This is a genomic window from Pseudomonas sp. P4_C3, from assembly GCF_056402075.1.
In genome coordinates, this window is the sequence record NZ_JBFUIC010000018.1 from 1 (window position 1) to 44,932 (window position 44,932).

Annotated in this window: 36 protein-coding genes; 18 read left to right on the plus strand and 18 right to left on the minus strand. The window is 59.7% G+C overall.

The annotated features are described in order from the left end of the window. Positions 1-1,177 (minus strand): aspartate aminotransferase family protein (locus AC1DVH_RS05950; protein ID WP_477753010.1); only part of this gene is annotated, 1,177 nt, incomplete at its 3' end. 169 nt (positions 1,178-1,346) lie between these two features. Here AC1DVH_RS05950 and AC1DVH_RS05955 point away from each other — a divergent pair. Beyond that, entirely contained in the window at positions 1,347-2,276 is a 930-nt protein-coding gene (locus AC1DVH_RS05955) for a LysR family transcriptional regulator (protein WP_477753011.1), read from the plus strand. A gap of 227 nt (positions 2,277-2,503) precedes the next feature. Here AC1DVH_RS05955 and AC1DVH_RS05960 read toward each other — a convergent pair whose 3' ends face one another. The 4 genes from AC1DVH_RS05960 to AC1DVH_RS05975 form a co-directional block, all read right to left on the minus strand. Beyond that, on the minus strand, positions 2,504-4,282 hold the full coding sequence (locus AC1DVH_RS05960) for an acyl-CoA dehydrogenase C-terminal domain-containing protein (RefSeq protein WP_477753012.1): 1,779 nt from the start codon (positions 4,280-4,282) through the stop codon (positions 2,504-2,506). Between the two features lie 213 nt (positions 4,283-4,495). Continuing rightward, the gene (locus AC1DVH_RS05965) at positions 4,496-6,292 is read right to left on the minus strand and encodes an acyl-CoA dehydrogenase C-terminal domain-containing protein (RefSeq protein ID WP_477753013.1); all 1,797 of its coding nucleotides are present in this window, start codon (positions 6,290-6,292) and stop codon (positions 4,496-4,498) included. An 85-nt stretch (positions 6,293-6,377) separates the two neighbouring features. Then, positions 6,378-7,652, minus strand: a complete 1,275-nt coding sequence (locus tag AC1DVH_RS05970; RefSeq protein WP_477753041.1) for a GGDEF domain-containing protein — start codon at positions 7,650-7,652, stop codon at positions 6,378-6,380. Positions 7,653-7,822: 170 nt separating this feature from the next. Beyond that, positions 7,823-9,982, minus strand: coding sequence for a cytochrome-c peroxidase (locus tag AC1DVH_RS05975; protein WP_477753014.1), 2,160 nt, complete (start codon positions 9,980-9,982; stop codon positions 7,823-7,825). A gap of 1,109 nt (positions 9,983-11,091) precedes the next feature. Here AC1DVH_RS05975 and AC1DVH_RS05980 point away from each other — a divergent pair. After that, on the plus strand, positions 11,092-12,879 hold the full coding sequence (locus tag AC1DVH_RS05980) for a hypothetical protein (RefSeq protein ID WP_477753015.1): 1,788 nt from the start codon (positions 11,092-11,094) through the stop codon (positions 12,877-12,879). 82 nt (positions 12,880-12,961) lie between these two features. Here the strand turns inward: AC1DVH_RS05980 and AC1DVH_RS05985 are convergent, their stop codons facing one another. From AC1DVH_RS05985 to bioB, 7 genes are all read right to left on the minus strand, one after another. Then, positions 12,962-14,767, minus strand: a complete 1,806-nt coding sequence (locus tag AC1DVH_RS05985) for a phenylacyl-CoA dehydrogenase (protein WP_008051571.1) — start codon at positions 14,765-14,767, stop codon at positions 12,962-12,964. 278 nt (positions 14,768-15,045) lie between these two features. Then, positions 15,046-15,342 (minus strand): pyrroloquinoline quinone biosynthesis protein PqqE, encoded by a 297-nt coding sequence (locus tag AC1DVH_RS05990; RefSeq protein WP_477753016.1) that lies wholly within the window; start codon positions 15,340-15,342, stop codon positions 15,046-15,048. 123 nt (positions 15,343-15,465) lie between these two features. Then, entirely contained in the window at positions 15,466-16,146 is a 681-nt protein-coding gene (bioD, locus tag AC1DVH_RS05995; RefSeq protein ID WP_007982063.1) for a dethiobiotin synthase, read from the minus strand. Beyond that, positions 16,143-16,955: a malonyl-ACP O-methyltransferase BioC gene (bioC, locus tag AC1DVH_RS06000; RefSeq protein ID WP_477753017.1), complete on the minus strand. Its 813-nt coding sequence runs from the start codon at positions 16,953-16,955 to the stop codon at positions 16,143-16,145. The genes bioD and bioC overlap by 4 nt, the downstream gene beginning before the upstream one ends. Further along, positions 16,948-17,679 carry an alpha/beta fold hydrolase gene (locus tag AC1DVH_RS06005; RefSeq protein WP_477753018.1) on the minus strand — a complete coding sequence of 244 codons (732 nt, stop codon included), beginning with the start codon at positions 17,677-17,679 and terminating at the stop codon, positions 16,948-16,950. Before AC1DVH_RS06005 ends, bioC begins: the two co-directional genes overlap by 8 nt. Next, on the minus strand, positions 17,672-18,850 hold the full coding sequence (bioF, locus tag AC1DVH_RS06010) for an 8-amino-7-oxononanoate synthase (protein ID WP_477753019.1): 1,179 nt from the start codon (positions 18,848-18,850) through the stop codon (positions 17,672-17,674). The genes AC1DVH_RS06005 and bioF overlap by 8 nt, the downstream gene beginning before the upstream one ends. Before the next feature lie 172 nt (positions 18,851-19,022). Continuing rightward, positions 19,023-20,078, minus strand: coding sequence for a biotin synthase BioB (bioB, locus tag AC1DVH_RS06015; RefSeq protein ID WP_095944924.1), 1,056 nt, complete (start codon positions 20,076-20,078; stop codon positions 19,023-19,025). A gap of 93 nt (positions 20,079-20,171) precedes the next feature. Between bioB and AC1DVH_RS06020 the strand changes: the two genes are divergently transcribed. The 5 genes from AC1DVH_RS06020 (at position 20,172) to rarD (ending at position 25,962) form a co-directional block, all read left to right on the plus strand. Beyond that, entirely contained in the window at positions 20,172-20,912 is a 741-nt protein-coding gene (locus AC1DVH_RS06020) for a double zinc ribbon domain-containing protein (RefSeq protein ID WP_477753020.1), read from the plus strand. A 63-nt stretch (positions 20,913-20,975) separates the two neighbouring features. Further along, positions 20,976-21,740, plus strand: a complete 765-nt coding sequence (locus AC1DVH_RS06025; protein ID WP_477753021.1) for a TOBE domain-containing protein — start codon at positions 20,976-20,978, stop codon at positions 21,738-21,740. A 67-nt stretch (positions 21,741-21,807) separates the two neighbouring features. Continuing rightward, positions 21,808-23,709 carry a PhoX family protein gene (locus tag AC1DVH_RS06030; protein WP_477753022.1) on the plus strand — a complete coding sequence of 634 codons (1,902 nt, stop codon included), beginning with the start codon at positions 21,808-21,810 and terminating at the stop codon, positions 23,707-23,709. A gap of 178 nt (positions 23,710-23,887) precedes the next feature. Continuing rightward, on the plus strand, positions 23,888-24,862 hold the full coding sequence (locus AC1DVH_RS06035) for a serine/threonine protein kinase (protein ID WP_477753023.1): 975 nt from the start codon (positions 23,888-23,890) through the stop codon (positions 24,860-24,862). A 212-nt stretch (positions 24,863-25,074) separates the two neighbouring features. Continuing rightward, on the plus strand, positions 25,075-25,962 hold the full coding sequence (gene rarD / locus AC1DVH_RS06040) for an EamA family transporter RarD (protein WP_477753024.1): 888 nt from the start codon (positions 25,075-25,077) through the stop codon (positions 25,960-25,962). Positions 25,963-26,177: 215 nt separating this feature from the next. On the opposite strand, the gene AC1DVH_RS06045 is transcribed toward rarD, so the two are convergent. Further along, positions 26,178-26,696, minus strand: a complete 519-nt coding sequence (locus tag AC1DVH_RS06045; protein ID WP_223460390.1) for a glycine cleavage system transcriptional repressor — start codon at positions 26,694-26,696, stop codon at positions 26,178-26,180. Positions 26,697-27,256: 560 nt separating this feature from the next. Here AC1DVH_RS06045 and AC1DVH_RS06050 point away from each other — a divergent pair. Then, positions 27,257-29,446: a malate synthase G gene (locus AC1DVH_RS06050; RefSeq protein ID WP_477753025.1), complete on the plus strand. Its 2,190-nt coding sequence runs from the start codon at positions 27,257-27,259 to the stop codon at positions 29,444-29,446. A 73-nt stretch (positions 29,447-29,519) separates the two neighbouring features. On the opposite strand, the gene AC1DVH_RS06055 is transcribed toward AC1DVH_RS06050, so the two are convergent. Both AC1DVH_RS06055 and AC1DVH_RS06060 read right to left on the minus strand, forming a co-directional pair. After that, entirely contained in the window at positions 29,520-30,431 is a 912-nt protein-coding gene (locus AC1DVH_RS06055; RefSeq protein WP_477753026.1) for an EamA family transporter, read from the minus strand. Between the two features lie 360 nt (positions 30,432-30,791). After that, positions 30,792-31,250, minus strand: a complete 459-nt coding sequence (locus AC1DVH_RS06060; RefSeq protein ID WP_477753027.1) for a response regulator — start codon at positions 31,248-31,250, stop codon at positions 30,792-30,794. Between the two features lie 253 nt (positions 31,251-31,503). Here AC1DVH_RS06060 and AC1DVH_RS06065 point away from each other — a divergent pair, with 253 nt between their 5' ends. The 8 genes from AC1DVH_RS06065 to AC1DVH_RS06100 all read left to right on the plus strand — a co-directional run bounded on the left by AC1DVH_RS06065 (position 31,504) and on the right by AC1DVH_RS06100 (position 40,726). Then, positions 31,504-33,444 carry a putative nucleotidyltransferase substrate binding domain-containing protein gene (locus tag AC1DVH_RS06065; protein ID WP_477753028.1) on the plus strand — a complete coding sequence of 647 codons (1,941 nt, stop codon included), beginning with the start codon at positions 31,504-31,506 and terminating at the stop codon, positions 33,442-33,444. Continuing rightward, on the plus strand, positions 33,441-34,148 hold the full coding sequence (locus tag AC1DVH_RS06070) for a 3'-5' exonuclease (RefSeq protein WP_477753029.1): 708 nt from the start codon (positions 33,441-33,443) through the stop codon (positions 34,146-34,148). Before AC1DVH_RS06065 ends, AC1DVH_RS06070 begins: the two co-directional genes overlap by 4 nt. A gap of 225 nt (positions 34,149-34,373) precedes the next feature. After that, positions 34,374-34,892, plus strand: coding sequence for an RNA polymerase sigma factor (locus AC1DVH_RS06075; RefSeq protein ID WP_477753030.1), 519 nt, complete (start codon positions 34,374-34,376; stop codon positions 34,890-34,892). Further along, complete coding sequence (locus AC1DVH_RS06080; RefSeq protein ID WP_477753031.1) at positions 34,889-35,863, plus strand: FecR family protein; 975 nt, start codon at positions 34,889-34,891, stop codon at positions 35,861-35,863. The genes AC1DVH_RS06075 and AC1DVH_RS06080 overlap by 4 nt, the downstream gene beginning before the upstream one ends. A 243-nt stretch (positions 35,864-36,106) precedes the next feature. Next, complete coding sequence (locus AC1DVH_RS06085) at positions 36,107-38,551, plus strand: TonB-dependent siderophore receptor (protein ID WP_477753032.1); 2,445 nt, start codon at positions 36,107-36,109, stop codon at positions 38,549-38,551. A 72-nt stretch (positions 38,552-38,623) separates the two neighbouring features. Then, positions 38,624-39,754 (plus strand): PepSY-associated TM helix domain-containing protein, encoded by a 1,131-nt coding sequence (locus AC1DVH_RS06090; RefSeq protein ID WP_477753033.1) that lies wholly within the window; start codon positions 38,624-38,626, stop codon positions 39,752-39,754. Further along, the gene (locus AC1DVH_RS06095) at positions 39,751-39,930 is read left to right on the plus strand and encodes a hypothetical protein (RefSeq protein WP_477753034.1); all 180 of its coding nucleotides are present in this window, start codon (positions 39,751-39,753) and stop codon (positions 39,928-39,930) included. Before AC1DVH_RS06090 ends, AC1DVH_RS06095 begins: the two co-directional genes overlap by 4 nt. Before the next feature lie 166 nt (positions 39,931-40,096). Continuing rightward, complete coding sequence (locus AC1DVH_RS06100; RefSeq protein WP_477753035.1) at positions 40,097-40,726, plus strand: glutathione S-transferase; 630 nt, start codon at positions 40,097-40,099, stop codon at positions 40,724-40,726. 12 nt (positions 40,727-40,738) lie between these two features. Here the strand turns inward: AC1DVH_RS06100 and rloA2 are convergent, their stop codons facing one another. Beyond that, a complete protein-coding gene (gene rloA2 / locus AC1DVH_RS06105) occupies positions 40,739-41,245 on the minus strand; it encodes a retropepsin-like aspartic peptidase RloA2 (protein WP_477753036.1) in 507 nt (168 codons plus the stop codon). Positions 41,246-41,409: 164 nt separating this feature from the next. Here rloA2 and AC1DVH_RS06110 point away from each other — a divergent pair, with 164 nt between their 5' ends. Next, complete coding sequence (locus tag AC1DVH_RS06110) at positions 41,410-42,297, plus strand: acyltransferase (RefSeq protein WP_477753037.1); 888 nt, start codon at positions 41,410-41,412, stop codon at positions 42,295-42,297. A 1-nt stretch (position 42,298) separates the two neighbouring features. On the opposite strand, the gene AC1DVH_RS06115 is transcribed toward AC1DVH_RS06110, so the two are convergent. Continuing rightward, entirely contained in the window at positions 42,299-42,847 is a 549-nt protein-coding gene (locus AC1DVH_RS06115; RefSeq protein WP_477753038.1) for a DUF2780 domain-containing protein, read from the minus strand. A 244-nt stretch (positions 42,848-43,091) separates the two neighbouring features. On the opposite strand from AC1DVH_RS06115, the gene AC1DVH_RS06120 reads away from it, so the two are divergent. Continuing rightward, positions 43,092-43,580 carry a hypothetical protein gene (locus AC1DVH_RS06120; RefSeq protein ID WP_477753039.1) on the plus strand — a complete coding sequence of 163 codons (489 nt, stop codon included), beginning with the start codon at positions 43,092-43,094 and terminating at the stop codon, positions 43,578-43,580. A 47-nt stretch (positions 43,581-43,627) separates the two neighbouring features. On the opposite strand, the gene fdhA is transcribed toward AC1DVH_RS06120, so the two are convergent. Continuing rightward, complete coding sequence (gene fdhA / locus AC1DVH_RS06125; protein WP_477753040.1) at positions 43,628-44,827, minus strand: formaldehyde dehydrogenase, glutathione-independent; 1,200 nt, start codon at positions 44,825-44,827, stop codon at positions 43,628-43,630. Between the last annotated feature and the right edge of the window lie 105 nt (positions 44,828-44,932).

The following is a 44,932-nucleotide window of genomic DNA, read 5'->3' on the forward strand; positions in this document are numbered from 1 at the left end:
GCGCTGGGGTAAAGCGCAGGCAGTCGGGTTGCGGGGCATTGAGCAGCAAGCCTTCGTACAGTGCGGCCTTGACCACCGCGTCAGCGGAATCGTCCGACAGCGTCAGCCCCCAAAGCAGCCCTTGTCCGCGCAACTCGCCGTGATCGTAACGATTGGCCAACCGCTCCAAGCCTTCACGCAGGTGTTGACCGGCTTCTGCGACGTGCTTGAGGAAAGCCTTGTCTTGCACGGTATCGAGCACCGAGAGTCCCGCCGCGGCCATCAACGCATTACCGTGATGAGTGCCTGTCACCTCGCCAATGTCGAAACAGCAAGCCTTGCCCCGCGCCAGCAGCGCGGCCAATGGCACGCCGCCGCCCAACCCTTTGCCGAGCACGACGATATCCGCCGTTACACCGAAGATCTGTTCCGCGAGCAAGGTGCCACAACGGCCGATGCCGGTTTGCACTTCGTCGAAGATCAGCAAAATGCCGAGTTCACGGCACAAGCGTTCGACGCCCTTGAGGTAGTGCGCGGTGGCCGGGATCACGCCGGCTTCGTTCTGGATCGGCTCGAGCATGATCGCTACGGTCCGTTCATCCACGGCCGCATGCAACGCTGGCAGGTCATTGAAAGGAACACGACTGAAGCCTGGCAATTGCGGCTCGAATCGGTTGGTCAGTGTCGAACTGTCCGACGCAGAAATCGTCCCCATGCTGCGGCCATGGCAACCGTTGTTGGCCACAATGATTCGCGACGCACCGCCGCGATGCTGTTGCCCCCATTTGCGCGCCAGTTTGATCGCCGCCTCACAGGCTTCGCTGCCGGTATTGAGCAGGTAGGCCTGATCACTGCCGGTGCTGGCACACAAACGTTCGGCGAGGCTGAGCATGCCGCGGTTGTGCAGGCCGAAACCCGGATTGATCAGCGACTGAGCCTGTGCAGTGATTGCGTTGACCAGAACCGAAGGACTATGACCAAGGCTGTTGGCCCCGCCGCCCTGGGAAAAATCCAGGTACGCACGGTCATCGCTGTCCCACAACCATGAACCCTGGCCACGCACAAACACCTGTTTCGGCCGCTCGACACTGGGCATCAAGTACTCGCTGGAAAGGTTATCGCCTTGGGATGGCAGGGAGGCGTCCATGACCAGATCATCAAGACTGGGAGGACTGCGGCGCAGACTGAACAGATTCATCTGAAAAAACCTCTGATGAGGTTTTTTGCCTTACCTATGTAAATACCATCGAAGCAAAGGGTATTCATCGCGCTCTGTGGCCCTGTAAGCCCTGTAAATGCGGTTAGACTAGGCTCAGGCGAGGTGTTCAGCCATTTCGATTTCCCAGCATTTTCGATAAGTATTACTTATGGATTTCAAACAACTGCGTTATTTCGTCGCGGTCTATGAAGAAGGCCACGTGGGCCGGGCCGCCGAGCGCCTGTCCATCTCCCAGCCGGCGCTGTCCCAGCAAATCCGCCACCTCGAGCAAAACCTCGATGTGGGCCTGTTCGAGCGCAGCAGCAAGCGCCTGTTGCCGACCCTCGCGGCCCACACGCTGTACAACCACGCCCTGCCTTTGCTCGATGGCCTGCAACGGGCACGGGAAGCGCTCGGCAACTTCAAAGGTCAGGCGCTACGCACCCTGGCCATCGGTGTATTGCAGACGGTGCATACCAGCCTCGTTCCGCAGATGCTCGAACGGGTGCGCAAGGCGCAGCCGCATCTGGTGGTGCAGATCTATGAACTGACCGGGCTGGAAATCGAGCGGCGACTGCTCAACGGTTCTCTGGATATCGGCATCGGCTACCTGCCGCCCCGCCAGCCTGGCTTGCATGGCGTGATGCTGTACGAAGATGAACTGACACTGGTCATCCCGGCAGAGCATCCGCTGCGTGAATTCAAGAAAGTGTCCATGAGTCAGGCCGCCGAACTGCCGATGTTGCTGCTGGGCGAGGAATTTCAGATCAGGCAGATCTGGCAGGCACAGCTGACAAGCCTGGGACGTCGCCCACAGGTGCAAGCCGAACTGAACAACATGGCCGGCATCCTCGACAGCCTGCCGCACACGCGCCTGGCGACGGTGCTGCCCGGACGCTCGCAAAAGATTCATGGCAACCACGAACTGCTGTGGAAACCCCTGAGCGAACCACGAGTGCCGCTGAAAGTCGGTTTGGTGTGTCGGGATGTGCAACGGCAGCAGGCCTCGCTGGCTTTGCTGCGGACATTGCTGGAAGAGGTGATAAACGGCCCGGATGGGCGCTTGAACAGCGCGCAGGCTCTGGATGGGCGGGGCTAGAAACTTTTCTTTGGGCAAAAGAAAACCCCGCCGAAGCGGGGCTTTGCAGACTGTTTCCCTGACATCCATTTCACTCCGCCGTCCTGGCAGAATCCTACGTGTCCCTGTTGTTGCTTTGCGCTTCCTGCGCTACGTCCATGAGAAGTAGATTAGCTGTGGATCCAATTTGTATCTATGGGAGAACAGCAGCACGTTATGTAAGAGAATGCTTACATAACGTTACTTCATCAGAATTGTCCTGCATCCAGCAGGAACAACGATTCGCTACCGGCCTTCACCGACGCGCTCAAGGAGTGAATGCGCGGCAGCAGGCGGGCAAAATAGAACCGCGCCGTGCCCAGTTTGCTGGCATAGAAATCGTCTTGCGCTTCCTTGCCGAAAGCCGCCTTGGCCATCAGAGCCCACATGTAGGCGTACGCCACGTAACCGAAAACCTGCAGATACTCGACCGACGCCGCGCCGATTTCGTTCGGATTGCTCTTCGCACGGTCAAGCAACCACGCGGTCAGTTCATCGAGGGTGGTCACTGCGTCGTTCAGTGGCTTGGTGAACTCGGCGAGGTCCGTGCTGGCGGTCGCCGTGAAGTGACGAATCTCGTCGGCGAACAGGTTGTAGAACGCCCCGCCGCTACCCACGATCTTGCGCCCGACCAGGTCCAGTGCCTGAATGCCGTTGGTGCCTTCATAGATCTGGGTGATGCGCACGTCGCGCACCAGTTGCTCCTGGCCCCACTCACGGATGTAACCGTGGCCGCCAAAGACTTGCTGGCCGTGTACGGTGGTTTCCAGGCCGAGGTCAGTCAGGAACGCCTTGGCCACCGGGGTGAGCAACGCAACCAGGTCTTCCGCACGCTTGCGGGTGGCGGCATCTTCGCTGAACTTGGCGGTGTCCAGTTGCATCGCCACGTAGGTGGAGAACGCACGACCACCTTCGTTCGAGGCCTTCATGGTCAGCAGCATGCGACGCACGTCCGGGTGGACGATGATCGGGTCAGCCACTTTGTCCTTGTTCTGCGCGCCAGTTGGCGCACGGCTTTGCAGACGGTCACGGGCGTATTCCACGGCGTTCTGGTACGAACGCTCGCCAGTGGCCAGGCCCTGGATACCGACGCCCAGTCGCTCGTAGTTCATCATGGTGAACATCGCCGCCAGGCCTTTGTTTGGCTCGCCGACCAGGTAACCCACGGCTTCATCGAAGTTCATCACGCAGGTCGCGGACGCCTGGATGCCCATCTTGTGCTCGATCGAACCGCAGTTGGCCGGGTTGCGCGCGCCCAGGCTGCCATCGGCATTGACCATGAACTTGGGTACCAGGAACAGCGAAATGCCTTTCGGCCCCGCCGGTGCATCCGGCAGCTTGGCCAGCACCAGATGGATGATGTTTTCGGTCAGGTCGTGTTCGCCACCGGTGATGAAGATCTTGGTGCCGCTGACCTTGTAGGAACCGTCGGCCTGAGGCTCGGCCTTGGTACGGATGATCCCAAGGTCAGTACCAGCGTGTGGCTCGGTCAGGCACATGGAACCGGCCCAGATGCCGGCGTACATGTTCGGCAGGTACGCGGCTTTCAGCGCTTCGCTGGCGTGGGCGTTGATCGACAGGCAAGCGCCGGCGGTCAGCATCGGATACAGACCGAATGACAGGCTGGCGGAGTTGACCATTTCTTCGACTTGGGCCGAAACGGCTTTGGGCATGCCCATGCCGCCGTAGGACGGATCGCCACCGACACCGACCCAGCCGCCTTCAGCATAGGTCTGATAGGCCTGTGGGAAACCTGCCGGCGTGGTGACGGCACCGTCCGCCCAATGGCAACCTTCTTCGTCAGCGGCACGGCTCAGCGGTGCGATGCTTTTACTGGTGACTTTGCCGGCTTCTTCCAGGATGGCTTCGAGCGTTTCTGCATCGATGGTTTCAGCCAGTGCAGGCAGTTCGGCCCAGAGTTTGGCGACCTCGAAAACTTCATTGAGGACGAAGCGCATATCGCGCAGGGGCGCTTTGTAGTCAGCCATGGCAAACCTCGCAAGATCTATACAGGTAATTCACAGGAAGAGTGTTTTCGTTGGGTCGGAGTGTACCTCAACAACTTTTGCGACACATAGGGTCAGTCTGTGACGTTTTTGTTATTTTTAGTCACGCCAAAAAGATCGCAGCCTCCGGCAGCTCCTACGCCAATTAAGGTAGGAGCTGCCGAAGGCTGCGATCTTTTAAGGATTGAAAATTAATTAAAGCGCGAACAACTCCGCTGGCAGTTGCATAAGGCAATCGCTACCCGCCTCTATAGCCGCCCGATGAGCGGCAGTGCGTGGCAACAGACGCTTGAAGTAAAACTCGCTGGTCGCCAGTTTGCCCCGGCAGAAATCGCCATCGTCGCTTCCAGCATCGAGTTGCGCCTGAGCCACCAGCGCCATGCGCAACCACAGGTAGCCGAGGATGATGTAACCGCTGTACATCAGGTAATCCACCGACGCGGCACCGACTTCGTCAGGGTTCTTCATCGCCGCCATGCCGACCCTGGTGGTCAATTCACCCCACTGCTGGTTCAGTTGATTGAGCTGCGCCACGTACCCGGCCAGTTGTGGGTGCTCGGCGTTCGCCGCGCAGAACTTGTGGACGATTTTGGTGAAACCGCGCAGCAGCTTGCCCTGGCTGCCGAGTACCTTACGCCCGAGCAAGTCCAGCGCCTGAATGCCGTTGGTGCCCTCATAGATCGGCGCGATCCGGCAGTCGCGTACCAGTTGCTCCATACCCCATTCGCGAATGAACCCGTGGCCGCCAAACACCTGCATGCCGTGGTTGGTCACCTCCAGCCCGGTGTCGGTCATGAAGGCTTTGCAGATCGGTGTGAGGAACGCCAGCAGGTCTTCGGCATCCTGACGCGCCGTTTCGTCCGCGCTCAGGTGTGCAACGTCGAGCAACTGCGCGGTGAAGTAGGTCAGCGCGCGGTTGCCCTCGTTGAAGGCTTTCATGGTCAGCAACATCCGCCGCACATCAGGGTGCACGATGATCGGGTCGGCGGCTTTTTCCGGGGCTTTCGGGCCGGTCAGCGCGCGCATCTGCAAACGGTCGTTGGCGTATTTGATCGCGCCCTGGAAGCTCGCCTCCCCCAGACACAGCCCTTGCATGCCAGTGCCCAGCCGCGCGTGGTTCATCATGGTGAACATGCAGTTGAGGYCCTTGTTCGGCTCACCGATCAGGAAGCCCTTGGCCTCGTCGAAATTCAGCACGCAGGTAGCCGAGGCCTTGATGCCCATCTTGTGTTCGATCGAGCCGCAGGACACACCGTTGCGCTCGCCCGCTTCGCCCGACGCATCAGGCAGGAACTTGGGCACGATGAACAGCGAAATGCCTTTGGTCCCGGCCGGCGCGTCCGGCAACTTGGCCAGCACCAGGTGAATGATGTTGGCGCTCATGTCGTGCTCGCCGGCGGAGATGAATATCTTGCTGCCGGAGATCGCATAGCTGCCATCAGCCGCAGGCACGGCGCGAGTCTTGATGATGCCCAGGTCGGTGCCGCAATGGGCTTCGGTCAGGCACATGGTGCCGGTCCATTGGCCAGCGGTAAGCTTCTTCAAATAGGTCTGCTTCTGCGCCTCGGTGCCATGGGCGTGGATCGCCGACATGGCTCCGTGGGTCAGGCCGGGGTACATGCCCCATGAGGTGTTGCTGGAACCCACCATCTCGCTGATCRCCAGGCCCAGAGAGATCGGCAACCCTTGACCGCCGTAAAGCGGATCCGCCGCCAGGCCATGCCAGCCGCCCTCGACATATTGGGCGAATGCCTGCTTGAAGCCCGCCGGCGTGGTGACCACGCCGTTGTCGAAATGGCAGCCTTCTTCATCGCCGCTGCGATTGAGCGGCGACAGCACGTTTTCGCAGAACTTCGCCCCTTCTTCGAGGATCGCATTGACCATGTCCGGGCTGGCATCGGTGGCTCCCAGCGTGGCGTAGTTACTGTGAAAGTCGAAGACGTGGTCGATCAGAAAGCGCATGTCGCGCAAGGGAGCTTTGTACTCGGGCATGGTCATTCTCCGTCGGCAGATTTCTCCAACCTACTGCTGCCGACCACGCCTCACAATCACTTTGCGCTCGCTGAATGCGCCATCATCACTCAACCGTAGCGGCGTCCATGCGCACGGCGCCACGGCGGTTCTGCCCGAACGCCATCACGCAGTTGCGCCCCGCGCCCTTGGCGTTGTAGAGCGCCTGGTCAGCGGACTTGAGCACCTCTTCCGGGGCGCGTTGATCGATCCGCTCGGCAACGCCGATACTGACCGTCACCGACACACTCGATGCCCCGGAACCGGCACGCCGCTGGCGCCCCTGATGATCGTCCTGCGGGCGATTTTCCTGATTGCGCAGTTGAATGTTGTAAGTGGCGATGGACTCGCGGAGGACTTCCAGGTGCGGCAGGCACTCTTCGAGGGTCTTGCCTGCAAACACCAGGGCAAATTCCTCGCCGCCATAGCGATACGCCTTACCGCCACCGCCGATTTTCGACAGCTTGCTGGCCACCAGCCGTAGCACTTGGTCACCGACGTCGTGGCCGTGGGTGTCGTTGAATTTCTTGAAGTGGTCGACGTCGCTCATGGCCAACACGTAGTTGCGCCCCAACCGGTGCATGCGTTCATTCAGCGCACGACGGCCCGGCAGTCCGGTCAGTTCGTCGCGGAAGGCCATTTGATAGGCTTCGTGGGCAACGGCAGCGGCGATCATCAGCATCACCTGGCTGCACATGATGTTCAGCGTGAACGGCAGGATGAAGGTTTTCGGCAACATCCAGAACAACCCGAGTAGCCCCACCAATTGCGCGGCATGCAGCGGTCGCGGGTTGCGCCAGTATTGCCAGGCCAGCAGCAGGAACGCAGCAATGAACACCGGATAGGACAACTGGATCAGGCTCATCCAGGCGCCATGCAAGGCAGGCCAGCGAATCTCCGACAGCCAGATCAGCAGCGCGTGCGGATAGCTTTGCTCAAGCCCCAGCGTCACGCTGCCCACCGCCAGCAATACTGCGAAACGCGCCACCATGTCCTGGAACAGATGGGTACGCTCCTGCCACGCCGCGAAGATGCCAAACAGCAGCGGCAGCAGCAGGCAACACAAATGAAAGACCACGGCGGCATCGTCACGCACCTTGCCGTTGTCGCGGTAATAGTCAGTCTGGGTGTCGAGCAGGAAGTAGGCGATGTACACCGTGACCATCAGAAACAGTTCACGCTGGCGTCGGTACACCGCGCAATAGGCACCACCGAGCAACAGCACCAGGGTGGGCAGCACGTTGAACAACGAGGTGAAGAAGACGTTCAGATCCTTGATGTATGCAGCCGCAAGCCCCGCCAGCAACAGCAGTAATGACGGCAGGAAATGGCTGAAACGCATAGCGGAAGAACGCAGCAAGGGTAAAGCTCCGACCCGTCAGATCAATAGATGGCAATGTGCCCACCCCCTTTAACGGCAGAAAACCCGATTTGCTGAGTGAAATACTGAGGTATTTGTAAAAGGTCGTCACTGGCGTCCATCGGCCGCCAGTGACGCAAGGGGCAATACGGTTACAGGTCGTTGTTGAACGGTTGCAGCGGCCCTTCCAGCGCTGTGCGACCTTCAGCACCGATCGGTCTGAGCTCGATTTCGGCATCCTTCGCTTGCCGGGTAGTAATCTTCGGACTCGCCGGTTTTTGCCCGACGGAATTTTCATCACCCTTTTCACCCTGTGCCAGCACCAGCGACGGATGGTCAAACGGCGCCCGTTCCCACGCGACCCGTGGATCGGTCAGCCCGACTTCCATGAACTTGACCAGTGCATCCACTTCATCCGGGGCCAGGCTCAGACGGGTGATGTCCGGATCAAGATTGGAGCCGTTGTGCTGATTGACCGCCGGATGCTCAAAGCCGCTGGTGTTGCTGGCATCTTCGCCACGCCGGTCGCCGCCGCGGTTGTAGAACTCCATCACCTGTTGCAGCGTTGCGCGACTGCCGTTGTGGAAATACGGCCCGGTCAACGCGATATTGCGCAAGGTCGGTGTCTYGAAGGCGCCATCGACCGCATCGCGGAAACCGACATTGGGCTTGAGCGTCGCGTCACAAGGGATGGCGGGGCTCAAAGGCGCTTCGAAGGTGCACACATCGACTTCCAGTGGGTCAGGGATCTGGCCGCCCTGGAGTACGGTGTTGTACTCACGGGTGAAAGACAACGGATTGCCCCACGCATCCGAGCCACCGAGCGCCAGGTCCTCCGACGTTGGACGCACCCCGGTGTTGTAGAAGCCGTTGTCATACAGCGTGATCAGGTTGTCGGCCATGACCATGCGTTCGATCCGTTCCTGAGGATGGAACAGCAAACGGCTGCCGGCGTTGGTCAATTCCGCGCCGCCGTGGCAACTGATGCACTTACCCTTGCCCAGGAAAAGTTCCATGCCTTGGACCTGCTGGTTATTCATGGCTGTGTGATCGCCCTGTAAATAGGCATCCAGCGGCGCCTGGTCCGAGATCAGCGTGGATTCATACATCTGGATCGCCAGCCCGAAGAACAGCGGGAAGTTCGCCTCCATCTGGGTGTATGGCGCACCGCCCAGCGAGACCTGCTGCGTGGCATTCCACAGGCGCGGCTGGAACGCGTTCTTGATCAGTTCACGGTAGGTCGGCCGATGACCACCGGATATCGGCCCGAGTACCGAATCGGTGGACGAGATCCGTTGCTGCTTGAGCATCAAGGTGTCGAGCATGCGCCGGCCGATGTCGGCGAAGGTACGCCCGCCGCAGGACATTTCCACCGGGCTGCCGGGCGGCCCTACCGCTTGCGAGGCGGCGGAAGCATCCTTGAGCGCCAGCCTGACTTTGGTCGCCACGCCACTGCGATCGCTGGTCACGAAAATCCCGGCGTCAGGGTCGCGATTGCCGAACGGTGAGAAACCGTTGAATACGTTGTTGGCCCGGCCATCCCAGAAGTTGCGCACGTTGAACGCAGCGTTGATCACCGTCGGTGCGTTACGCCCGGTGCTACGGCGAACATTGATACCGCCCACCTGGAAGATACCGTCCGGTTGCTGAATGCACTTGTCGAACCGCGACTGATTGGGCTTGACGAAGTTGGCGTCGAACACGCCTTGGGAGCCGATCACATCATCGCTTGAATAGACAATCGCCGAGTTGCGATCCAGCGGATCGGCCAGCACGTGGGTCGGGAAGTCGCTTTTCTTCAGCAGGTAGTTCGGGCCGCCCTTGCCACCGGACCTGGTGGTGTAGCTCGGCACGTCGCCCGGAATATCCGACGCGGTAAACGGCTTGTTGAAGATCGACGAGACGTTCGCGTTGGTATTCGCCTGGCCCGGGTTGATCTGGTTGGTGGTGCGATGATCGACACCCGCGTGGAAGTGGCAGGATGCGCAAGCGGTGGAGCCGTCACTGCCGATCTCCATGTCCCAGAACAGTGCCTTGCCCAGGAGCACTGCCGCCGAGCGATTGAGCACGTAGTCGGTCATCAGGTCGACCTTGCGCCCGCCTTCGGTTCCTGAAGGGTCGGGTGGAGTCATGCCGCGCAGCGACTGCAGGCTGGGCACGTCCGGAACGACCGGCACTTCCGGTACGGCCGGAACGACCTCGACCGGGTCGGCGGCCCAAACGTTCATGACGRGCAGGCCAATGGCGAAGAGTGTCATCACCATTGCACGGGGCAAGCCGGTGGTTCGAAAGAGGCTCAAATACTTAAACATGACGACGTTCCCGATTCAGTACGGAGTAGTCAGGCTCCGCGGTTGCCCTGTTGCGAGATGAGCTCATCGCCATGAATCTTGCTGCTCGCTCGAGTAACCACACCAACTTGAAGTTGCATGGACAAAGCGAGACTTAACTGGCAAAGCACTCTCGTGGCTCAGGCCTTTTGAAAAAATGACATTTCGCGCTACTGGATAGCGCTTGATGCAACTCTAGCCGCAACAAAAAAATTAAACATGAAACTTTCTATATTTTTATTTAATCCAAATCAAGAAAACCTACCAATAACAACAGCAACTGCGCACTATTCCTCAGTTCTGGTTAAACTTCACCCCATTATTGGGTGCCATTCCCCAATCAGCCCGCACCAAGCGATCAGCGACGACCTCTAAAAGCCAGAATTTAAAGGGCATCAGGCAACCAGACTGCGTTTTTTTTGAAGCTGGCAGAGTATTTGCTGGTCCAAACACCGCGGTGTAAGCAGCACTTTAAAAAAACACCTGTAGACCCGCATCGCCAGCCAATAAAAACATCCATCAGACATATAAAATCCATTCGTGCGCAAGTTGCACTGCGTTAGCTATTGTTTTTTCATTTATACCTCCCATACACGACTATTTTCTCTCCACCCTCTTCCCCCCTTTGCACACCTGCGACTTTAGTAGTATTTAACAGACAATACTTCTCAACTACCACTAAAGGAGACACACTTACTAGAGCCTTTAATAACACTCAAACTTGGGCATATATCCCCACCCACTTCGGTGTTAACCACATAACATATAACTATATGTATATCACCAACATCAGCGCAGCCCGCATTTTTGCTGGCTAACAAGGCAACTGAACCAATCAGGCACGACTACTGCTATGTACCCCTCAGGCTCAAGGAAATGTCTCTCGCGTTTGCGTTCGTAACCGGCCAACGCAACGCRGGTGAAAGCATCCGAACGGCAAGTGACGACCGTACACAGGCACTTATCCCTCCGGATCGAGCCCCAATTCGACACTCACGGCTTTGCGTTTTTCTTGCGCAGGATTCAGCGCATCAGCAGATCCGCGATCTCGATCGGCCGGCAATTGGTCCTGCAAGATTCTGGAGTGAGCCATGAGCTTATCTTTGTTCGAAAAAACGCTCGCCATACCGCTGCTGCCTCACAAGCGATTCAACGGCATCTTCAGTCGCCATGCTCTGCTCGCCAGTGCCGTCGCTGTCGCACTGGCCATTGGTGGTGGTGGAGATGCATTTGCCAAAAACGGAGCTGGCGGTGGCGGCGGTGGCGGCGGCGGTGGCGGGACTGCCAAGCCCCCGGGTTTGCCCTCGCCGTTCACGACACCCACACTGCCCGATCCGATTTTTACAAACCCGACTGCGATTCATGGGTTTGACGTTACCGGTTTTATCCAAAACATGACCCTGGACACCACCAATGCGAATTGCCCCAATACCAGCGACCCGGGCCGCTTTGGGGGGACCGTCCAGTTGAACGGCGTCACGATTGTTGTCCCTTGCAACACCGTTATGCAGATGCCGGCCAATACCCTGACCTGGGCCGACTTCGTCAGGGGTGGAACCCTGGCGCTCGGAAAATCACCGGCAGCCTACCCCTCGTTCGAGATCCATGTGGTGGGTAATACTGTCTCCAACAAGCAAATTGCCGGGCTGATCTTTGTCTCCCAGCAATCAGTCAATGCGGGCAGCGGTGTCATCACCCGGATCGACTACACCAACGGCAACCTCGAAGTTGACAGCGGGAACCCGACGCAACCCACGATCATTCAGATCAACGATCCGACTGGACGTTTTGGCCGTGCCCAAAGCCCCGACCCACGCTTCTCCGTCGATGATGCCAACCCGACCATCCATGCTGCCACCGGCTACCCGATGTGCGTGCCGCGCACGATTTCCGGGGACGATGCGCTCTGCCCACAGAAAAACCGACCACAAGTGGTCACCCCGACCACGACCAACAACTGCCGCAACTTCAGCCAGGCCGGCGTCACGCCTCCGGCCAGTGGAGAGCTCTCGGGTCCAGCGGTGGGGCAGGTCTATTGCAGCCAGTACGTCATGAAGAGATTCAGCGATGCTACACGCACGGCGACAGACCCCGACCCGACACAACAGGCCCCCTTCGAAGTCGGCGACTTCATCAGCTGGTCCGGTACTCTGTTCAAGTCAGCAACAACGGGCCTCCCGGACTTCATCTCTGCACACACGATCGAGGCGAATGTCGGGATCTACACTCAGCCTGGTTCGCAGCCCAGCTACCTGGCTATCGGGGAATTTGGCATTGGTACGGCCGACCCGGCCGCAACGGCCATCAGCGGAGTAGCCCAGGAGACGCAGGACCGGATTTTCCTTGAAGCCTCGACCACCGACATCAAGACCCCGGTCGACATCTATCTGATAGATGTCAATCCATCGACGGGTGTGCAAACCAATCGCTGGATTACACCCTATGAGATGACGGGTGAATGCAACTCTGGGCTGGGCCTTGCGGCCAGTTGCCTGGGAGCCTCGGGCGGTATTACCACACAGAACACGGGCCCTCAGCCACAACGCGCCAGATTACGCGCGACCAAAGCGCCCACCGGGCTACTTAGCCAGCCGACACGTACCTTGCGCGTCGTTGCGCGGTCACTTTGCGTTCCACAGCTAAGCTTGTCCCAGCCAGGCGTGGACAGTTGCATCCAGAACGCGGGCAGGCTGACCGTCGCCAATGGACTGATTGCCGGACAGTATGTGGCGCCGGTGTTCGAGTTCATCTTTCCGGAAGGCGTCAAGCCTGGCGATCCCGTCGTCCCGAACGACTTCTGGCACCTGCCGTTCATACGTAACGGAGAAGGCGTGGGCACCCCGACTGGCGTCGGCCCTCTGGACCCTACGCCATGGTGAGCAAGGCCTGACCACAGCGCAAAAAAAACCGCCGCTCCCGGAGGAAGCGGCGGTTTTTTTTGAAGGACTGCGTTAAGGCTTATTAGTAGCCCAGGTCGAAGTTCTCTTCTTTCATGTCCATCAGGTTGTTGGCGCCCGACAGCATGGTTGCGACGTGAGTGCGGGTACGCGGCAGGATGCGCTGGAAGTAGAAGCGCGCTGTCTGCAGCTTGGCGGTGTAGAACGCCTCTTCGGAAGTGCCGGCAGCCAGTTTCTCGGCAGCCAGGCGCGCCATGTCAGCCCAGAAGTAGGCCAGGCAGGCGTAACCGGAGTACATCAGGTAGTCCACGGAGGCCGCGCCGACTTCTTCGCGATCTTTCATGGCGGCCATGCCGACCTTCATGGTCAGTTCGCCCCATTCCTTGTTCAGTGCAGCCAGCGGAGCGACGAACTCTTGAACCGCTTCGTTGCCTTCGTTGGTCTGGCAGAACTTGTGGACGATCTTGGTGAAGCCCTTCAGAGCCTCGCCTTGGGTCATCAGCACTTTTCGGCCCAGCAGGTCGAGAGCCTGGATACCAGTGGTGCCTTCGTACAGCATCGAGATGCGGCTGTCGCGGACGTTCTGCTCCATGCCCCACTCGGCGATGAAGCCGTGGCCGCCGTAGATCTGCACGCCGTGGTTGGCCGATTCGAAACCGACTTCGGTCATGAAGGCTTTGGCGATTGGCGTCATGAAAGCCAGCAGTGCGTCGGCTTTCTTCTTCTCTTCCTCGTCCACACCGTACTTGACGATGTCGACTTGCTTGGCGGTGAAGTAAACCATCGCACGGTTGCCTTCGGCGAATGCCTTCATGGTCAACAGCATGCGGCGCACGTCAGGGTGGACGATGATCGGGTCAGCGGCTTTGTCCGGTGCTTTCGGGCCAGTCAGCGAGCGCATTTGCAGACGGTCGCGAGCGTATTTCAGGCCGCCCTGGAAACCCACTTCAGCGTGGGCCAGACCTTGCAGTGCGGTACCCAGACGTGCGGTGTTCATGAAGGTGAACATGCAGTTCAGGCCTTTGTTCGCCGGGCCGATCAGAAAACCGGTGGCACCGTCGAAGTTCATCACGCAGGTGGCGTTGCCGTGAATGCCCATCTTGTGTTCCAGGGAACCGCAAGACACAGCATTACGCGCGCCAACCGAGCCATCAGCGTTCGGCATGAACTTCGGCACGATAAACAGGGAGATGCCTTTGGTCCCGGCCGGTGCATCCGGCAGGCGGGCCAGTACGATGTGGACGATGTTATCGGCCATGTCGTGTTCACCGGCTGAGATGAAGATCTTGGTGCCGGAGACTTTGTAGGAACCGTCGGCCTGAGGCTCGGCCTTGGTGCGCAGCATGCCAAGGTCGGTGCCGCAGTGCGGCTCGGTCAGGCACATGGTGCCGGTCCACTCGCCGGAAACCAGCTTGGTCAGGTAAGCCTCTTGCTGCTCAGGGGTACCGTGCTCGGAGATGGTGTTCATCGCACCGTGCGACAGGCCTGGGTACATGCCCCACGACCAGTTGGACTCGCCAACCATTTCGCTGATCGCCAGACCCAGGGACTCCGGCAGGCCTTGGCCGCCGTGCTCTACGTCATGAGCCAGGCTCGGCCAGCCACCTTCGACGAATTGCTTGTAGGCTTCCTTGAAGCCAGTCGGGGTCTTGACGCCGGACTCGCTCCAGGTGCAACCCTCGATGTCGCCCACACGGTTCAGCGGAGCCAGTACCTGCTCACAAAACTTGGCGCCTTCCTCGAGAATGGCGTCAACCATGTCCGGAGTTGCGTCGGCACAAGCCGGAAGGCTCTGATAGTGCGCTTCGTAGCCGAGCAGCTCGTCACGAACGAAGCGAATATCACGCAAGGGGGCCTTGTAGTCAGGCATAGCGATAAACCTCTGCTGATGTAACCGGGAATGAACGACCGCATTGATTTGTTGTTGCGATCAAACAGTTGTTTGAAACATACGTTTACGCCCAAATCTTGTCAAGCGTCGATCTTTTGCCGTTCGTCATCGCAGGTTTGGACACACAGGCACACGACAACGCAGCCGCGCTTTCGAAGCAGCCCGCCACACTGAAAAGATTAGTTGAGCAAGAAAGACTTACGCAGAAAAACGCCGCGAACAGGCGCGGCGCTGGAGGGTGCGGACTCTTTAAAGAATCAAGCGTAGGTATCGATCAACGTCCCGAGCACTTCGTCGGCTGCCTTGGCGACTTTCACGCCCAGCTCTGCCTGAATCTTGCCTTGGGCCATTTCGACCACGTTGCTGCTCAGGTCCGATTGCTGGCTGCGATCAACCGATCGCAGACGATCGACCTGCGCCTCGGAGGACTGGCTGGTGACCGATCGCTCGATCGTCATGTTGGCGATCTGCCCGGCGGCTTGATCGACACGGTTCTGCCCTGCCTGAAGGGTGCTCCAACCTGCATAAAAAGCGGTGTTTCCTGAGATTTCCATGGGAAAACTCGTCCTTTCAAAGGATCAACAGCGGCCATTGAAGCAGAGTGGCCGGCAAAACACCCGACAAAAACACTAATGGCACAGTGCCTTATCATAGGCAAAAGCCGCATTGCAAAAACGTCAGTCCAACAGGTCCAGTTGCAAGTGCTCGGCCACTGCTTCGGCCGTGACGGCCTTGAGTTTAGGTACACGTCCCAGGCACGGTGCCGGGAGGCGCTCGGCAAGGGTGGCCAGGTTTTCTTCCAGCCGCGAGGTTTTCGGGTCGATGATGTTGGCCACCCATCCCGCCAGTTGCAAACCGTCCCGGGCAATCGCTTCGGCGGTCAGCAAGGCATGGCTGATACACCCCAGTCGCACGCCGACCACCAGAATCACCGGCAACTGCAACGCGATGGCGAGATCCGACAGATTGTCCTGATCCGCCAACGGCACGCGCCAGCCGCCAGCGCCTTCGATCAGGGTGAAGTCCGCCTGCATGCCCAGAATCTGCCGCATCGGCGCCAGCAACGACTGCACCGTCAGCGCCACGCCCGCCTCTCGAGCCGCCAGATGCGGTGCAATCGCAGGTTCAAAGGCCACCGGGTTGACCTGTGCATACGTCAGCGGCAGCGAACACTCCGCCAGCAAGGCCAGCGCATCGGCGTTGCGCAGGCCCTTGGGTGTCACATCGCAACCGGACGCGACCGGTTTGCCCGCCGCCGTGCTCAAACCCGCCGAACGCGCCGCATGCAGCAGCCCCGCAGCGACCGTGGTTTTACCGACATCGGTATCCGTGCCGGCGATGAAATAGGCTGCGCTCATAAGGGTTTCTCCAATACGGCGTACACCACTTGATAAGTCGCCGGCAGTCCCTGGGACTGACGAAACTGCTCATAAGCCTCAATCAGACCCAAAATCCGCGCCCGGCCGGTCAAGCCACCCGGTCGACCGGGATTGAGGTTGTGCGCGCCCAGCGCCTTGAGCTCATGGGTCAGGCTGCGCACATCCGGGTAATGCAGCACGTGCGGTTCATTTTGCAGACTGACGACATGTAACCCACTGGCTGCACACAGCTGTTGATACACACCAAACTCCCGGAAGCGATTGACGTGCACCATACCGTCGACCTGCCGCCAGCTGTCGCGCAATTCAAACAATGTCCCTGCACACAGACTAGCAAACGCGAAAATGCCACCCGGTTTCAGCACCCGAAAGGCTTCACCGAGCACCGAGGCGAAGTCCGCGCACCACTGCACCGCCAGGCTGGAGAAGATCAGGTCGCAGGTCGAATCCTGCAGTGGCAATCGCTCGGCATCGCCGGCCACGAAGTGCGTGGCACCGCCCAATGGCCGGGCGTGGTCGAGCATGCCTTCGGCAATGTCCAGCGCCACACCGTGACTGCCCGCAAATTGCTCATCCAGCGCACGACTGAAATGCCCGGTGCCACAGCCCAGATCCAGCCAACGCTGCGGTACGAAGCCCTGCGGCAGGCGCCTGAGCAATTGGCTACCGACATCACGTTGCAATTCGGCCACGCTGTCGTAGCTTGTCGCCGCACGGGAGAAAGAGGCTGCTACCTGGCGCTTGTCAGGCAAGCCGCCGGGCAGTTTGGGAAGAGATAAATCAGTCATCGCCGGACTCATGCAAAAAGGCCTGGATCGCCCCCGCTACCCCGTGGGGATCCTCCAGAAGAAACGCGTGACCGGCCTGTTCAATCAGACCGACTTCGACATCCGGCAGCAATGCCAACAACTCGCCCGCCGCTTCCACCGGCACCAACCCGTCGAGGCCGGCGAACAAATGCAGTTGCGGACCGCGGAACGATTGCAAAGCCTGTCGTGTATCCAGTTGCGCGAGCACTTGCAGACCACTGAGCAGCACCGGCGCGACGGTGTTCGGTGCGCCACCGAGCAACAACCGCGACAATCCGCGCGGGTCTTCGGCGCCTTGGGCGCAGAGCAATGAAAAGCGTTTCAATGTCGCACGAGGATCGGCTGCACATCCCGCCAGAAACGCATCGAAGGTTTCCCCGGACATGGCGCTTGACCATTGTTCATGAGCGACAAAAGAAACATTGCTGGCCAGGGTGAAAACACCACAACAGCGATCGCCACGCCGGGCCGCCAACTCGCAAGCGAGCATGCCGCCCAACGACCAACCGCCAAGCCAGGCATCTTGCGGCAAGGTCGAGTCAAGCTCATCGAGCCACTCTTCAAGATCGCTCGACTCCAGCTCCGGCAATGGCTCGATCTCGACGCGCAGATGTTCATCCAGACCTCGCAAGGCCGCCGCCAAAGGCTCCAGCGGTGAAACGCCAAGGCCCCAGCCGGGCAGCAGAATCAGACGATCACGCATGGCTTGGCTCCGGCTTCAGTTGTTGAAAACAATCGGCCAGTCCGTTTAACAATAGCTGTACCTGGGCCTCACTGTGGGCAGCCGTCAGCGTGACCCGCAGTCGGGCGCTGCCGGCGGGTACGGTCGGCGGGCGAATTGCGGTCACCATCAACCCGCGTTCGCGCAGCATTTGCGAAAGGCGCACCGCGCGCCCGGCGTCGCCGATCATGATCGGCTGGATCGGCGTGAAGCTGTCCATGAGTTCCAGGCCAATCTGTTCGGCGCCGTGGCGGAACTGGCGGATCAGCGCCTGCAAATGCTCGCGGCGCCAGTGTTCACTGCGCAGCAGTTCCAGGCTTTTCAACGTGGCGCAAGCCAGCGCAGGTGGCTGGCTGGTGGTGTAGATGTAGGGCCGGGCGAACTGGATCAGGCTTTCGATCAGCTCTTCGCTGCCAGCCACAAAGGCACCCGCCGTACCGAACGCTTTGCCGAGGGTGCCGACCAGCACCGGAACGTCATCCTGGCTCAAACCGAAATGTTCGACGATGCCGCCACCGTTGGCGCCCAGCGGTCCAAAACCATGGGCATCGTCGACCATCAACCAGGCGCCTTTGGCTTTGGCCTCTCGGGCAAGCGCTGGCAAGTCGGCGATATCGCCGTCCATGCTGAACACGCCGTCGGTGACCACCAGTGTATTGCCGGTGGCTTTTTCCAGGCGCTTGGCCAGGCTCACCGGGTCGTTGTGCAGATAACGATTGAACCGCGCGCCGGACAGCAGCCCCGCGTCGAGCAGCGACGCATGATTGAGCCGGTCTTCGAGCACCGTATCGCCCTGCCCCACCAGCGCCGTGACCGCGCCGAGGTTGGCCATGTAGCCGGTGGTGAACAGCAACGCGCGAGGGCGACCGGTCAAGTCGGCCAATGCTTCTTCCAGGGCATGGTGCGGGGCGCTATGGCCGATGACCAGATGTGACGCCCCTCCGCCCACACCCCACTTCAAAGCGCCGGCGCGCCAGGCTTCGATCACTTGCGGGTGATTGGCCAGGCCCAGGTAGTCGTTGCTACAGAACGCCAGCAACGGCTGGCCATCGACCACCACTTGCGGCCCCTGCGGGCTTTCGAGCAGCGGACGCTGGCGATAGAGGTTTTCGGCACGACGGGCAGCAAGGCGTGCGGCGAGATCGAAAGACATGCAGGCCTCGGGTCAGATCATAAAAATCGAAGTAAATACGATCCCTGTGGGAGCGGGCTTGCCCGCGATGAGGCCTTAACATTCAACATTCATGTCGACTGACCTGACGCCTTCGCGAGCAAGCTAGCTCCTACAGGGGGGTTGCATTCCCTCAGAGGAACCGGAGCAAATTTCAGACGGCCGCGTTATAAAACTGCTCGCTGCTCTTCTGCTCCACCAGAGCCTGTTCGATAGCCGCCTGATGCACTTCGTCGGCGTGCTCTTCGCGAGCTTCCGGCAGGATGCCCAGACGCGAGAACAGTTGCATGTCCTTGTCGGCCTGCGGGTTCGCGGTGGTCAGCAGTTTTTCGCCGTAGAAAATCGAGTTGGCACCGGCGAAGAACGCCAGGGCCTGCATCTGTTCGTTCATGGCTTCGCGGCCGGCGGACAGGCGCACGTGGGATTGCGGCATCAGGATGCGCGCGACGGCGAGCATGCGGATGAAGTCGAACGGGTCGACGTCGTCGGCATTTTCCAGCGGCGTGCCGGCGACTTTCACCAGCATGTTGATCGGCACCGACTCCGGATGCTCGGGCAGGTTGGCCAGCTGGATCAGCAGATTGGCGCGGTCGTCCAGCGACTCACCCATGCCGAGAATGCCGCCGGAACAGATCTTCATCCCCGACTCACGTACATACGCCAGGGTTTGCAGGCGCTCGCTGTAGGTGCGGGTGGTGATGATGCTGCCGTAGAACTCCGGCGACGTATCGAGGTTGTGGTTGTAGTAGTCGAGACCGGCCTTGGCCAGCGCTTCGGTCTGATCCTGATCCAGGCGACCGAGGGTCATGCAGGTTTCCAGGCCCAGGGCTTTCACACCTTCGACCATCTTCAGCACGTATGGCATGTCCTTGGCCGACGGGTGCTTCCACGCCGCGCCCATGCAGAAGCGGGTCGAACCGATGGCCTTGGCGCGGGCGGCCTCTTCGAGGACCTTCTGCACTTCCATCAGCTTTTCTTTTTCCAGGCCGGTGTTGTAGTGACCGGACTGCGGACAATATTTGCAATCTTCCGGGCAAGCGCCGGTTTTGATCGACAACAGGGTCGACACCTGGACGCGGTTGGCGTCGAAATGCGCACGGTGCACCGTCTGCGCCTGGAACAACAGGTCGTTGAATGGCTGAACGAAGAGTGCTTTGACTTCGGCCAAAGTCCAGTCATGACGCAGGGTTGCAGTGGTGCTGGCGCTCATGGGCGTTTCCTTTGAATTATGCTTTGGCATGCGGCTGGGTAATGGAATGTCACAGCCGCTTCACAGATGTTTCGGCATATTTAAGGAAGAGCGATGCGCTGTCAACCGCGATACGAAGGCCAGGTTTACATCTGGTCAAAAAACAATCAAACATGTCTTTTGTGCGATGAAACGGCCGACGGCATCTACCCTGTCTGCACGGCCTGCGAAACCGAGTTGCCCTGGCTCGGCGATCACTGCCAGACCTGCGCCCTGCCGCTCCCGGCGGCGGGACTGACCTGCGGCCATTGCTTGAAGCAGCCACCGGCATTCGAACAAGTGATTGCCCCCTGGACCTACAGCTTCCCGGTAGACGGCCTGATCACCCGCTTCAAACACAACGCGAAGTGGCCGTTTGGCCGCCTGCTCGCCGAACTTCTCGCTCAATACCTGCAACATCGCTTCGATGACGATCTGCAGCGACCCGATGTACTGATCCCGGTGCCGCTGGCCAACCGACGCCTGCGCCAGCGAGGGTTCAATCAGGCGGCGATGCTGGCTCAGTGGCTGGGTACGAGTCTCGATATCCCTTGCGACGAACGACTGCTGCTACGAACCCAGGACACCGATGCCCAACAGGCCTTGAACGCCGAAGCCCGCCGAAAGAACCTGCGTAACGCTTTTGCCCTGGCGTCCGGCGTCGTCGTCAAAGGCCAACACCTGGCCCTGATCGACGACGTCCTGACCACCGACGCCACGGCCCAGGCCCTGGCTCGCCTGCTGATGGACGCCGGTGCGGCGAGGGTCGACGTCTATTGCCTGGCCCGCACACCAAAACCCGGTGAGACCCCCTGACTTGACTCGCGCGACCCAAGCGGCCAACGTCCTCACCATCGTCACCACCCAAAGCGACTTGTCATGTCTTTGCCAACCTTGTTGTCCCAGCACATTGTCCGCCGTCCGCAGCGCATCGCCCTGCTGCAGCACATCGCCGAACAAGGCTCGATCACCCGCGCGGCTAAAAGCGCGGGCATGAGCTACAAGGCCGCCTGGGATGCGATCGATGAGCTGAACAACCTGGCGCAGAAGCCTCTGGTGGAGCGGATTGTCGGCGGCAAGGGCGGCGGCGGTGCGCGCCTGTCCAACGAGGGGGAGCGGGTGTTGCGGCTGTACCAGAAGCTGCAAGCCCTGCAGGCCCAGGTGCTGGAAGCCGCTGAAGACGCGAGCGATCTGGATCTGCTCGGGCGCCTGATGCTGCGCACCAGCGCGCGCAACCAGTTGCACGGCAAGGTGATGGCGATCGAACCTCAGGGGCGCAACGACCTGATTCGCCTCGAAGTTGCCGAAGGCGTGATCGTCGCCGCGCAAATCACCCACGACAGCACCGAGCGCCTGGAACTGCAAATCGGCACCGAAGTCGTGGCATTGATCAAGGCCGGTTGGCTCGACGTGCTGCAAATAGACTCTGTCGAAACGCCTGGAAACAATTGCCTCAGCGGCATCATCGAAAAAATTCTCGACGCCGACGACGGCCCCAGCGAAGTGCGCATCACCCTGCCCAACGGTCTGACCCTATGCGCCTTGGCCGAACCGAGTCATCTGCAAGCATCGCGGTTGACCTGCGGCAAACCGGTGCGCGTGGAGTTTTCGCCGTCCAGGGTTCTGCTGGGCACACCGTTATAAGCAAAACTGCAACAAAAGGTTCATTACTCACCATTAAGGTGTCTGCAAAATCCGCAGGGAGCCTGAAATGAGCCTATTAGAAGAAAACCAGTCCACCGACCTCGAAACCATGGTCGGCCTCAGTCGTCGCGGCTTCATCAGCGCAGGTGCCCTGTGCGGCGCCGCGATGTTCCTCGGCGGCAACCTGCTGAGCCGCAGTGTGATGGCTGCCAGCGTCAGCGCCGGTAACAGCCAGCTGCTGGGCTTTGACAGTATTGCCGCCGCCGCCACTGACACCATCACCCTGCCGCCGGGCTACAAGTCCTCGGTGCTGATCAGCTGGGGCCAGCCTTTGCACAAGGACGGCCCGGCGTTCGACCCGAGCGGCAACGGCAGCGCCGAACATCAGGAAGCCCAGTTCGGCGACAACAACGACGGCATGAGCCTGTTCGAATTTCCGGGCGAAAAAGACCGGGCGCTGATGGCGATCAACAACGAATACACCAACTACCGCTACCTCTACGCTCACGGCGGCATGCCGCAATCGGCACAAGAAGTGCGCAAGGCGCTGGCCTGCGAAGGTGTGTCAGTGATTGAAGTGCAGCGCAAGAACGGCCAATGGCAGTTCGTCCAGGGTTCGCGCTACAACCGCCGCAYTCACGGCAACGCACCCATCACCCTGAGCGGCCCGGCCGCCGGACATGCCCTGCTGAAAACCAGCGCCGATCCGCACGGCAAGAACGTTCTGGGCACGTTCCAGAACTGCGCCAACGGCAAGACACCGTGGGGCACCTATCTGACCTGTGAAGAGAACTTCACCGACTGCTTCGGCAGCAGCAACGCCGAGCAGAAATTCGACCCGGCGCAAAAACGCTATGGTGTGGTGGCCACCAGCAAAGAGATCAACTGGCACCCGCACGACGAACGCTTCGACATGGCGAAGAACCCCAACGAACTCAACCGTCACGGCTGGGTGGTGGAGATCGATCCGTTCGATCCGAAATCGACACCGGTCAAACGCACGGCCCTGGGGCGCTTCAAACACGAAAACGCYGCCCTGGCCGAAACCRRCGACGGTCRYGCCGTGGTGTACATGGGCGACGATGAACGCGGCGAGTTCATCTACAAATTTGTCAGCCGCGACAAGATCRACCACAAAAACCCCAAGGCCAACCGCGACATTCTCGATCACGGCACCCTGTACGTGGCGCGTTTCGATGCGGGGGACGGCAACGCCGATCACCCGAAAGGCCAGGGTGAATGGATCGAGCTGACCCACGGTAAAAACGGCATCGACGCCAGCAGCGGTTTTGCCGATCAGGCTCAAGTGCTGATCCACGCCCGTCTCGCCGCCAGCGTGGTGAAAGCCACGCGCATGGACCGCCCGGAATGGATCGTGGTCAGCCCCAAGGATGGCCAGGTTTACTGCACGCTGACCAACAACGCCAAGCGCGGCGAAGACGGGCAACCGGTGGGCGGGCCGAACCCGCGCGAGAAGAACGTCTACGGCCAGATCCTGCGCTGGCGCACCGAGCGCGACGATCACGGCTCGAAAACTTTTGCCTGGGACCTGTTCGTCGTCGCCGGTAATCCGGGTATTCACGCCGGCACACCCAAAGGCGGATCGTCGAACATCACGCCGCAGAACATGTTCAACAGCCCGGACGGGCTGGGCTTCGACAAGGCCGGACGCTTGTGGATTCTCACCGACGGCGATTCGAGCAACGCCGGAGACTTTGCCGGCATGGGCAACAACCAGATGCTCTGTGCCGACCCGGTAACCGGCGAGATTCGCCGCTTCATGGTTGGCCCGGTAGGTTGTGAAGTGACGGGGATCAGCTTCTCACCGGATCAGAAAACCCTGTTTGTCGGGATCCAGCACCCGGGTGAAAACGGTGGTTCGACCTTCCCCGAGCACCTGCCCAATGGCAAGCCGCGGTCTTCGGTGATGGCGATTACCCGCGAGGATGGCGGAGTCGTCGGCGCCTGATAGGTCCTCATCGCGAGCAAGCTCGCTCCCACAGGATTTGCGCCGACTTGAAACCCGCGCATACCCCTGTAGGAGCGGGCTTGCCCGCGAAAGCGTCAGCACAGTCACCACCTATCTGCGCCCGTCTGCGCTACCATGCCTGGCCGGACGCAGCAGCCTGCTGCGCGCAGGAGTCAGCATGGCCCACCCGTTTGAAACCCTCACACCAGACCTCGTGCTCGATGCTGTAGAAAGCATCGGCTTTCTCAGCGACGCGCGCATCCTGGCGCTCAACAGCTACGAAAACCGCGTCTATCAGGTCGGTATCGAAGACGCCGAGCCGCTGATCGCCAAGTTCTACCGGCCGCAACGCTGGAGCAACGAAGCGATTCTGGAAGAGCACCAGTTCACCGCCGAACTCGCCGACTGCGAGGTACCGGTCGTGGCGCCGTTGATCCACAACGGTGAAACCCTGCACGAACACAACGGTTTCCGTTTCACCCTGTTCCCCCGCCGTGGCGGCCGCGCACCGGAGCCGGGCAACCTCGACCAGCTGTATCGCCTGGGCCAGTTGCTCGGCCGCCTGCATGCGGTCGGCTCGACCCGACCATTCGAGCACCGTGAAGCACTGGCGGTGAAAAACTTCGGCCATGACTCGCTGGCCACGTTGCTCGACGGCAACTTCATCCCCCGCAGCCTGCTGCCGGCCTACGAGTCGGTGGCCCGCGATCTGCTCAAGCGTGTGGAAGATGCCTACAGCAACACGCCACACCAGAACATTCGCATGCACGGTGACTGCCACCCCGGCAACATGATGTGCCGCGACGAGATGTTCCATATCGTCGACCTCGACGACTGTCGTATGGGTCCGGCAGTACAGGACATCTGGATGATGCTCGCCGGCGATCGCCAGGATTGCCTGAGCCAGTTGTCGGAACTGATGGATGGCTACAACGAATTCCACGACTTCGACCCGCGTGAACTGGCCTTGATCGAACCGTTGCGCGCCTTGCGCCTGATGCACTACAGCGCCTGGCTCGCCCGCCGCTGGGAAGACCCGGCCTTCCCCCGCAGTTTTCCGTGGTTCGGCACCGAGCGTTATTGGGGTGATCAGGTTTTGGCGTTGCGTGAGCAATGTGCTGCGCTTAACGAAGAGCCGCTTAAACTTTTCTGACTACCCCCCCCTGTAGGAGCGAGCCTGCTCGCGAAAAACGCAAGGGCAGCGCGTTTACCCAGACAGCACGCGTTATCGTTGGCGTCCATCGCGAGCAAGCTCGCTCCTACAGATACCGATGTTCACAAATGACCTACCTATTCAGTCAGGACATTCGCAGATAAATCTCCTTACAATCCCCTCTTTGTTAGCTGCCTAAGCAAGGATTCTGCATGCAAGCCGCCAACCCGCGTCGCGGGTACATTCTAGGCCTGAGTGCCTACATCATCTGGGGACTTTTCCCCCTCTATTTCAAAGCCATCGCCAGCGTGCCCGCCGTGGAAATCATCATCCACCGGGTACTGTGGTCGGCGCTGTTCGGCGCCTTGTTGCTGATGGTCTGGAAGCATCCCGGCTGGTGGCGCGAACTGCGGGAGAACCCGCGAAGGATGGCGACCCTGGCCCTGAGCGGTGCACTGATTGCGGCCAACTGGCTGACCTACGTCTGGTCGGTGAACAACGGCCGCATGCTGGAGGCCAGCCTTGGTTACTACATTAACCCGTTGGTGAACGTGTTGCTGGGCATGCTGATCCTCGGCGAACGGCTGCGGCGCATGCAATGGATTGCCGTCGGTCTGGCGGCTGTGGGTGTGGCGCAGCAGGTCTGGCAAGTGGGCAGCCTGCCGTGGGTGTCGCTGGTGCTGGCACTGACCTTCGGTTTCTATGGCCTGATTCGCAAGCAGGCACCGGTCAAGGCGCTGCCGGGGCTGGTGGTGGAAACCTGGATGCTGGTACCGATTGCCCTCGGCTGGTTGCTGCTCAATCCGACGGCCAGCAGCGCCCAGGCCGAATTCTGGACCACCTCCCAGGCCTGGTGGCTGGTGGCCGCCGGCCCGATCACGCTGGTGCCGCTGGTCTGTTTCAACGCGGCTGCCCGGCATTTGCCCTACACGACACTGGGCTTTCTCCAGTATCTGGCACCGACACTGGTGCTGCTGCAAGCGGTCCTGCTGTTTGGCGAACACCTGTCGTCCAGCACCCTGGTAGCGTTCATGTTCATCTGGGCCGGTCTGGCGGTTTACAGCGTCGACGCGTGGATAAGTTTGCGCCGCCGCAGCTGATCAAAAAACACACAAAACCCTACAGGCCACGTCTCCCGTGGCCTGTATCATTCCTTCCCAAGGTTATCCACAGCGTGATCCCCGCCGATTGTGCGCAAGTGGTTGAAACTGCTGGTTTTTTGATCAGATCTTGGAGAACCCCGGCCGGTGTGGCCTGGCGGGGTGTCTCTACAGGTTATCCACAGGCGGGTGCACGTTTAACTTGGATAACCTCATCAGGGTTCACTGCGCAGCACCAATTCGACCATCAGGTCGTCAGCCAGGGTTTCCAGGCGCGATTGCAGTACGTCCAGCGACAGCGTCAGCGGGACGGCAAGAATCGCTTCGGCATGGAACAACGGTTCGCTGCTCATCGGTGCCGGGCGCACTTCGGTGACCAGCCGCTCCAGGTTCACCCCCTGCTCGCTCAACAAGCGTGTGATGTCACGCACGATCCCCGGACGATCATTGCCCACCAGTTCCATGGCGATCGGCTTCCAGGTGCAGGATTGTTCGATGCCACTTTCGGCGATTAACACGCGAATGCCCTGGGTGGACAAGCCCTGTAGGGCATCGACCAATTCGTCGTAGGCCTCGGCCGGCACACCCACTCGAAGAATCCCGGCGAATTGTCCCGCCATGCGCGACATGCGGCTTTCCAGCCAGTTACCGCCGTGTTCGGCGATGCATTGGGCAATGCGCTCGACTTGCCCTGGCTTGTCCGGTGCGAATACGGTGAGTACGAGGTGGTCCATGGCGCAGCCCTCTGGTCATGACTTTTGTTATAGAGAACCAAGTATAGGCAAGGGCTGACTCGGTGTTGACAGGTCTGACGTCATCGTCGGAACGCCGCCCGGAGCAAGCTCGCTCCCACAGGGATCGCGCAGGCCTTTGTGGGAGCGAGCTTGCTCGCGATAGGGTCGCAACCGATGAACCTGCGAACAACAAATCGTGTACAACTTTCGATATTTAACTGGAACAATCCACTGGTTTTTTGAGAACATCCTGCTCCGCGCCGTGACCGCAATGCGTCATGGGGTCGCAGAACGACGTAATAAGTCTAATTTTCACAACCGCAATTCATCATGTAGTATGCCGCAGCGCGCACTACATAACGTTGGATCGATGTCTGCCGCAGGCACGTTCGCAACCCTGAAAGCCCTGTCAGCAAGGCCCCAAGCCGTTGATTGGTCCCAACCCAGCCGCCCGCAAATGGCATGTACTGGTAGACGGGTTTGTGGTTTAAATGGCCCAAGGCTTCATTGTTAAATTGAAGAGCTGAAAAGCGAAATAGCTGAGCAGAGTGAGGCAAGCAATGACTGAACACGTTCAAGTCGGTGGCCTGCAGGTCGCCAAAGTCCTGTTCGACTTCGTGAACAACGAAGCCATTCCCGGTACCGGCCTCACCGCCGATAAGTTCTGGGCCGGTGCCGACAAGGTCATCCATGACCTGGCGCCGAAGAACAAAGCCCTACTCGCCAAACGCGATGATTTCCAGGCTCGTATCGATGGCTGGCACCAATCCCGCCAAGCTCTTGGGTCAGCCCAGGCGCACGACCCGAAGGCCTATAAAGCCTTCCTGCAAGAGATCGGTTATCTGCTGCCAGAAGCGGCCGATTTCCAGGCAACGACGCAAAACGTCGACGAAGAAATCGCCCGCATGGCCGGTCCGCAGCTTGTAGTGCCGKTCATGAATGCCCGCTTCGCGCTCAATGCCTCGAACGCCCGCTGGGGCTCGCTGTACGACGCGCTCTACGGCACCGATGCCATCAGCGAAGCCGACGGCGCGGAAAAAGGCAAAGGCTACAACAAGGTGCGCGGTGACAAGGTCATCGCTTTCGCCCGTGCCTTCCTCGACGAAGCGGCGCCTTTGGCGGCCGGCTCCCACGTCGACTCCACCGGCTACAAGATCGTCGACGGCAAACTGGTGGTCGCCCTTAAAGGCGGCAGCAACACCGGCCTGCGCAACGATGCGCAACTGATCGGCTTCCAGGGTGATGCTTCGGCACCGACCGCGATCCTGCTGAAAAACAACGGCCTGCATTTCGAAATCCAGGTCGACGCCAGCACCCCGGTCGGCCAGACCGACGCGGCCGGCGTCAAAGACATCCTGATGGAAGCCGCACTGACCACCATCATGGACTGCGAAGACTCGGTTGCCGCCGTCGACGCTGATGACAAAGTGGTGATCTACCGCAACTGGCTCGGCCTGATGAAGGGCGATCTGTCGGAAGACGTCGCCAAGGGCGGTCAGACCTTTACCCGCACCATGAACGCCGACCGCACCTACACCGCTGTCGACGGCAGTGATCTGAGCCTGCACGGCCGCTCGCTGTTGTTCGTGCGTAACGTTGGTCACCTGATGACCATCGACGCAATCCTCGACAAAGACGGTAACGAAGTGCCGGAAGGCATTCTCGATGGCTTGGTGACTTGCCTGGCATCGATGCACAACCTGAACGGCAACACCTCGCGCAAAAACACCCGCACCGGCTCGATCTACATCGTGAAGCCGAAGATGCACGGCCCTGAAGAAGCAGCGTTCACCAACGAGCTGTTCGGTCGCATCGAAGACGTGCTGGGCCTGCCACGCAACACCCTCAAAGTCGGGATCATGGACGAGGAGCGTCGTACCACGATCAACCTCAAGGCCTGCATCAAGGCGGCGAGCGAGCGCGTGGTGTTCATCAACACCGGTTTCCTCGACCGCACGGGCGACGAAATCCACACCTCCATGGAAGCCGGCCCGATGGTGCGCAAGGCGGACATGAAGGCGGAAAAATGGATCGGCGCCTACGAGAACTCCAACGTCGATATCGGTCTGAGCACCGGCCTGCAAGGTCGCGCGCAGATCGGTAAAGGCATGTGGGCCATGCCTGACCTGATGGCGGCGATGCTCGAGCAGAAAATCGCTCACCCGATGGCCGGTGCCAACACCGCCTGGGTACCATCACCGACCGCTGCTGCCCTGCACGCGCTGCACTACCACAAGGTTGACGTGTTCGCCCGTCAGGCCGAACTGGCCAAGCGTGCCCATGCTTCGGTGGACGACATCCTGACCATCCCGCTGGCGGTGAACCCGCAGTGGACCTTTGAGCAGATCAAGAACGAACTGGACAACAACAGCCAGGGCATTCTCGGTTATGTGGTGCGCTGGATCGACCAGGGCGTCGGCTGTTCGAAAGTGCCGGACATCAACGACGTCGGCCTGATGGAAGACCGTGCAACGCTGCGTATTTCCAGCCAGCACATCGCTAACTGGCTGCGCCATGGCATCGTCACCAAAGACCAGGTCATGGAAAGTCTCAAGCGCATGGCGCCAGTGGTTGACCGCCAGAACGCCGGCGACGCGCTGTACCGTCCGCTGGCCCCGAACTTCGACAGCAACATTGCCTTCCAGGCAGCCGTCGAACTGGTGGTCGAAGGCACCAAACAGCCGAACGGCTACACCGAGCCGGTCCTGCACCGTCGTCGTCGCGAGTTCAAGGCGAAGAACGGGTTGTAAACCAGCTCACTCCACAGCAATCCCCCGGTTGAAAACCGGGGGATTTTTGTTTCTGCGTCCTGCAAATGCAGAACTATCTCCTGAAGCGCAACGCGTTTGCAGCGATGTGGCGGCCTATTCTCGATGCATTCATGAACAAGGCAATTCCAAGGACCGTGATGATGAGAGCAAACAGTTTTTCACCACCAATGGGTTCGTCGAGTACATACCACGAGGTCAAGATACCCGATATCGGAACAATCACTGACAAGGGTGCAACCTGGCTCGCCGGATACTTCTCAATCATTCGGTTCCACACCCAATACCCGAATACCGTCGCCACATAGGCCTGGAACAGGACCGATGCCAGCACTGGAGCAGTTATATCCGTTAGCAACGCCTGGAAAGGGGCTGCTCCCTTGACCCAGTAAGTCATCAGATATAGAGGAGGTGTTGCATACAGACTCGACCAAACGACAAAGGAAAATATATCAACCACTTTGCTTCTCTTGACCAGCACATTGCAAAGACTCCAGAACAATGCGCCGAGCAGTACCAGAAAAAGTCCAAAGCTTTCGGCATCACCGTGCGTTACATGAATAATGAACATCAGCCCCACCAACGCCATGAGAATGCCGGCCACTTGTATTGCCGTCATTTTCTCGCCAAACAGCAGCACTCCCCAGATGACCGTAAAAAAAGCACTGAATTGCAAGAGCAAAGATGTCACGCCGGCACTGACGCCAAGAAACATGCCGTAGTTCATCAGCCAGCACATTCCGATACCAAACAACAAACCGTAGACGATAGTTACAAAAGTACTGACACCTTTCGGTTTCGGGATGAAGAACACCAGTGGCAATGCACAGAAAGTAAAGCGCATTGCTGTCAATATGAATGGATCGATGCCATCGAGACTGATATCAATTACCGTAAAATTGCTGCCCCACATGATTGTGACACCGACAATAAGTACAAGATCGCGAAATTCCATTTTCTTTATCATATCGTCCTCAATGCGATACACAGCCACACAACCCAGGAAAAGCAATGACCTTTGTCGGTATTTTATCCGCAGGAACTAGCCGCAGACTGAATACACGACAACCATCGGCATACTCAAGCCACTAAAAAGCGGAGTGCCAAACTGGCAACCTGGATAGTGCTACGACAGATTTCATTAAACCAAGTACAACATCAAATAGATGCCCACATTGGCTTTCAAGAACCGAACGATAGCTGAATAATCGAAAGAAGAAACAAGCTATGTGTGAGTAGCTTTTTCGCACACCAATTAGATAAATTTAATTACAAGCCTAGCTCACAAAAACAACTCAAGCCTGTAATTAACAATTACAGGCTTGAGTTATTTAATGCCCAATTCGCGTTTTACCAGTGTCCGCAGATGACTGGCGTCAATCGGCTTGAGCAGAAAGTCCACCACGCTCAAATGCATTGCGGCGATCGCATCCTTCACGTCGGCGTCACCCGAGACAATGATGATCGGCAATGCCGCCCTTACCGATTCGCGTACATGGCGGATCAGATCCAGCCCGTCAACGTGGCCCATTCGCAGGTCGGTGATCATTAAACCAATCGAGAGCTTTTTGATTTCTGCCTTGGTCAGCAGGATCTTGAGTGCCGCTTCGCCACTGGACGCCATTACACAGTGAATGCTGTCTATCGCCAGAATCTCTGACAGCAGCTCCCGGGCGTCTTCATCGTCATCGACGATCAGCACCCGTTGCTGCGGCAGGTCAGGTTCCAGCATTACGGCGCTCAGCGCTTCGCGCTCGGCGTCACTCAAAATGTCGTGGTCGGACATGGCTTTCCCTATATGTTCAATACAATTCCCTGACACAGCGGTGTGACATCGCTCAGCGAACCATCAATGTGCACCCCGTCGGATATTTTTCCAATAGCAGAATAGAGAGGTTTTTCTCACAGTTGCGTAAGGTTTTTCCGACATTCCATCACCCTGATCGCCTACCTAGACTTACGTCCAATGGGCACCCCGGCCACAGGGGTCGACCATGTCCGGGTCATCCGACTAAAACAATTCAAAAAAGACTGCGGTAATGGTTATGAGTAAAGCGGACGCCTTCACACAGGCAGGGAAAACCGCGGTGTTGCAGAACATCCAGGGCACGTTGCAATTCCTTCAGCGCTTCCCGCCCTTCAACCAGATGGAACACGCTCATCTGGCGTATCTGGTCGAGCAATGTCAGCTGCGTTTTTACGCCCACGGCGAGAGCATCATCAAACCCGCCGACGGCCCGGTCGAGCACTTCTATATCGTCAAGCAAGGCCGGGTCGTGGGCGAGCGTCCGCACACGGCCAAGGGTGGCACCGAAACGGTTTTCGAGATCACCACTGGCGAATGTTTCCCTCTCGCGGCGTTGCTGGGTGAACGGGCGACCCGCACCGAGCACCTGGCCGGCGAGGACACCTTCTGCCTGCAACTGAACAAACCGGCATTCATCCGCCTGTTTTCGCTATCGGACACCTTCCGCAACTTCGCCCTGCGCTGCGTCAGCAGCCTGCTGGATCAGGTCAACCAGCAAGTGCAGCAAAAAGCCGTGGAAACCCTCGGCACCCAATATTCACTCAATACCCGACTGGGCGAATTGGCCATGCGCCACCCGGTGACATGCGCCCCACAGACGCCATTGCGCGAAGCCGTGACGTTGATGCACGAACAACAGGTCGGCAGCATCGTGGTGGTTGATGAACTCAAGGCGCCACTGGGGATTTTCACCCTGCGCGACCTGCGTCAAACCGTGGCCAACGGCAGCAGTGATTTCAACGAAGCCATCGAAGGGCACATGACCCGGGCACCGTTTTTCCTGTCGCCGGATCACAGTGCATTCGATGCGGCGATTGCCATGACCGAGCGGCACATCGCCCATGTCTGTCTGGTCAAGGACCGACGCTTGTGCGGCGTGGTTTCCGAGCGCGATCTGTTTTCCCTGCAGCGGGTCGACCTGGTGCACCTGGCGCGCACTATCCGCAATGCCCACAAGGTGGAAAACCTGGTGGCGCTACGGGGCGAAATCGGTCAACTGGTCGAGCGCATGCTGGCCCACGGCGCGTCTTCGACGCAGATCACCCACATCATCACCTTGCTCAACGACCACACCGTGTGCCGGGTGATCGAACTGACCCTCGCCGAAAAAGGCGACCCCGGTGTGCCATTCAGCTGGCTGTGTTTCGGCAGTGAAGGCCGTCGCGAGCAGACCCTGCACACCGATCAGGACAACGGCATTCTGTTCGAAGCCAGGGATGCGGCCCATGCCGCCGAGATTCGCGGCAAGTTGTTGCCCATTGCCCAGCAGATCAACCAGAGCCTGGCGCTGTGCGGCTTCACCTTGTGCAAGGGCAACATCATGGCCGGTAACCCCGAGCTGTGCCTGTCCCGGGCCGAATGGGCGCGGCGCTTTGCAGTGTTTATCCGCGAGGCCACCCCGGAGAACCTGCTGGGTTCGAGCATCTATTTCGATTTGCGCGTGGTCTGGGGCAGCGAGCAAGGCTGTGAGCAGTTGCGTCGGGGCATTCTCGATCAGGTCGGCGACAACCGTTTGTTCCAGCGCATGATGGCCGAGAATGCGCTGCGTAATCGCCCGCCTGTTGGGCGTTTCCGCGAATTCGTGCTGGCGCGCAAAAATGGCGAGAAGGCCACCTTGGACCTGAAGATTCAGGGCTTGGCACCGTTCGTCGACGGCGCCCGGTTGCTGGCCCTCGCCCACGGTATCGAAGCGAACAACACGCTGGAGCGTTTTCGCCAGCTGGTCGCCAAAGAGGTCATCGAACCCCTGGACGGCGCCGCGTACGAAGAGGCCTATCACTTCATCCAGCAAACCCGCATGCAGCAACATCAACTACAGACCCGGGAGAATTTTCCTTACTCAAATCGGGTCGATCCCGACAGTCTCAATCATCTGGACCGGCGCATCCTGCGTGAGTCCCTGCGCCAGGCACAACGCCTGCAAAGCAGCCTGACCTTGCGGTATCAGTTATGAGCCTGTTTTCATGGCTGCGCCCGGCGAGTCCCACCCTCCCAGCTCATCTGCAACATCGGCTGGACCAATTACCGACGGCTGCCGACCTGTCTGAGTGCAGCCTGCGCGAGCAACGCTGGGTGGTGCTCGATCTGGAAACCACCGGCTTGAACCTGAACAAGGACCAGGTGTTGTCCATCGGCGCGGTGGTGATCGAGGACGGGGCCATCGATTTTCGCCAGCAGTTCGAACGCACCCTGCAATATCCGCAAGTGAAACTCGGCCCCAGTGTGCTGATCCACGGCATTGGCCCCAGCGCCATTGCGGCAGGCAGCGACCCGGCAGAAGCACTGCTCGACCTGATGGAGTACATCGGGGACAGTCCGGTGCTGGCCTTCCACGCGCCGTTTGACCAACACATGCTCGGCCGTGCGCTGAAAGATCATCTGGGCTTGAAGTTGCAGCATCCGTTTCTGGACGTGGCGGACATTGCGCCACTGCTATGCCCCCAGGCGCATATTCGCGAGGCCGGGCTGGACGACTGGATCGACTGGTTCAAGCTCGAAGTCTTCGAGCGCCACCACGCCAGCGCCGACGCCCTGGCCACCGCTGAGCTGGCGCTGATTCTGTTCAGCCGCGCGCGGCAGCAGCAGATTCATAGCCCGTTGAATCTGCAACAGCGCTTGAGTCAGTGGAAACGTCGGCAGCAGGCGCCTTCCTTCTGATCCTTACACCATCCCTGTAGGAGCGAGCTTGCTCGCGATGAGCCAGAGAACAACGCGGGGTGTCAGATTGGACGCGTTATCGTTGACGACCATCGCGAGCAAGCTCGCTCCTACAAAGGCTGTCGCCAAATTCCCACACGACCAACGCCAATTGCTTACCTCCCTCGCTTCTGACACAATCGAGAACAATTCTCGTTAGTTAATATTTCCCAATCGGTGTGCGGCGTGTCGTCAGTCCCAAGCCCTCAAAGTGAGCTCGTCGGTGCGTTATATCGCGACCATCGCGGTTGGCTTTTGGCCTGGCTTCGACGCAACGTCGCCTGCCCGCAGCGGGCCGAGGACCTGAGCCAGGACACGTTCGTGCGCTTGCTGGGCCGCGAGGAACTGAAGGTCCCGGGCGAACCCCGGGCATTCCTGGTGGCGATCGCCAAGGGCCTGCTGTTCGATTATTTCCGCCGCGCCGCGCTGGAACAGGCTTACCTCACCGAGTTGATGCTGGTTCCCGAAGCCGAACAACCGTCGGCGCAAGAACAGCAAATGATCCTCGAAGACCTGAAAAACATCGACCGATTGCTCGGCAAGCTTTCCAGCAAGGCCCGGGCAGCGTTCCTCTACAACCGTCTCGACGGCCTCGGCCACGCAGAAATCGCCGAGCGCCTGGGGGTGTCGGTGCCGCGGGTGCGCCAGTACCTGGCCCAAGGCATTCGCCAGTGTTACATCGCGCTATATGGTGAGCCGACGTGAATCCGCTCAGTTCCAAACCGGTATCGGCCAACGTGCTGGACGCGGCGATTGCCTGGCAGTTGTCCATGGATTGTGCCAACCCGGTAGAACGCGAAGAGTTCGCCAAGTGGCACGCGGCCCACGAAGAGCACGCCCGCGCCTGGCGCCAGTTGGGCATGCTCGACCAGCGTATCGGCGTGGCCAGCGGCCCGGCCCGCACTGCCTTGCTGCAATCACGCGAAGGCATTCGCCGGCGAGTGCGCAAGCTTGGCAACAGTGTCGCCAGTATCGTTGCAGTGATCGGCCTGGCCCTGTTCGCCGGGGATCGTTACCTGCCGATCGACTATTGGCTGGCCGACCAGCGCACCGCCGTTGGCGAGCAGCGCACCCTGCGCCTGGCTGACGGCACGCTGATCAATCTCAATACCCACAGCGCGCTGGATCTGCGTTTCGATGAAAAGCAGCGGCGCATCGTGCTTCAGGAGGGCGAAATCCTGGTGGAAACCGGCCATGGCGATCCGCGGCCGTTCATCGTCGAAACCCGTGAAGGCAGCATGCGCGCGCTGGGTACGCGGTTTCTGGTCAAGCGCGAAGAACAAGGCACGCGCCTGAGTGTGTTGCAGTCGGCGGTGGCGGTTCACCCTGAGTCCAACCCGGCCGAACAGATTCTGCACGAAGGCCAGCAGGCACTGATCCGCAACAACGGTCTGGGTCCGGTGCTGGCCGTCAACCTCGGCGCGGATGCCTGGACCCGCGGCATGCTGGTGGTGGACAACACGCGACTGGAAGACCTGGTGCATGAAATCGGCCGCTATCGAAACGGTTTCGTCGGGGTCGCACCGGAGGTGGCCGACCTGCGCATCACCGGCAGCTTCCCGCTGCGCGACACCGACCTGGCACTCAATGCCCTGCTGCCGACCCTGCCGGTGCAGATCGAACAACACACGCCATGGTGGGTGAAGGTCGTGGCCAAGGCCGATACCAGACCCTGAAAAGCTTTGTGTCTGATCAACCGTCATCGCGAGCAAGCTCGCTCCCACATTGGAATGCATTTCAAATTGTGGGAGCGAGCTTGCTCGCGATGACGGCGTTCGACTCCCCGCAAAAACCGTTTTGACCCAATACCAGCCGCAACCGACTTCTGAATCGAAATTATTTTCATCAAGCCCTATCACTTTTTGATTTTCGTTCGGCACACAGGCAATTGAGAAATATTTCCATTCAGGAGCCGCTGTATGCCTCGTTCGCTAGACTCTCTGTTGCGCCGCAGTTTGCTGGCGGTCGCCATTGCCCTTTGCACCCCTTTGGCCGGCAGCCAACTGGTCGCCGCTGAACAGGTGTCCAGCGTCCGCACCTACAACCTGCCAACCGCACCGTTGGCCAGCACCCTGAACCAGATCGCCAGCCAGGCCGGGTTGGCCCTGTCGTTGAACCCATCCCTGGCGGCGGGCAAGACCTCGGCGCCGGTCAAAGGCCAGTTCGACGCAGCCGGCGCGTTGCGCGAAGCCCTGCGTGGCACTGGCCTGCAACTGGAGCTGAGCAGTGCGGGCACCTACAGCCTGGTGGCCGTGCCCGAGGGCGTGATGGACCTGCCGGCAACCAGCGTGATCGGTGTGCAAGACACTGAAAGCGCCTGGGGCCCGGCACAGGGCTACCTGGCCAAGCGCACCGCCGCCGGCACCAAGACCGACACCGCGCTGGTCGAAGCACCGCGTTCGATTTCGGTCGTCACTCGTGAGCAGATGGACGACCGCAACGTGCACACCCTCGATGATGCCGTGCGCTACTTGCCGGGCATCACCGCCAGCAGCTTCGGCAGCGACACCCGCTCCGACTGGTTGCGCGTGCGTGGTTTCGAACCGACTCAATTCCTCGACGGCCTGCCACTGCCAAAAGGTGTGTACGCCAACCCGAAACAGGAAACCTGGAACCTCGACCGCCTGGCGCTGCTGCGTGGCCCGGCCTCGTCCGTATACGGCCAGACCCCGCCGGGCGGCCTGCTGGACATGGTCAGCCGGCGCCCAAGCGCTGAAGCCAGCAGCGAGATCCAGTTGCAGTACGGCAGCGACAACCATCGCCAGATCAACTTCGCCAGCACCGGCAAGATCGACGACGAAGGCCAGTTTCTGTACAGCCTCAGCGGCGTGCTGCGCGACGGCGGCACTCCGATCGACCACATCGATGACAAGCGCTACAACATTGCGCCGAGCCTGACCTGGAACATCGACGAAGACACCAGGTTCACCCTGCTCACGCAGTTCACCCGTGACGATACCGGTATCACCAGTCAGTTCTATCCGATCCAGGGCACCAAGATCGACATGCCATTCGGCGAGATCTCCCACCACAAGAACCTGGGTGATCCGAACTATGACTTCTATGACCGCACCTACTACGCGCTGGGTTACGCCTTCGAACACCGCCTGAACGATGTCTGGCAGTTCCGGCAGAACCTGCGCTACACCAGGTCGGAGCTGTCGTTCCAGGCCGTGACCGTCAACAGCTACAACCCTGACTTTGCCAACCTCGGCTTTGTCGTCGACGATCAAGGCAACACCGGCCGTGGCACCACCAATGTCGACGAAGACATCACCCAATTCGCCGTGGACAACAACTTCCAGGGCGACTTCGTCACCGGCGACGTCAGTCACACCTTGCTGATCGGCCTGGACCACCAGCGCAACACCACCAACTACCTCTCGATCTTCGGCACCGCGCCGGGCATCAACGTCAACGACCCGATCTATGGTTTGCCGATCACCCGTCCGGCACGCTCCACGGCGTTCTACGACTACGAGCAGAAGACCCAGCAGACCGGCCTGTACCTCCAGGACCAGATGGCCATCGACCAATGGCGCCTGACCCTCGGCGGTCGTGAAGACTGGGTCCACACCGGCACCACGTTCTTCAACAAAGGCGATGCCACCAACACCGAGCGCGACAAGAACTTCAGCGGCAACGCGGCGATCAGCTACGTGTTCGACTCGGGGTTCGTGCCATACCTGTCCTATGCCGAATCGTTCCAGCCGACCAGCAATGCCGTCGCCTCGCCGACCGAGTCGTTCAAGCCGACCGAAGGCAAGCAATGGGAACTGGGTATCAAGTACCAGCCACCGGGCAGCAACACCCTGCTGACGGCGGCGGTATATGACCTGACCCAGAAAAACGTTTCCGTCACCCACAACGTGGGCAACGTGACAGTCACCAGCCAGACCGGCGAAGTGAAAGTCAAAGGCCTGGAGCTGGAAGCCGTTTCCGACGTGACTGAAAACCTCAAGGTCACGGCTGCCTACACTCTGGCCAAATCCGAAGTGCAAGAGGGCATTTACAAGGGCAACCGCCTGCAACTGATGCCTAACCAGCAAGCATCGGTGTGGGGCGACTACACCTGGCACAACGGCGTGCTGGATGGCTTCGGCATCGGCGCTGGCGCGCGCTATACCGGCAATACCTATGGCGATCAGGCCAACACCTGGCTGGGCAAAGCCGGTGCTTACACGGTGTTCGACGCGGTGGTTCACTACGACCTCGGTCGCCTGGACAACAGCCTCAAAGGCGCTTCGCTGGCCGTTAACGCAACCAACCTGTTCGACAAGGACTACATCTCGACTTGCGACAGCTTCTACTGCTACTACGGCGACCAGCGCAGTGTCGTCGCCAGTGCAACCTACAAGTGGTAACGCGTTGAGCTGACACGCCCAATGATCAGGCCGTCCTTCGTGGACGGCTTTGGTTTTTCTGAAGGCCAAGAAATGAAAAGTAAAACTATTCGCCGCTGGTCCGCTGTTCATACCTGGACCAGCCTGATTTGTACGGTGTTCCTCTTGCTGCTGGCACTGACCGGCCTGCCGTTGATCTTTCACCACGAGATTGACCACTTGTTGGGCGATGCGCCTGAAGTGAAGGAAATGCCGGCGGACACTCCGCACCTGAATTTGCAGCAGTTGGTGCAGGCCGCCGAGCAACATCGCCCCTACGAAGTCCTGCAGTATTTTGGCTTCGAAGATGATGAGCCCAACACCGTGCTGACCATCATGGCCGCGACCGCGGGCACCGAGCCGAACTCGTCCCACACCTTCATGCTCGACGCCCGTACCGGCGAAGCGCTGGAGACGCCATCGGCCAACGGCGGCTTCATGCTGACCATGCTGCGCCTGCACGTGGACATGTTCGCCGGTTTGCCGGGCAAATTGCTGCTGGCGTTCATGGGGATTCTGTTCGTGGTGGCGATCGTTTCCGGCACGGTGTTGTATTTGCCGTTCATGCGCCGCTTGAAATTCGCCACCGTGCGCCAGGACAAATCCAYGCGCCTGCGCTGGCTCGACCTGCATAACCTGATCGGCGTGGTGACGTTGACCTGGGCCCTGGTGGTCGGCGTGACGGGCGTGATCAGTGCCTGCGCCGACCTGATCATTGCCGCCTGGCGCAACGACAGCCTGAGCGCGATGGTCGCGCCGTACCGCGATGCGCCACCGCTGACGCAACGGGCGCCGGCCACCCATCTGCTCGACATCGCCAGGGACGTTGCGCCGGGCATGCAGCCGGACTTCATCGCCTTTCCCGGCACGCGATTCTCCAGCGAGCACCATTACGCAGTGTTCATGAAAGGCAGCACGCACCTGACCTCGCACCTGCTGACGCCGGTACTGATCGACGCCAGCACCCTGCAAGTCACTGCCGTGGCCGAACGACCGTGGTACATGGACGCCATGGGCATGTCGCAGCCACTGCACTTCGGCGACTACGGAGGCATGCCGATGAAGATCCTTTGGGCGACCCTGGATGTGCTGACCATCATCGTGCTCGGCAGCGGTGTTTATCTGTGGGTGGTGCGGCGCAAGGCTGTAAAACCCGTGGCGGAAAAAGCGGAGAGCGTGGCATGAAGCCCCGGCAGTCGAACTTCTGGAAAGTGTTTGCCATTCCGACCGTCATCGCAGTGCTCAGCGCGGCAGGGTTGTTTGCCGCGTTGCTCGGGGATGGTGTTTGGGATTCGTTGAGCTGGTTGGGGCTTGGCATCCCGGCCGCTCTTGCCCTGCGCGGCCTCCTGCAACGCCACTGATCCCTGTGGGAGCGAGCTTGCTCGCGATGGCGATAGATCAGTCAACACTGATAGTGACTGTCGTACCGTTATCGCGAGCAAGCTCGCTCCCACAGGAGATTGTGATCTTGAGCAATCGGATCAACACGCTATGCTGCCCGACACTGCCACCGATCGAGACGCTGCCATGTCTGCCCCGAGCATGACCCTGTACCACAACCCGCTCTCTCCCTTCGTTCGCAAAGTCATGGTGCTGCTGCACGAAACCGGTCAACAGGACCGCGTGGCGTTGCAGACCAGCGTACTCACCCCGGTCAACCCGGACCTCACGCTGATCGAAGATAATCCCCTGGGTAAGATCCCGGCGCTGCGCCTGGCCGATGGCAACATCATCCATGACAGCCGGGTCATCCTCGATTACCTCGATCAGCAGCACGTCGGCAACCCGCTGATCCCCCGCGAAGGCTCGGCCCGCTGGCGGCGCCTGACCCTCGCTTCGCTGGCCGACGGGATCATGGACGCGGCCGTGCTGGTGCGCTACGAAGTCGCCCTGCGCGCCCCGGAAAAACACTGGGACGAATGGCTCGACGGCCAGCGCGACAAAATCCGCCGCGCCCTGGCATTGCTGGAAAAGGACGCGATTGCCGAGCTGACCTGCCACTTCGACGTGGCCGCGATCAGCGTGGCCTGTGCACTGGGTTACCTGGATTTGCGCCATCCGGATCTGGACTGGCGCACGGCGAATCCGCAACTGGCGGCGTGGTATTTCGAGGTGAGCCAGCGGCCTTCGATGATTGCGACGATGCCGAAGGTTTAAGCCTGCAAAAGATCAGCAATCCGGCTTGTCGGCCGTAAACCGCCGAGCCGGATTCACCGCCGCCCCGAACTCACGCAACGCCTTGGCGCCAATCAGCAACGGGTAGTTGAAGCTGCTGCGGTCGGTGAGGTTGACCTCCACGGTGCGCTTGACGTTGCCCAGACACAGTTCCAGATCGACCACCGGACGCTTGGTCGGCGCGACGACTTCGCGGTCCTCTTCGTCCTCTTCGGAACGGGTCTTGATCTTGCTGACGCGCGCGACCTTGTGTTCGTAGACCTGGTTGCTCGCGTCCTTGGTGCCGAGGCGGAAACGCACCCAGTCTTCGCCGTCACGCTTGAAGGTTTCGATGTCCTTGGCCGACAGCGACGCGGTCAGGGCGCCGGTGTCCATTTTGGCCTTGAGAACCTGCCCGCCGATTTCCGGCAGGGCAATGTATTCGTAACGCCCGTACAGGGTCGGCTCGGCGGCCATGACCGGCAGGGCGATAAGGGAGAGCACTGCAAGGAGGGATTTCACGTAATGGGTTTCCATGAGAGTGAGCAATCGGATTTTAGACCGTCGTTCGCTTGATCGTTCCCACAACGTTACCGACCCAAAAGTGAAACATTCGTCAGCACCGATTTGGCCTGCCGCCCGAAGCTGCTTATCATGGCGCGCCCAACCGCCTCCACGAGTGACTTATGCGCCGCCTGCTCACCGGCTGTTTCGTGACCCTGCTGCTTGTGCTCAACACCCTGGTCCTGATCGGGCCACTGCTGGTGTTTGCCCTGCTCAAGCTGGTCCTGCCTGGCCGTTTTCGCGATTACGCCTCATGGGTGGTGATGTGGATCGCCGAGACCTGGTCCGAGATCGACAAGCTGATTTTCCGCCTGTACATCCCCACCCAATGGGACATCCGCGGCGGTGACGATCTGCGCCGTGATACCTCGTACCTGGTGATCAGCAACCATCAATCCTGGGTCGACATCCCGGCGCTGATCCAGACGCTGAACCGACGCACACCGTTCTTCAAATTCTTCCTCAAGAAAGAACTGATCTGGGTGCCCTTCCTGGGCCTGGCGTGGTGGGCGCTGGATTACCCGTTCATGAAGCGCTACAGCAAGGCATTCCTGGCCAAACGCCCGGAACTGGCGGGCAAGGATCTGGAGATCACCAAACAGGCCTGCGAGCTGTTCAAGCGCCAACCGGTAACCGTGGTCAATTATCTGGAAGGCACGCGGTTCACGTCGGCCAAACGCGCTCAACAGCAATCACCGTTCAACTACCTGCTCAAGCCAAAGGCTGGCGGCGTGGCGTTTGTACTGGCGGCAATGGGCGAACAGCTGGATGCGATTCTCGATGTGACGGTGGTTTACCCGCAGCAGAAGATTCCGGGGTTCTGGGACTTGATCAGCGGCGATGTGCCAAGGGTCATCATCGATATCCAGACCCGCGATCTCGACCCGGCGCTGTGGCAGGGCGACTACGAAAACGATCCGCTGTTTCGCGAGAAGGTCCAGAACTGGGTCAACCAGCTCTGGATCGAGAAGGATCAGCGCATCGACGCCTTGCGCGCCGGGCACCGCTGAATCAGCTACCGGTGCCCCAGATGCTGCCCAGGCTGCTCAGCAGCGTACCGCCGACGCCCTGCTGACCGAGGTACTGCAGGAGCACCGGGGTAAACAGGCCGATCATGCCGCTGTCCATGCCCAGGGCGCTGAAGGCGTTGTTCAGGTCGTTGGTGTCCTTGACGTTACCCAGGGCATTGTCCAGCCCTGCCGCTTTGCCGCTGGAGCCGAGCAGACCGGCCAGCGCACCCAACTCGCCGCCGCCCGAGAGCATGTCGATGCCTGGCACGCTTTTGGCCAGTTCCGAGTAGTCGGTCGAACTTAACTGGTTCTTCGCCAGCCCCAGCATCGCCCCGGCACCGCCGATGGCTTGCTGTGGGGTGATGTTCAATTGAGTGAGCGTGCTCAGCAAGTCGGCTGTCTGCGGTGTGGGTGCGGCAGTCGCTGCCACGTCACCGCCCTTGATGCCCGAAATCGCATTGGCCGCATCGTTCAGGCTGAACTGTGCAAAGGCCGGACTGGCGGACAGTGCCAACAGCGAAGCCAATGCAATGCCGCGTGAAATCTTCATCCAGACATCCTCTTGTGCCATGAAACCATCCGAAAACCGGCGGTAAAACTGCCGGTTTGACCAGGCATCCTCAATCATGTTCCTTGCCGCGCATCCACTTTTACCCCGGTCACGTATAAGAAACGTGAATCCCTGGATGTCGCGCGATGAATAAGGCGTCAACGCAACCTATCAATACTGATAGTACCTGCCGCAGTCCACCTCCCCCAACATGACGGCTCAAACCCGTGTAAAGGAGTACATCATGATACGTAAAACACTCGCGGCAAGTGCCGTACTACTGTCAGTATTCACAGCCAACGCTTTGGCGGCAACCACTATGTGTCCGTCAGCTGCAAGCATCAAACAAAAACAGGAGGAACAAGGCTACAGCTATACCGCCCCCGGTCCGAACGGCCGCGTCTGGGTAGGCGAAAACCCCTATGCCAACGAGGGAGATCTTAAAACCTTCGTATTCACCGGAGCGCTCTACCGGACCGTCAGTTCCGAAGGTAATACGGATGTAGTTTCGTGTGATTACGAGGGTGACGACTGGTATGCGTTTGCCAGGATGACGTTGTACTCCTTCAGAGAGTGGGCCCCCGTCAAGGGCACAAAATGGGAGGCGCAACCCATTAAAGAAAAGGCCGGCGCTTCCAACAAAGCCAAGTCCGTTGAACACTGCGATTCACGGGTGGAAAAGGAATGTGAGTTCAACTACAGAGTCCTGACCATGCCACCGACAGGCCATTGAACAAAAAAAAGGGCGACCTCGGTCGCCCTTTTTTTAACCCGATGGCCTTAGGCCGCGCTGAACATCTTGTGCGGATCGATCACAAACTTCTTCGGTACGCCGGCATCGAACTCGCCATAACCCTGCGGAGCCTGATCCAGGCTGATCACCTGAACGCCTACCACTTCGGCGATGTTGATGCGGTCCCACATGATGGCTTGCATGAGCGCGCGGTTGTATTTCATCACCGGGGTCTGGCCGGTATGGAAGCTGTGGGACTTGGCCCAGCCCAGACCGAAGCGGATGCTCAGGCTGCCCATTTTCGCGGCAGCGTCGACAGCACCCGGGTCTTCGGTCACGTAGAGGCCGGGGATGCCGATCTTGCCTGCCACACGCACCACGCCCATCAGCGAGTTGAGTACGGTGGCCGGGGCTTCGTGTTTCACGCCGTCATGGCCATGGCCACGGGCTTCGAAGCCTACAGCGTCGATGGCGCAATCCACTTCCGGCTCGCCGAGCAGTGCGGCGATCTGCTCGTGCAGCGGCGTGTCCAGGGACAGGTCGGCGATTTCGAAGCCCTGGGCCTTGGCGTGAGCCAGGCGCACGGTGTTGACGTCGCCGATGATCACCACCGCCGCACCCAACAGGCGAGCGGATGCGGCCGCCGCCAGGCCGACCGGACCGGCACCGGCGATGTATACGGTGCTGCCCGGGCCGACGCCAGCGGTCACGGCACCGTGATAGCCGGTCGGCAGGATGTCGGAAAGGCAGGTCAGGTCGCGGATTTTTTCCATGGCCCGGTCGCGATCCGGCAGTTTCAGCAGGTTGAAATCGGCGTACGGCACCATGGCGTATTCGGCCTGGCCACCGGTCCAGTCGCCCATGTCGACATAACCATAAGCGCCACCGGGACGCGCCGGGTTGACGCTCAGGCACACGCCGGTGTGCATTTCTTTGCAGGAGCGGCAGCGCCCGCAAGCCACGTTGAACGGTACGGACACCAGGTCGCCGATATTCAGGTTCTCGACGTCGCTGCCCTTCTCGATCACTTCACCGGTGATCTCATGGCCCAGCACCAGGCCGGTTTGCGCCGTGGTACGCCCGCGCACCATGTGCTGGTCGGAACCACAGATGTTGGTGGACACCACACGCAGGATGACAGCGTGTTCAATCTTCCTGCCGCGCGGGTCCTGCATTTTCGGATAGTCAATACTCTGCACTTCGACCTTGCCAGCGCCGAGATACACCACACCACGATTACCAGACATGCTTTCACCTCGCTGTTGTTTTTATGGAACCGCGTTGCCCAGGCAGGCAGCGCGTTAAGTGCTCGGGAATTCAAAAGATCGCAGCCTTCGGCAGCTCCTACATTG

Bases quoted from the DNA above. Each gene is read 5' to 3' on its own strand.
- AC1DVH_RS05955 (WP_477753011.1), top strand. From the start codon at position 1,347: ATGGATTTCAAACAACTGCGTTATTTCGTCGCGGTCTATGAAGAAGGC.
- AC1DVH_RS05960 (WP_477753012.1), bottom strand. From the start codon at position 4,282: ATGGCTGACTACAAAGCGCCCCTGCGCGATATGCGCTTCGTCCTCAAT.
- AC1DVH_RS05970 (WP_477753041.1), bottom strand. From the start codon at position 7,652: ATGCGTTTCAGCCATTTCCTGCCGTCATTACTGCTGTTGCTGGCGGGG.
- AC1DVH_RS05980 (WP_477753015.1), top strand. From the start codon at position 11,092: ATGAGCTTATCTTTGTTCGAAAAAACGCTCGCCATACCGCTGCTGCCT.
- AC1DVH_RS05985 (WP_008051571.1), bottom strand. From the start codon at position 14,767: ATGCCTGACTACAAGGCCCCCTTGCGTGATATTCGCTTCGTTCGTGAC.
- AC1DVH_RS05990 (WP_477753016.1), bottom strand. From the start codon at position 15,342: ATGGAAATCTCAGGAAACACCGCTTTTTATGCAGGTTGGAGCACCCTT.
- bioD (WP_007982063.1), bottom strand. From the start codon at position 16,146: ATGAGCGCAGCCTATTTCATCGCCGGCACGGATACCGATGTCGGTAAA.
- bioC (WP_477753017.1), bottom strand. From the start codon at position 16,955: ATGACTGATTTATCTCTTCCCAAACTGCCCGGCGGCTTGCCTGACAAG.
- AC1DVH_RS06005 (WP_477753018.1), bottom strand. From the start codon at position 17,679: ATGCGTGATCGTCTGATTCTGCTGCCCGGCTGGGGCCTTGGCGTTTCA.
- bioF (WP_477753019.1), bottom strand. From the start codon at position 18,850: ATGTCTTTCGATCTCGCCGCACGCCTTGCTGCCCGTCGTGCCGAAAAC.
- bioB (WP_095944924.1), bottom strand. From the start codon at position 20,078: ATGAGCGCCAGCACCACTGCAACCCTGCGTCATGACTGGACTTTGGCC.
- AC1DVH_RS06020 (WP_477753020.1), top strand. From the start codon at position 20,172: ATGCGCTGTCAACCGCGATACGAAGGCCAGGTTTACATCTGGTCAAAA.
- AC1DVH_RS06025 (WP_477753021.1), top strand. From the start codon at position 20,976: ATGTCTTTGCCAACCTTGTTGTCCCAGCACATTGTCCGCCGTCCGCAG.
- AC1DVH_RS06035 (WP_477753023.1), top strand. From the start codon at position 23,888: ATGGCCCACCCGTTTGAAACCCTCACACCAGACCTCGTGCTCGATGCT.
- rarD (WP_477753024.1), top strand. From the start codon at position 25,075: ATGCAAGCCGCCAACCCGCGTCGCGGGTACATTCTAGGCCTGAGTGCC.
- AC1DVH_RS06045 (WP_223460390.1), bottom strand. From the start codon at position 26,696: ATGGACCACCTCGTACTCACCGTATTCGCACCGGACAAGCCAGGGCAA.
- AC1DVH_RS06055 (WP_477753026.1), bottom strand. From the start codon at position 30,431: ATGATAAAGAAAATGGAATTTCGCGATCTTGTACTTATTGTCGGTGTC.
- AC1DVH_RS06060 (WP_477753027.1), bottom strand. From the start codon at position 31,250: ATGTCCGACCACGACATTTTGAGTGACGCCGAGCGCGAAGCGCTGAGC.
- AC1DVH_RS06065 (WP_477753028.1), top strand. From the start codon at position 31,504: ATGGTTATGAGTAAAGCGGACGCCTTCACACAGGCAGGGAAAACCGCG.
- AC1DVH_RS06070 (WP_477753029.1), top strand. From the start codon at position 33,441: ATGAGCCTGTTTTCATGGCTGCGCCCGGCGAGTCCCACCCTCCCAGCT.
- AC1DVH_RS06085 (WP_477753032.1), top strand. From the start codon at position 36,107: ATGCCTCGTTCGCTAGACTCTCTGTTGCGCCGCAGTTTGCTGGCGGTC.
- AC1DVH_RS06095 (WP_477753034.1), top strand. From the start codon at position 39,751: ATGAAGCCCCGGCAGTCGAACTTCTGGAAAGTGTTTGCCATTCCGACC.
- AC1DVH_RS06100 (WP_477753035.1), top strand. From the start codon at position 40,097: ATGTCTGCCCCGAGCATGACCCTGTACCACAACCCGCTCTCTCCCTTC.
- AC1DVH_RS06110 (WP_477753037.1), top strand. From the start codon at position 41,410: ATGCGCCGCCTGCTCACCGGCTGTTTCGTGACCCTGCTGCTTGTGCTC.
- AC1DVH_RS06115 (WP_477753038.1), bottom strand. From the start codon at position 42,847: ATGAAGATTTCACGCGGCATTGCATTGGCTTCGCTGTTGGCACTGTCC.
- AC1DVH_RS06120 (WP_477753039.1), top strand. From the start codon at position 43,092: ATGATACGTAAAACACTCGCGGCAAGTGCCGTACTACTGTCAGTATTC.
- fdhA (WP_477753040.1), bottom strand. From the start codon at position 44,827: ATGTCTGGTAATCGTGGTGTGGTGTATCTCGGCGCTGGCAAGGTCGAA.